This window comes from Aliivibrio sp. EL58 (genome assembly GCF_900312675.1).
In the GTDB taxonomy this organism is placed as follows: Bacteria; Pseudomonadota; Gammaproteobacteria; order Enterobacterales; family Vibrionaceae; genus Aliivibrio.
Genome location: NZ_OMPC01000012.1, coordinates 173,015 through 230,118, shown reverse-complemented (window position 1 = coordinate 230,118; position 57,104 = coordinate 173,015). Strand labels below are relative to the sequence as shown.

Here is a 57,104-nt window from a genome sequence, read left to right as displayed (position 1 = left end):
AAGTAATCTGCACATGCAGAGATAAGACCAATAGCCGTGGTTAGACATGCAATTAATACGATAACTGATAATACGATTTGGCCAGAAGACCCAAATAATGCATGAGTATAAGCAGTTAGAATTGCACCACCATTTTCAGCACCGGCTGCAACCGTACTTGATGTCGCACCTAAGTAGAATAAAGAAATATATACAAACGCCAAACCAAGAGCAGCAATACAGCCCGCCATTGTTAAATACTTAGTTGTTGCTTTGTGCTCTGTAATGCCTTTCTTTTTTAATGCATCAATAATTAAAATACCAAACATTAACGCACCAAACGTATCCATGGTGTTGTAACCTTCAAAGAAGCCCGTCGTTAAAGGTTGATCGATATAGTTGCCTGTTGCTGCCACAATGTCACCTTGTGGGTTTACAAATACCGCAATCGCTAAAATGATTAAACCGACAAATAATGCAGGTGTTAGAAATTTACCAATCGTATCGATAAGCTTTCCTTGAGACCATGCAAAAAACATTGCGATTGAAAAGAAGGCAATTGAGAATAGAGTTAATGATAACTGTCCAGCTTCTGCTGACATAAATGGTTTTGCAGCCATCTCATAAGCAACCAAGCCTGTACGTGGTGCAGCAAATGCAGGGCCAATAATCACAAACATCAGGATTGCCATGATCATCGCGACTTTTGGTGGTAAATCACGAGTAAGCTGCTGCCAAGAACCGCCAGCAATACCAATAGCAATGATTGTTAATAATGGTAACCCGACCGCTGTAATTAGAAAGCCACCCATTGCACTGTATACGTGCTCACCCGCCATTTGACCTGCGATTGGTGGAAAGATGATATTACCTGCGCCTAAAAAGAAGGCAAAAAGCATAAAGCCAACGGCAATGATATCGGTGAGTTTTAATGATTGTTTCATAAGAAACCCTTGTATAATGTTGTGTGTATTAAATGTTGTGTTTTATATCTTTTTTGATATTTATGTAAGAATAATGAACAAATTATCAATAATTCGCAATAGCTTAGATAAAAACACCATAATCAAATTGCCACAGGTCCAAAAAGCAGTGTAATCATCTATTAATCGCTTTTATAAAAGAGTGATCAATTAACATTAAAAGAATCAACAAAAGATCAAGAATAGAACATCACACCAATTAACATTAAAATTACAACATTAACAACCATTACCATTTAAAGGGCAACTATGAATAAAAGCTTCACTTTCAAACAGTTCCATATCGATATTGGTGATTGTGGGATGCCCGTCAGTACTGATGGCGTCTTATTGGGGGCGTGGGCCAGTATTACAAATAGCTTATCTATAATAGATATAGGCTGTGGAACAGGCCTACTTAGCTTAATGTGCGCTCAAAGAGAGGCTCTAAGTCATATTGATGCTGTTGAATTAATGCCTGCTGCCGCTAAAGTCGCACAAAAAAATATTGACCGCAGCCCATGGCATGATCGAATTCAATTATTTCATCAGGACATTCTTTCGTATCTGCCTGAAAAAAAATACGACGCGATTATTTGTAATCCGCCTTATTTCAATAATGGAGAGCAGTCCAAAAAAGGAGAGCGTTCTTTTGCCCGCCACACAGACTCTTTATCATTTGGTGATCTTTTATCCCAAAGCAAGAAATTACTCTCACCAAAAGGACGAGCTAGTTTCATTCTTCCGCTCTTTGAAGGCACTAAATTTATTGAAATAGCTAAAAATGACGGTTTTAACTTAACTAAACTGACAAATGTGAAAACAACAGAAAAAAAAGAAGTTTCTCGTTTATTGATTGAGCTTTCTCTTTTTCCTTATAACTTTCAAGAGAATACATTAATAATTCATAGTAAAAATGGCTATAGTGGTACCTTTATTGAGTTAACAAAAGGCTTTTATCTCAATATGGATTAAAAGATCGGTGATCCATCTCTAATAAATCATTATAATGTCTGGCTAACATCATATTTATACTCTTTAGACCTGAACGGAGAATCTACAGTGATCAAAACGTTTGCTGATCTCGATCTATCCCCTAACCTACTGCGCGCTCTTGAGGAGATTGGTTATCAACGTCCAACTCAAGTTCAGGCTATGGCTATCCCTGAAGCATTAGAAGGTAAAGATATCCTTGCTTCTGCTCCAACTGGTACTGGTAAATCTGCAGCTTTCTTATTGCCAGCCCTACAGCATCTTGACGATTTCCCTCGTCGTGATCCTGGTCCTGCGCGCGTATTAATCCTAACTCCAACTCGTGAGCTTGCTATTCAAGTCGCAGATGAAGCTCGTGAGCTAGCAAAATATACTCACCATAAAGTATTCACAATTACTGGTGGTATTAGTTATCAAGAACATGCTGATATTCTTGCAAGAACTCAAGATATCGTTGTGGCAACTCCAGGACGCTTAATGGAATACATCGAAGCTGAACGCTTTGACTGTCGTGCTATTGAAACACTGATCCTAGATGAAGCTGACCGTATGTTAGATATGGGCTTTGGTCCTGTCGTTGACCGTCTTTCAAAAGAGTGTCGCTGGCGTAAACAAACCTTCTTATTCTCTGCAACATTAGAAGGCCGTGGCGTTGATGGTTTTACTGCTGATCTACTAAATGAACCAGCAAAAATCATTGCAGATCCCTCTCGTCGTGAACGTAAAAAAATCACTCAGTGGTATCACCGTGCAGATAGCTTGCCGCATAAAATAGAACTACTGAAAAGTATTCTAACAAACCAAACTGAGCGCGCTATTGTGTTTGTAAAAACTCGTGAGCGTCTTGCTGAACTTCGTGGTCACTTAGAAACCGCAAAGATCTCATGTGCTTGGTTGCAAGGTGAAATGCCTCAAGAAAGCCGAAATAACGCGATTACTCGTTTCCGTGATGGTAAAGTTAACGTGTTGATTGCTACCGATGTAGCGGCTCGTGGTATCGATTTACCTGATGTTAGTCATGTAATTAACTTTGATATGCCTCGTACCGCTGATGTGTATTTACACCGTATCGGCCGTACTGCTCGCGCAGGTAAAAAAGGTAACGCGGTTTCTTTAATCGAAGCGCATGACCAAAAGATGATGGAACGCGTTGGTCGTTACGTTAAAGAAGAAGATGAAATCATTAAAGAACGCTTTGTTGAAGGATTAAAGCCACAACATAAAAAAGCGGTATTTAAGAATAAGCAGAAAAAGAACGCGAAGAAAAAAGCGGCTTTAGCGAAGAAACTTGCACCGAAGAAGAAAAAGAAAAAGTAATTTCTATACGCTTCGCTAGCTAGAACGCTACGCGCTAGAAACGATAAAAGCAGTCTGTATTTACAGGCTGCTTTTTTATTAGAAGTAACTTAGACGCGAGGGACAAGAACGCTTCGCTTCGAGTAAAAACCAGAGCTAAAACTCGTCCCTAAATCCTCGTCTCTAGTCCCTGATTACAGACATAAAAAAACCCGCTATTAGCGGGTTTTTTATTAACTCAATTCGAGCGGTCTATAATAAAAATTATAGTACGTCGATTGCGTTAAGGTCAGCAAATGCTTTCTCAAGACGAGTAACCATAGAAGCTTGACCAGCACGTAACCATACGCGTGGATCGTAGTACTTCTTGTTTGGCGCAGATTCGCCAGTTGGGTTACCGATTTGACCTTGTAGGAATTCAAAGTTTTCAGCAGAGTAAGTACGGATACCGTCCCATGTAGCCCACTGTGTATCAGTATCGATGTTCATTTTGATAACACCGTAACCGATAGACTCTTGGATTTCTGCTTCAGAAGAACCAGAACCACCGTGGAATACGAAGTTTAGAGCGTTAGGTGCAATACCGAATTTCTCTGCACAGTAAGCTTGAGAATCACGTAGGATCTTAGGAGTAAGAACAACGTTACCAGCTTGGTAAACACCGTGTACGTTACCGAAAGATGCAGCGATAGTGAAACGTGGGCTAACAGCCATTAGTTTCTCGTATGCGTATGCAACGTCTTCTGGTTTAGTGTAAAGCTCAGACTCGTCCATATCAGAGTTATCTACGCCATCTTCTTCACCACCAGTACAACCTAGTTCGATTTCTAGAGTCATGTTCATCTTAGCCATACGCGCAAGGTATTTAGCAGAGATTTCGATGTTTTCTTCTAGAGACTCTTCAGAAAGGTCGATCATGTGAGAAGAGAATAGAGGCTTACCAGTTTGTGCGAAGAATTCTTCACCAGCGTCTAGTAGACCGTCGATCCATGGAAGAAGTTTCTTAGCAGCGTGGTCAGTATGAAGGATAACTGGAACACCGTAAGAAGCAGCAACAGCGTGTACATATTTTGCACCAGCTACAGCACCAAGGATTTGTGCACCTTGACCTTCAAGTTTAACGCCTTTACCAGCGAAGAAACCAGCACCACCGTTAGAGAACTGAACAACAACTGGAGCTTTAACTTTAGAAGCTGCTTCTAAAACACCATTGATTGAATCAGTGTTTACTACGTTTACCGCAGGAAGAGCAAATTTGTTTTCTTTTGCAACTTCAAATACTTTCTGTACGTCGTCGCCAGAAATCACACCAGGTTTTACAAAATCGAAGATCTTAGACATGGAAATAGTCCTATTTATTCTATCGTTTTAAAATTAAAAAACTTACGTTCAAATTTTTGCAAACGTTTGCTCACAACTTTTGCTATTGTATCAATAAACATGGTCATCAACAAACGCAAAAAGCGGGAATCAAAAATCCCCGCTTTTCAAATAATTATGCTTTAGCACGCTCTTCAAGCATTGCTACAGCAGGAAGTACTTTACCTTCAACGAACTCAAGGAATGCACCGCCACCTGTAGAAATGTAAGAAACGTCAGCTTTGATACCGAACTTATCGATAGCTGCTAGCGTATCACCACCACCTGCTACAGAGAAACCTTCAGAATCAGCGATTGCTTTAGAAATACCTGCAGTACCTGCTTCAAAGTTTTTGAATTCAAATACGCCAACTGGGCCATTCCAAAGAATTGTTTTTGCGTTGCTGATGATTTCAGCAAGAGCAGCAGTTGAATCTGGACCAAGGTCGAAGATCATGTCGTCGTCTTGTACTTCAGAAACGTGCTTGATTTCAGCTTCAGCGTTTTCATCAAATGCTTTTGCACATGCAACGTCAGTAGCTACTGGGATTGCACACTCTTTCATTAGTTTTTGAGCAGTTTCAACTAGGTCAGCTTCGTATAAAGACTTACCTACGTTGTGGCCTTCAGCAGCGATGAATGTATTCGCGATACCACCACCAACAACAAGTTGGTCAGCGATTTTAGATAGAGACTCAAGAACAGTCAGTTTAGTAGATACTTTAGAACCACCAACGATAGCAACTAATGGACGAGCAGGCTTATCCATTGCTTTACCTAGTGCTTCAAGTTCAGCAGCTAGAAGAGGACCAGCACACGCTACAGGAGCGTTCATGCCAACACCGTGAGTTGACGCTTGAGCACGGTGAGCAGTACCGAATGCGTCCATCACGAAGATGTCACATAATGCTGCGTATTTTTTAGAAAGCTCTTCTTCGTTCTTCTTCTCGCCTTTGTTAAAGCGAACGTTTTCAAGAACAACTAGCTCACCAGCGTTTAGTTCAAGACCATCTAGGTAATCTTTCGCTAGTTTAACGTCACAATCTAGTGCGTCATTTAAGTAGTTAACTACAGGAGCTAGAGAGAACTCTTCGTTGTATTCGCCTTCCGTTGGACGACCTAGGTGAGAAGTAACCATTACTTTAGCGCCAGCTTCCAAGCAAAGCTTGATAGTTGGTAGAGATGCAAGGATACGAGCATCAGAAGTTACTTTACCATCTTTAACTGGTACGTTTAGGTCAGCACGGATAAATACGCGTTTACCTGCAAGTTCCAGGTCAGTCATCTTGATTACAGACATGTTTTGTCCTCTCAATTAAATAATAAAAAGTTTTCAAGCTCGGCATCATTGCCAAACCGATTAAATTCTTACTGCATTATTCAGTAAATAGGGATGGAGTTCACTTTTTTCAAGGTGAAAATTAATCTTTTTTCTCTTTCCATCACAAATTGTTTGATTGATGCTTTTATTTTCTCATTACTAATGCGGTATCTAACATCCGATTAGCAAATCCCCATTCATTATCGCACCAGACTAGCATTTTAACTAAATGCCCATTACTTACTCTTGTTTGTGAACCATCGACAATGGCGCTGTGGGGATCATGATTAAAGTCGATAGAAACAAGCGGCGCTTCAGTATAGTCAACAATGTTACGTAATGTACACCGAGATGCGTTAACAATGGTTTGATTTATGTCATTAACTTTCACATTTGTATTAATTGTTACACTTAAATCCATCGCAGTGACGTTTACTGTCGGCACTCGCACGGAAATAGCTTCGAATTTGTTGGAAAATTTCGGGAAAATTCGTTCAATACCTTTATGCAATTTGGTATCTACAGGAATAATAGATTGGCTAGCAGCGCGAGTTCGACGTAAATCAGGATGATAAGCATCAATCACTTGTTGGTCATTCATCGATGAGTGAATGGTTGTTATGGTTCCAGAATCAATCCCAAACGCATCATCAATGGCTTTAATAATAGGTATAATACAATTGGTAGTACATGAGCCATTGGAAACAATTCTATGTTCAGGTAATAACGTATCGTGGTTAACACCATAAATGATCGTATTATCTAAATCTGTGCTGCCAGGGTGCGAAAACAGTACCTTCTTAGCTCCCGCTTCGATATGCTTTTCACCATCCGCTTTTGAGCCATAAACACCAGTACAATCAAGAACTAAATCAACGTTTAATGAACTCCATGGTAAAAGAGAAATATCAGCTTGATGCAGAATCCGTACTTTATCTTGAGTACCATCAGGTAAGTCGATATAAAGATATTCTTGATCGTGGGTGACTTTATGCTGGAAACGTCCATGTGTAGAGTCGTACTGAAGAAGATGTGCCATCCCTTCTGGTTGTGACAATTCATTCACCGCAACAATTTCTATTTGATCACGTTTTCCGCTTTCATATAAAGCACGAAGAACACTGCGACCAATTCGGCCAAATCCATTTATCGCCACTCTTAACATAATTCCATTCACTCAGATTTATTTGCTACCTATTGTACTCTTTTCGCTTTTTTCTTAAAGGATCAAAAAAGCGAAGCCACCTCTCGATAACTTCGCTTTTTATTCAGTTATTCACTTTTATTAAGCGAATGACTTTTGATTAAGCTAAAAGCTCTTTTGCTGTGTTTACTACATTTTCAGTAGTGAAACCAAACATTTTGAATAGCTCGTCAGCAGGTGCTGATTCACCAAACGTTGTCATGCCGATGATCTTGCCACCGAAACCAACGTACTTGTACCAGAAATCAGCAATACCGGCTTCAACAGCGATACGCTTAGTTACTGATGACGGTAAAACCGCTTCACGGTACGCTTCGTCTTGCTTATCAAATGCATCAGTAGATGGCATAGAAACAACACGTACTGATTTACCTTCCGCAGTCAGTTGAGCCGCAGCTTCAACCGCTAGTTCTACTTCAGAACCTGTTGCAATAAGGATAAGCTCAGGTTGGCCTTCACAATCTTTCAGGATGTAACCACCCTTCGCGATGTTAGCTACTTGCTCAGCGTTACGATCTTGTTGTGCAAGATTTTGACGAGAGAAGATTAGTGCTGATGGGCCATCACGACGTTCAATCGCTAGTTTCCAAGAAACAGCAGATTCAACTTGGTCACATGGACGCCATGTGCTCATGTTTGGTGTTAGACGTAAAGAAGCGATCTGCTCAACAGGTTGGTGAGTCGGACCATCTTCGCCAAGACCGATAGAATCATGCGTGTACACTTGGATGTTTTGAGTTTTCATCAAAGCAGCCATGCGCATTGCGTTACGTGCGTATTCCATAAACATTAGGAAAGTCGCGCCGTATGGTACGAAACCACCGTGCAGAGCAATACCATTCATGATAGCTGTCATAGCAAACTCACGAACACCGTAGTGAATGTAGTTACCAGAGAAATCTTCAGCCGTTAGAGATTTAGAACCAGACCACATGGTCAAGTTAGATGGTGCAAGGTCAGCAGAGCCGCCCATGAACTCAGGTAACATAGCTCCAAACGCTTCTAATGCATTTTGAGAAGCTTTACGTGATGCGATGTTTGCAGGATTCGCTTGAAGATCAGCAATGATTGCATTTGCTTTCTCTTCCCACTCAGCTGGCAAGCCACCGTTTACACGACGCTTATATTCAGCAGCCAATTCTGGGTGAGCAGCTGCGTATGCATCAAATTTTGCATTCCAAGCAGATTCTTTTGCTGTGCCTGCTTCTTTTGCATCCCACTCGCCATAAACATCAGCAGGAATTTCAAATGCAGCGTGTTCCCAGCCAAGCTTCGCTTTAGTTGCTGCGATTTCATCAGCACCTAGTGGAGCACCGTGACAATCGTGCGTACCTTCTTTGTTTGGAGAACCAAAACCAATAATAGTTTTAGTACAAATCAAAGTCGGACGAGGATCTGCTTTTGCTGCGATGATTGCAGCATTGATTGCGTCAGCATCGTGACCATCTACAGCCGGAATTACGTGCCAGCCGTATGCTTCAAAACGCTTAGGTGTGTCGTCAGAGAACCAACCTTCAACTTCACCATCAATAGAGATACCGTTGTCATCCCAGAAAGCAACCAGCTTACCAAGACCTAATGTACCCGCTAGAGAACATGCTTCGTGAGAGATACCTTCCATTAAACAGCCATCGCCCATGAACACGTATGTGTTGTGGTCAACGATGTCATGACCTTCACGGTTAAATTGTGCCGCCAATGCTTTTTCAGCCATCGCCATACCAACACCGTTAGTGATGCCTTGGCCTAATGGACCTGTAGTAGTTTCGATGCCCGGTGCATAACCGTACTCAGGATGACCTGGAGTTTTAGAATGCAGTTGACGGAAGTTCTTTAAGTCTTCGATAGACAGGTCGTAACCTGAAAGGTGAAGCAGAGAATAAATCAGCATTGAACCGTGGCCATTCGAAAGAATGAAACGGTCACGATCAGCCCACTCTGGATTTTGTGGGTTATGATTTAGGTGGCTACGCCATAATACTTCAGCGATGTCTGCCATACCCATTGGTGCGCCTGGATGGCCAGAATTTGCTTGTTGAACACCATCCATGCTTAAAGCGCGGATTGCATTTGCTAGATGTTTACGTGAAGACATGCCTGCTCCTGAAAATTCGAAGGACTATATGTTTATTGAGCTAGTTAACTCTTGATTAGTTATCCATAAATATGGATTAACTTAAATTTGCAGCGCCATATTGTCGCAAAGGCTTATCTGCACTGCAAACGATTACTTAATAAATAAGAGGCTTTTTTTCACGATTTTGAAAGAAAACTGTCTTTTTATAGGAAATTATTAGCCCTTAACGCAAACGATTGGTTATGTCTTATATTAATTTTCTTAACGGAAATGAGTTGTAATTAATCAATTATTCTCTATTATAGCCGTCTAGATGGAAAAACACCTACACTGTTAAACGTATAGACTTACATAGTCTGTGGGTATTTTCTTAAAATTTATTACCTATAGAAGTGGAGCTCATCATGGCTAAGCACCTATTTACCTCTGAGTCAGTATCAGAAGGTCATCCAGATAAAATTGCAGACCAAATTTCAGATGCAGTACTTGATGCGATCTTAGAACAAGATCCAAAAGCACGTGTTGCTTGTGAAACGTACGTAAAAACTGGCATGGTTATGGTCGGTGGTGAAGTAACTACTTCAGCATGGGTTGATATCGAAGAAATCACTCGTGAAACCGTTCGTGATATTGGCTATGTTCATTCAGACATGGGTTTTGATGCGAACTCTTGTGCCGTATTAAATACGATTGGTAAGCAATCTCCTGACATCAACCAAGGTGTTGATAAAGCAGACCCAAGAGATCAAGGCGCTGGTGACCAAGGTATCATGTTTGGTTACGCAACAAACGAAACACCAATTTTAATGCCAGCTCCAATTACTTACTCTCACCTACTTATGCAAAAACAAGCAGAAGTACGTAAGAGTGGTAAACTAGACTTTTTACGTCCAGATGCTAAATCTCAAGTAACTTTCCAATACGACCAAGGTAAAATCGTTGGTATCGATGCTGTTGTTCTTTCAACACAACACTGTGATTCAGTAACAACGCCTGATCTTCGTGAAGCGGTAATGGAAGAAATCATCAAGCCAGTACTTCCTGCAGAATGGTTAAATAAAGAGACTAAATTCTTTATTAACCCAACAGGTCGTTTTGTTATCGGTGGCCCAATGGGTGACTGTGGCCTGACTGGTCGTAAAATCATTGTTGATACTTACGGCGGCGCAGCTCGTCACGGTGGCGGTGCATTCTCTGGTAAAGATCCATCAAAAGTTGACCGTTCAGCAGCATATGCTGCACGTTACGTAGCGAAAAATATTGTTGCTGCTGGCATGGCTGATCGTTGTGAAATCCAACTTTCATACGCTATCGGTGTTGCTGATCCAACATCAATCATGGTTGAAACGTTTGGTACTGAAAAAGTATCTCACGACATCATCATTGAAGCGGTTCGTCAGCACTTCGACCTACGTCCATACGGTTTACAAGAAATGCTTAACCTTCTTCAGCCAATCTACAAGAAGACGGCAGCATACGGTCACTTCGGTCGTGAAGAGTTTCCTTGGGAAGCGACAGACAAAGCTGAAATCCTTCGTGATTTCGCTGGTATTAAGTAATTTATTACTTAAACTGACACTAAAAGGAAGCTTCGGCTTCCTTTTTTGTTTTTTACCCCCATATACTTTTTATATTTATGATTCGATATCGGCATTCAAAATAAAGAGATTCAATGACCCCACTTCAACAAGCCTCCATTGCTAAAGCTCAACAATGTATTCAACAAGCATCAGCCTTTTTTAATCGCCCTTTTTCTCTACCAGAGATTAATTTTACTCAGCGTGGGAAAATTGCAGGTACAGCTCGCCTTCAAGGGTGGGAAATCAGAATTAATCCCGTATTATTAGAAGAGAATCAACAGACTTTTATTAATGAAGTGATCCCCCATGAAATCGCCCATTTGATTACATTTAAACTGTATGGTCGAGTGAGACCACACGGAAAAGAGTGGCAAGGTGTAATGAATCAAGTTTTCAATTTACCGGCAAGAACCACACACAGCTTTAGCGTTGATTCGGTAAAGGGAAAAACCTTTCCTTATCGTTGTAAATGCACAACACACGAACTTACTGTTCGCCGCCATAATCGAGTTCAACGTAAAGAAATCCAATACCTTTGTAAAGCGTGTCAGTCACCATTAAAGCTTTCTAGACGTCGTTTACAAACAACGGAAAAATAGAAAACGCCCACTTTCTCACTCTAGTAATTAATTTATCTATAATGCGAATTAACAATAAGCTACCCTTACTGTATTAATATTATAATCAGTAGGTTTACCATGACATTAATTCGCTTAGTTATCAGCATTATCGCTATAACTTTTAGTTTCAGTGCACTTTCCGCTCCCCCTTCTTCATTTTCTAAAGCTAAAAAATTAGCCGTAAAAATCTATCTTGATCACCCTACCTCTTTCTATTGTGGTTGTGACATTACATGGAAAGATAAAAAGAAAGGCATTCCTGACTTAGAAAGCTGTGGCTATGAAGTACGTAAACAAGAAAAACGCGCTAGCCGTATAGAATGGGAACACGTAGTCCCTGCTTGGCAATTTGGTCATCAACGCCAATGTTGGCAAGATGGTGGACGTAAAAATTGCACCCGAAAAGATAAACAGTTCAAAATGATGGAAGCCGATTTACATAACTTGGTTCCCGCTGTTGGTGAAGTTAATGGTGACCGTTCTAATTTTAGGTTTTCACAATGGAATGGCAGTAAAGGGGCTAATTATGGTCAATGTAGCTTTAAAGTCGATTTTAAAGGACGCGTTGCTGAGCCACCTGCACAATCACGAGGTGCGATTGCCCGTACCTATATGTATATGAATAAAGAGTATCGCTTTAACTTATCTAAAGCACAGCGCCAACTAATGGAAGCATGGGACAAACAATACCCAGTTTCAGCTTGGGAATGTGAACGAGATAAGCGTATTGCCAAGATCCAAGGTAATCACAATCAATTCGTCTTCAAAGCCTGTACTAAATAACTCAACAGACTCTAAATAGAGGTTGAAAAAGTACCGTTTAGCCTCCATCCTTAAATATAAGATAGTTAAAGAAAAGTAGACCATGAGAATACCAAGAATTCATCATCCAGATGCCCTTCCATCACAAGGGAAAATTAATTTAAGTGATGATGCAGCCAACCACGTTGGTCGTGTAATGCGAATGAAAGAAGGCGAGTCAGTATTACTGTTTGATGGCAGTGGTGCGGAGTTTCCTGCTGTTATCACTTCAGCCTCTAAAAAAAGCGTTGAAGTTGAAATCAGTGAACGTGTTGAGCGTAGCAGTGAATCACCGCTAAATTTACATTTAGGCCAAGTGGTTTCTCGTGGTGATAAAATGGAATTCACCATTCAAAAATCGGTTGAATTAGGCGTTAATGTCATTACTCCTCTAATTTCAGAGCGTTGTGGTGTTAAATTAAATAAAGAACGCTTCGAGAAGAAACTCGACCAATGGCAAAAAATTGCAATTGCAGCTTGTGAACAGTGTGGACGTAATACTGTTCCTGAAATTCGCCCGATCATGTCATTAGAAGAGTGGTGTGCTGAAGAGTATGAAGGACTAAAACTAAACCTTCACCCAAGAGCAAAATACTCTATCAACACGCTACCAGAGCCTGTCACTAATGTACGCTTGTTAATAGGCCCTGAAGGCGGTTTATCGTCTGATGAAATTAGCATGACAGAACTATACAAATTTGAAGAAACGTTGCTAGGTCCCCGTGTTCTTAGAACCGAAACCGCAGCACTTACTGCAATTACTGCCCTACAAGTTCGTTTTGGCGATCTTGGTTAACTGGAGAAACACAATGATCAAACTCGGTATCGTAATGGATCCTATCTCATCCATTAACATCAAAAAAGACTCTAGCTTTGCCATGATGCTTGAAGCACAAAAACGTGGCTGGGAAATCCATTACATGGAAATGGCTGACCTACACCTAGATCAAGGTAAAGCAGTTGCAGATACCAAAGTCGTTGAATTAAAAGAAGACCCTACTGGATGGTACGAATTTAAATCAGAGCAAACCATCGACCTTGCTGATCTTGACGCGGTATTAATGCGTAAAGATCCTCCGTTTGATACTGAATACATCTACGCGACCTACATTCTTGAACGCGCAGAAATTCAAGGTGCTTTAATTGTAAATAAACCACAAAGCTTACGTGATTGTAACGAGAAACTATTTACGGCTTGGTTCCCTGAACTAACACCAACAACCTTAGTGACTCGTAAAGCGGAAAAAATTAAAGCATTCCGCGAAGAGCATGGCGATATTATCCTTAAACCACTTGATGGTATGGGCGGCGCGTCAATCTTTCGTGTTAAAGCTGGCGATCCAAACGTATCTGTGATCATTGAGACACTGACTAATCACGAACAAAATTACTGTATGGCACAAGCGTTTGTTCCAGATATTAGCAATGGTGATAAACGCATTCTTGTTGTTGATGGTGAACCAATGCCTTACTGCTTAGCTCGTATTCCAGCTAAAGGCGAAACTCGTGGTAACTTGGCTGCTGGCGGTACTGGTGAAGCGCGTCCATTAAGTGAGACTGACTGGGCAATTGCTAATGCGGTAGCTCCAACATTGAAAGAAAAAGGTCTAATCTTTGTAGGTCTGGATGTCATTGGTGACAAGCTAACAGAAATTAACGTAACAAGCCCTACATGTATTAAAGAGATTGAAGCCGCATTTGATGTTTCAATTACGGGAAAATTAATGGATGCAATCGAGCGTCGCATTAACGCTTAATTGAGCCAGCTATAATAAAGGGAGCCTATTGTTCCCTTTATTAAACTGAATTTTTTAGGAGGCTTTGTGGATTTAAAAAACCATTTTTTGGTAGCAATGCCAAGTATGAAAGACCCATTTTTTCACCGAAGTGTCATCTACATTTGTGAGCATGATTCAGAGGGGACCATGGGCCTACGTATTAATGAAACTGTTCCTATTTCATTAGAAGGTATGCTTGACCAAATAAAACTAGATAAGCCATCACCGGTTATTTTTCCACAGACCTTAACCCAACCAGTACTCAATGGTGGGCCAGTTTCTGATGACCGAGGCTTTGTCTTACATTCAGTGAAAGACAGTTATATATCAAGTATCCGAGTCACTAACGAACTTTCAGTCACGACATCAAAAGACATTCTAGCCACGCTTGGCACTGAATCTCAGCCACATAAATACCTAGTTGCACTTGGGTATTCAGGGTGGGATGCTGGACAGCTTGAAGAAGAGCTTTCTGAAAACAGTTGGTTGGTGTTAGAAGCTGATCATTCTGTTATTTTTGATACCCCAATTCCTGATCGCTGGCGAAGAGCGATTGAAATTTTAGGCATTAACCCTGCCAATCTATCTAGCGAGGTTGGACACGCATGAGTTCACGTACCATCATGGCATTTGATTTTGGCACCAAGAGCATTGGTTCTGCCATTGGCCAAGAAATCACAGGTACTGCAAGTCCATTAAAAGCATTCAAAGCTCAAGATGGTACCCCTAACTGGGATGATATTGAAAAACAGATTAAAGAATGGCAACCCGATTTAATCGTTGTTGGCCTACCAACCGATCTTCATGGTAAAGAGCTAGAAACCATCACACCAAAAGCAAAGAAATTTGCTAATCGTCTACATGGCCGTTTTGGTAATCAAGTTGAGCTACACGACGAACGCTTATCAACGGCTGAAGCTCGTGCGGATTTATTTGAGTTCGGTGGCTATAAAGCGTTATCGAAAGGTAATATTGATTGTCAGTCAGCAGTGGTTATTTTAGAAAGCTGGTTTGAAAGTCAATGGGGCTAAGAACTAGAAACTAGAAACTAGAAACTAGGGACTAGAACGCTTCGCTCCTGTAAGATCAAAAGCAGATATTAAGAGCAGTAATCATTTTACGTATTACTGCTCTTATAGTTTCTAGAGCGTAGCGTTCTAGTTAGTAAAGCGTATCGCTTTTAGTCTAACGATATCGACACTTTATCAAACTTCGACGAGCTAAATGAATCACCACGCTTCGTCTTCAACATCAACCTCAAATCATTGGCTGAATCCGCACTGTGTAATGCTTCATCTTCTGAGATCTTATCTGCGATAACTAAATCAAACAAACACTGATCAAACGTCTGCATGCCTGATTCTCGTGATTTAGCCATGGTTGCTTTTAGCTCATGCAAATCACCACGACGGATCAAATCTGAAATTCGAGGAGTATTTAATAGCACCTCATAGACACCATGACGTCCATTGCCATTAATATCTGGTACAAGCTGCTGAGCAATAATACCTTTTAAGTTCATTGATAAATCGAACAAAAACTGCTCTTTACGATCTTTAGGTACCAAGTGAATAATTCGCTCTAATGCTTGGTTGGCATTGTTCGCATGCAGAGTCGCCATACATAAATGACCGGTTTCCGCAAACGTCATGGCGTATTCCATTGTATCTCGACTTCGAATTTCACCAATCAAAATCATATCTGGCGCTTGGCGTAACGAATTCTTCAATGCGACTTCATAACTTTCAGTATCGAGCCCAACTTCACGTTGAGTCACAATGCATTTATTATGCGGATGAACAAACTCAATTGGATCTTCCACCGTTAGAATATGACCACTGCGATTATCATTACGGTATCCAGTCATTGCTGCCATTGAGGTAGATTTACCCGAGCCAGTAGCCCCAACTACAAGAACTAAACCACGCTTAGAGGTTGCAAGATCCTTCATTACATCAGGTAAATTCAACGAATCCATTGACGGTATTTTAGTTTCAATGCGACGGATCACCGCACCCGGCTGCTCACGTTGCCAAAATGCACTCACACGAAAACGACCGCTCTCTTTCACTATCGCAAAATTGGCCTCTAGCTTTTGATGAAATTCTGTTTGACGCTCATCATCCATCATTTCAGCTAATAACGCCGTGATAGAATCAAACGTTTGTTTTTCGCCTACTGGCTGCAGTTCACCGTGAACGCGTAATAGGCACGGCGCATCTACAGTTAAGTAAATATCTGACGCTTTTTGTGTAACCATTTGATCCAGAAGTTGATCTAACTCCATAATTAAAATCCAACACTACTGATATCAACTTTCTTTGCGACTTCATCAGGATCAACCAAACCTTGAGCAATGATTTTCTTGGCGTTTTGTTCCATGGTCTGCATACCAAAAGAAGAACCCGTCTGAATTATCGAATACATCTGTGCGACTTTATCTTCACGGATCAAGTTACGAATCGCAGGCGTCGCAATCATCACTTCATGGCACGCAACACGGCCACCACCAGTTCTTTTTAATAATGTTTGAGCGACAACGGCTTTAAGTGATTCAGAAAGCATTGAACGAACCATAGACTTTTCACTACCAGGGAACACATCAATAATACGGTCAATGGTTTTTGCAGCAGAGCTCGTGTGCAAAGTACCAAATACCAAGTGACCCGTTTCAGCGGCGGTTAATGCCAAACTAATCGTTTCTTGATCACGAAGCTCCCCTACTAAAATGACATCAGGATCTTCACGTAACGCTGAACGTAACGCCGCTTTAAAACTGTGCGTATCACGATGAACTTCACGTTGGTTAATTAAGCACTTTTTATTTTTATGAACAAATTCAATCGGATCTTCAATCGTCAATACATGCTTATTGTGATTCTCATTGATGTAATCAACCATTGCTGCAAGCGTTGTTGATTTACCTGAACCTGTTGGGCCTGTAATTAATACTAGGCCTTTTTGATAATTGGCAATATTAGTAAAAATCTCAGGAGCCACAAGTTGTTCTAATGATGGGATCTCAACTGGAATGGTTCGAAACACAGCCGCACACCCACGAGACTGGTTAAACGCATTAACACGAAAACGGCCAACATTCGGTAGCTCAAATGAGAAGTCGACTTCAAGCTTCTCTTCAAATTCACTGCGCTGAGCATCATTCATAATGTCAGTCACTAAACGATGAACCTCTGCGTGTGTAAAATCAGGTAATGTCAGTTTACGAACATCCCCATCAACACGTACCATAGGAGGAACTCCTGCAGATAGGTGTAGATCTGACGCGTTTTGTTTTACACTAAAGTCCAGTAGTTCTGTGATATCCATAATTTTCCTCGGTAATCGTTTCTATGACTAGTATTAAGCAAAATATCAATCAAATCACCCTTCAGATAGAGAATAGCGTTCAAAAGTGTGGTCGACGCCCAGATTCAGTGCAATTACTGGCTGTAAGCAAAACAAAACCTATCGAATTACTCGAACAGGCAATGGATGTAGGTCAACGCGCATTTGGTGAAAACTACGTTCAGGAAGGAGTTGAAAAGGTTCAATACTTCCAAAGCAATCATGCTGATATCGCATTAGAGTGGCACTTTATTGGTCCAATTCAATCAAATAAAACCCGCCCTATCGCCGAGCATTTTGACTGGGTTCACTCTGTTGACCGCCTGAAAATAGCACAACGCCTTAATGAGCAACGTCCAGACAACCTTGGTGAACTAAATGTTCTTATTCAGGTCAATATCAGCTCAGAAGAGAGTAAATCAGGAACTACTTCTGAAGAAGTTATGGAACTGGCTGTTGCTATCAATGAGATGCCAAACCTAACATTACGCGGATTGATGTCGATCCCTGCGAATGTCTCTAATTACGATGAACAACTGGCTGCATTTACACAACTTGCTTCCATTCAAAATCAATTACGCGCACAATATCCTCAAGTGGATACCCTATCAATGGGAATGAGCGGTGATATGGATGCTGCAATTGAAGCTGGCTCAACAATGGTTCGAATTGGCACTGCTATTTTTGGTACTAGAGACTAAATTTTTAGCGCCAGGCATTATAAAAATAAAAAATAACCTCAACTAGAATGATACCAATCTCGATACAACGATAGGTATAAAGTAAGGAAGACGAATGGAACATCGCAATATTGCTTTTATTGGTGCGGGTAACATGACCCGCTCTATTATCGCCGGTTTAATTAGCAGTGGTTATCCAAAAGGAAAAATCACAGCAACAAATCCAAGTACAGCGAAACTTGAGCATTTGAAAACCTGTTATGGTATCAATACCAGCACAGACAATCTTACTGCAACTCAAAATGCAGATGTTGTTGTTCTTGCGGTAAAACCACAAATGATGGCCAGCGCTGCAGAGCCTCTGCAAACTGTCGATTTCTCGGATAAGTTGGTAATCTCAATTGCCGCAGGTATTTCAGCACAGCGTTTAAACGAAATGTTTGCCACAACATTAAACCTAGTTCGAGTCATGCCAAATACTCCTGCATTAGTGGGCAAGGGCATGAGTGGTCTGTTTGCAGTAGAACATATCTCAGAACAAGACAAAATCTATGCTGGTAACTTACTTTCAGCAGTCGGTGAAATCTGTTGGGTTGAGAAAGAATCAGGCATTAACTCTGTTATTGCAGCAGCAGGAAGCGCTCCAGCGTATTTCTTCTTATTTATGGAAGCGATGCAAACAGAAGCAATTAAACAAGGTTTTGATGAAGAAACAGCTCGCCTATTAGTACAACAAGCGGCTCTTGGTGCTGCTGAAATGGTGGTAGCAAACCCTGAAACAGAACTATCAACACTGCGTGAGCAAGTCACTTCAAAAGGTGGCACTACCGCAGAAGCACTACGCACGTTTAATGAACACAACCTGCAAGATATTGTCGCTAAAGCAATGCAAGCCGCAGTCTCTCGTGCAGAAGAGATGGAATCGTTATTTTAAGATAACCTTCTCTACTCAATTACTCTATTTACAAAACCAATGATTTTTAAGGTTAATAAACTATGAATGCAATGAGCTTTTTAATCTCGACCGTTTTTGATTTATACATCATGGTCGTGATTCTACGAATTTGGTTACAAGTTGCACGAGCTGACTTCTATAATCCATTTTCACAATTTATCGTAAAAGCGACACAACCAATCGTCTCTCCTTTACGTCGTGTTATCCCATCAATTGGTAGCTTAGACTTAGCCACTGTATTATTTGCTTATGTACTGTGTGTTGTGAAGTTCGTTGCTCTACAATTAGTTGTATCAGGCGGTGTTGCTTTTGGCCCTGAGTTTTTATTCATTGGTTTGATTGCCCTTGCTAAGGCCGCTGGTGGTTTGCTGTTCTGGATCTTATTAGTACGCGCTATCTTAAGCTGGGTGAGCCAAGGCCGCAGCCCAATTGAATACGTTATGCACCAATTAACAGAACCAATGTTAGCACCTATTCGTAAAATTCTTCCTCAAATGGGTGGGTTAGATTTAAGCGTATTAGTGCTGTTTATCGTACTTCAATTTGCTAACTTCTTAATGGGCGATTTAATTGGTCCTATTTGGTACAGCTTGTAATCTAGCTATGCCAGTTAAATACGATAATGATGATTTGATCTTACGACTGTATTTGCAACCTAAAGCCAGTCGAGATCAAATTGTAGGAATACATGGTGAAGAGCTCAAAATAGCGATTACCGCCCCTCCAGTTGATGGAAAAGCGAACGCACATTTAATTAAGTACTTCTCCAAACTGTTTAAAGTCGCTAAAGGAAAAATTACGGTAGAAAAAGGAGAACTGAATCGTCACAAGCAAGTTCGAATTCATTCACCAGACATTATTCCAGAAGCAATTAAGCAGCTGTTACCATCAAAATAATACTAGTGCCGAGTTAACCCTCGGCTTTTTTATATGAAAATCTTTTTATATGAGGATCGTTATGAAAAAAATAATCTTACTTTTGTCCCTATTTCTTTTTAGCTTACCCACTTTTGCAGGACAATTTGTACAAATTAAAAATGTAGAGGTTCATTACTCTGCGTTTAACTCAACCTTTCTTACCCCAAAAGTAGCCCGTGCTTATCAATTAAAACGCTCAGGTTACAATGCCTTAATTAATATTAGTGTCTTAGATATATCACAAGCCGGTAAGCCTGCTATCCCTGCAAAGATTACAGGCAGCGCTAAGAATTTACTCGGCCAAACAAAAACGTTAACCTTCCGTGAAATTAAAGAGCAAAATGCAATTTACTACATTGCAGAGCTGCCAATTACTAACGAAGAGACATTTCGCTTTGATATCGATGTATCTGCCGATACTAAAGGCGCTGGTAAATTAAAATTCAATCAAAAATTTTACGTAGAAGAGTAAGAGAATCATTATGAGCAAAATCGTATTAGCAACAGGCAACCAAGGTAAGGTTCGTGAAATGGCAGATGTTCTGTCTGACTTTGGGTTTGATGTGGTTGCACAAAGTGAATTCAACGTCTCTGATGTAGCAGAAACAGGTACAACCTTCATTGAGAATGCCATTATTAAAGCGCGTCATGCGGCTAAAGAAACAGGATTACCTGCGATTGCTGATGATTCAGGCCTAGAGGTCGACGCATTAAATGGGGCTCCTGGTGTTTACTCTGCACGCTACTCAGGTGAAGGCGCTACCGACCAAAAGAACATTGATAAGATGCTAGCGGCAATGGAAGGTATCCCAGCAGAAAAACGTACTGCACGCTTTCATTGTGTTTTAGTTCTAATGAAGCATGAGAACGATCCTACGCCATTAATTTGCCACGGTTCATGGGAAGGCCACATTACCACTGAACAGCAAGGTGAGAATGGCTTTGGTTATGATCCAATCTTTTGGGTAAGTGAAGATAACTGTTCTTCTGCAGAGCTTGAACCTGCTCGTAAAAAGCAGCTTTCTCACCGTGGACAGGCGCTTAAGAAACTGTTTTCAGCATTAAAAGAAGGTCAATAATTGATGCTAGTTCCACCACCACTTAGCTTATACATTCATATTCCATGGTGTATTCAAAAATGCCCATATTGCGATTTCAATTCTCATGCTTTGAAAACGACAATCCCTGAAGCACAATACATTTCAGCGTTAATTGACGATCTTGATACCGATCTTGCACGTTATGATATGCAAAACGAATCCCGTAAGCTGCACTCTATTTTTATTGGTGGTGGTACACCAAGCTTAATTACTGCACCTGAAATTAAACGCTTACTGATCGAAGTTGAAAAACGCTTACCCTTTGCTGATGACATTGAAATCACGATGGAGGCTAACCCTGGAACCGTAGAAGCAGGTCGATTCATTGAATACCGTGAAGCGGGTGTTAACCGTATCTCTATTGGCGTACAAAGCTTCCAGCAAGAGAAATTGGAAAAGCTGGGACGTATTCACGGTAAAGATGAAGCGATTCGCGCAGCTCGCCTTGCTCATGAAGCCGGATTAAACAGTTTTAATCTTGATTTAATGCATGGCCTACCGAACCAAAGTATTGATGATGCGTTATCCGATTTAAAACAAGCGATAGAGCTTAGCCCTCCACATTTATCGTGGTATCAGCTGACTATTGAACCAAATACGGTGTTTTACTATAAGCCACCAACCTTGCCAGATGACGATGATTTATGGGATATTTTTGAACAAGGCCACCAAATCCTTGCTGACGCCGGTTATGTTCAATATGAGATTTCAGGCTACAGTAAAGTCGGTTATCAATGCCGACATAATTTGAATTATTGGCGCTTTGGGGATTATTTAGGCATTGGTTGTGGGGCTCATGGCAAACTGAGTTTTGCTGATGGTCGCATTGTTCGAACCACTAAAATCAAGCACCCACGCGGCTTCTTAGATTTAATGAAACCTTACTTAATTGACGAACAAGAGGTTGCGGATCACGATAGACCTTTTGAGTTTTTTATGAACCGTTTTCGTCTGTTAGAAGCGTGCCCTAAGCAAGATTTCATTGATAAGACCGGATTAGGTTTTGAGTCGATTCAAGAGACGATTGATTGGGCGAAAGAGAAAAAATATCTAAATGAAACCGAAACGCATTGGCAGATCACTGAGCACGGCAAGTTGTTTTTGAATGATTTGCTGGAAGCGTTTGTGAGTGATGAGGACTAATCTCTTAACTAGAGACTATATCGCTTCGCGCTAGAAACTATAAGAGCAGTAAACACGTAATTTACTGCTCTTTCTATCTTAAAATATCGAACGACCAATACGTTCTGAAAGCAATTCTAATGCTTGCGTTCCTGCTAGAGAATTACCTGATGGGTCTAATTCTGGAGACCATACAGCAATAGTCATCTCACCCGGTACAATGGCAATAATCCCACCACCGACACCTGATTTCCCTGGCATCCCAACACGATAAGCAAACTCTCCGGCGCCATCATATAAGCCACAAGTTGCCATTAATGCATTAATTTGTTTACTCTGCATTGGCGTTACGATGAACTCATTTGTCTCAGGTTGAATGCCTTTATTGGCTAAATAACCAAACGTTCTTGCTAAATCAACACAGCTCATGTTCAACGCACAAGCATGAAAATAGTTCTTTAATACTGGCATAACTTCATTGTCAAAGTTACCGAATGAACGCATTAAATAGGCAATCGAGGCATTTCGATCACTATGGTCCATTTCCGAATTAGCCACGACACGATCATAGATAATATGATCATTACCCGAGAGCTTTCGCACAAATTCTAATAATCTATGCTTAGGAGCAGAAAAACGACTAAACAACATATCGGCAACAACAATTGCACCCGCATTAATGAACGGATTACGAGGAACCCCCTGCTCCATTTCAAGCTGGATAAGAGAATTAAATGCTTGCCCTGAAGGTTCTTTTCCTACTCGTTGCCATAATTCTTCTGGCTGATATAGCTCCATAGCAAGGGTCAAACTCAGTGCTTTGGAGATCGATTGAATTGAAAAACGCTCATTTGCATCACCAGAGGTAATCATCTCACCATCGTTGGTGTACACGGCAATACCTAATTTATCACTTGGTACACAAGCAAGCGCGGGAATATAGTCGGCAACTTTTCCTTGTCCAATAAGAGGACGCACTTCATTCAAAATATCATCTAATATCTGTTTTGTTGGCTTCATTATTTCTATTCCCTTTTGAGCGCAAGGACAAAAAAGCCAACACAGAGGTTGGCTTTAGTATTTATTTAGATTGGCATCAGAGCCATGCAGCGCTTATCGTGCGCTGTCATCCCGTTTAAAATAAACGACTTATGCGTTACGACGGAATTTAATATCCCATACGCCATGGCCTAAACGATGACCACGCGCTTCAAATTTTGTTAATGGTCGCTCATCTGGACGAGGAATGTAATCACCATCAGTTGCGATATTCTCGTAACCCGGAGCGACGTTCATTACTTCGATCATATGTTCTGCGTAATTTTCCCAGTCAGTTGCCATGTGGAAAATACCATCAGAATTTAGCTTAGGACGGATCATCTCAGCAAACTCTGCTTTAACGATACGACGCTTATGATGACGCGCTTTATGCCATGGGTCAGGGAAGAAAAGTTGTAATGTATGTACAGATGAATCAGGGATCATTGATTCAAATACTTCAACCGCATCATGACACATTACACGTAAGTTCGTTACGCCTGCTTCTTTTGCTGCTGCAAGACATGCGCCAACACCTGGACGGTGAACTTCAATGCCAAGGAAATTAAGCTCTGGTGCTTTTTGCGCCATCTCAACCAAAGATGCACCCATACCAAAACCGATTTCTAAAACGACAGGGTTGTTATTACCAAACACCTCGTTCCAGTCAAGCATTTGCTCAACAAAATCGATGCCCATGGTAGACCAGCACTCAGTAATAGCGCCTTCTTGGCCTTTCGTTAAACGTCCTTCGCGGCGTACAAAGCTACGAATTTTACGAACGATTTTACCTTCTTCGGTAAAGTCGTTTTTAGTCACTTCAGTCATGATTGGATAACCTGGTTATTCTCTGAACAAGGATTGTGGATCCGGCATTATCCAAAGTTTAGCCCAGTGTTCAAGTATTATCTTTGCTTTTCTCTATAAACAAGCTTAATTAAGGCAATTCTTTACCTGAACTAATAACCCTATTTTCTATCGGGTGTACAAAACCATCACAGTATGATGTGATCCATTCTTAATTATAAAAATGTAATCGAGCATGTCATGACTTCTTTCTCTCACGCCATTTTAGAGTGGTACGACAATTACGGCCGTAAGACGTTACCTTGGCAATTAGAAAAAACGCCTTATAAAGTATGGTTATCTGAAATAATGCTTCAACAAACCCAAGTAACTACCGTTATCCCTTATTTCGAACGTTTCATGGCTCGCTTTCCAACCGTTGTTGATTTAGCAAACGCAGAGCAAGATGAAGTGCTGCATTTATGGACCGGACTTGGTTACTACGCTCGAGCTCGAAATTTACATAAAACAGCACAGATCATCGCTGAGCAATATAATGGTAAATTCCCTGAAACGATTGAAGAAGTCATCGCTCTTCCGGGAATAGGCCGATCTACTGCGGGTGCTGTGCTGTCACTTTCTCTCAAGCAACGTCACCCTATTTTAGATGGCAATGTAAAACGTACCCTTTCTCGTTGCTTTGCCATTGAGGGATGGTCTGGTAAGAAATCGGTCGAAAATTCCATGTGGGAAATAGCAGAAGAACATACACCAGAGTTAGGCGTTGAACGCTACAATCAAGCCATGATGGATATGGGGGCGATGGTCTGTACTCGTTCTAAGCCTAAGTGTGAGATTTGCCCAGTGAATGAGCTTTGCCAAGCCAAAGCGCAAGATCGCCAATTAGACTTCCCAACTAAAAAACCCAAAAAAGACAAGCCAACTAAAGAAGCATGGTTTGCTATCTACTATCACGATGGTGATGTATTACTAGAGCAACGACCTCAAACGGGAATTTGGGGTGGCTTATACTGTTTTCCTGAACAACCAGAAAACACCTTAAATGATTTATCCGACCACTATGGTATGGATGTGAAATCAAGCCAGCAATTAATTGCTTTTCGTCATACCTTTAGCCATTACCACTTAGATATCACTCCTGTACTTATCACTCTGAGTAAGAAACCTGATATGGTGATGGAAGGAACGCGTGGAGTTTGGTATAACTTATCTCAACCAATGACGGTAGGATTAGCAGCTCCAGTTCAAAAACTGTTAGATGCCTTACCGTTCGAAATTTCTAATGGAGAATAACCATGAGTCGCACTGTATTTTGCGTTCTTTTAAATAAAGAAGCCGATGGCCTAGATTTTCAACTTTACCCAGGTGAACTAGGTAAGCGTATTTTTGACAACATCTCCAAAGAAGCATGGGGCCAATGGCAACATAAGCAAACTATGCTTATTAATGAAAAGAAACTGAACATGATGGATCCAGAGCACCGCAAGCTACTGGAAACAGAAATGGAAGGTTTCCTATTTGATGGCAAAGAAGTCATCATTGATGGTTATACACCACCAAGCGAATAAGTTATTGTAAATAAAGCAGTCTAATGGCTGCTTTATTTTTATTCTTTTTTTAGTTCAATGGCATTCTGCCGTTAACATTATTATCGAGTTCTAATCTATATTGTCTTTATGAAAAAAATTATCCTGATTGCCTCTGCTTGTCTTTTTCTCACCAGTTGTAGCCGAGAATCAATAGAGTCTACTTTTGGTATTAATTACGATACCACTAACCGTTTTGCTAAAAATCTAGCACCTCTTCCTGGCCAATTTACTAAAGACATTAAAGCCCTCGACTCGTTAATTAGCAGCTTTAATGGCAACATTGAAAAGCGTTGGGGTAAAAAGAATCTCGTTATCGCCAGTAAACGCTCATATGTAAAATACACCGATGGCTATTTAAGTCGATCTCAAGTCGATTTTTCTACTGGCCGAGTTACCGTAGAAACTGTCGCAGGAACGGATCCTAAAGCCCATTTACGCCAAGCTATTATCACCACCCTACTTACACCTGATGATCCCGCTGGTGTCGATCTTTATTCTGATGCTGATGTTGCTCTTGGTGGCAAACCCTTTTTATACCAGCAAGTCGTCGATCAAGATAAAAAGCCGATTGAATGGTCATGGCGTGCTAGTCGTTATGCTGACTATTTAATTGCTAATCATTTAAAGACAAAAAATATCGATTATAAAAAAGCCCTTTATGTCGATATTCCTATGGTAAAGAACCACACCCAATTGCGAGAGTACCAATATGCCGATATTGTTCGTGGTGCTTCTCAACGCTACAACATTCCAGAAGATCTAATTTATTCAATTATTAGAACCGAAAGTAGCTTTAATCCTTACGCTGTTAGTTGGGCAAATGCTTATGGCTTGATGCAAGTTGTACCTAAAACCGCTGGCCGTGATGTCTTTAAGTTAGTAAAGAATAAATCTGGTGATCCAACACCTGAGTATCTTTTTAATCCACATAACAACATTGATACGGGAACCGCCTACTTTCATATTCTAAAAACACGCTATTTAAAAGACATCCGAAACCCTGTATCTAAACAATACAGCATGATCTCAGCTTACAATGGCGGCGCTGGCGGCGTACTAACGACCTTCAATAGCAACCGCAGCCGTGCAATTAAAGAGATTAATAGCCTAAATCCTAATCAAGTGTACTGGGCTTTAACCAAAAAACACAAAAATGCAGAAGCTCGTCGCTATTTAGAAAAGGTAACTGCCTTTAAAAAAGAGTTTAATTCAGGGAAGATTTAGCGATAAAATCGCCTATTCGATGAATTATCAATCAAACAATCAAAAAAACAGCCTATTTTGAAAAAAAAAGTTGACGGTAGGGGCAAAAATCCGTTTAATAGCGCTCGTTGCCCGGATAGCTCAGTCGGTAGAGCAGAGGATTGAAAATCCTCGTGTCGGTGGTTCGATTCCGCCTCCGGGCACCATACAATAAGATTGTTGGTGTAGTTCTAGATTTATTTATTAAATGCTAGATCACGAATAGTCAAAAGAATTTAGTGTGCCGACTTAGCTCAGTAGGTAGAGCAACTGACTTGTAATCAGTAGGTCACCAGTTCGACTCCGGTAGTCGGCACCATTCTTTTGCCTCGATAGCTCAGTCGGTAGAGCAGAGGATTGAAAATCCTCGTGTCGGTGGTTCGATTCCGCCTCGAGGCACCATACAATTCCCTTTTAGTTCAGTTGGTAGAACGCCGGACTGTTAATCCGTATGTCGCTGGTTCAAGTCCAGCAAAGGGAGCCATACAATTTAGTCTTTATCTTTTTAAAGATTAATAAAAAATTAGTGCCGACTTAGCTCAGTAGGTAGAGCAACTGACTTGTAATCAGTAGGTCACCAGTTCGACTCCGGTAGTCGGCACCATTTCTTCCTTGTAAGAAGAACACAAAATCTGTTCCCTTTTAGTTCAGTTGGTAGAACGCCGGACTGTTAATCCGTATGTCGCTGGTTCAAGTCCAGCAAAGGGAGCCATATTAAAGAGCCTGTTTTTATAAAGGTTCAAGGTTGTTGGTTTACCCAGCAATAGCAAAAAAATAAGTGTGCCGACTTAGCTCAGTAGGTAGAGCAACTGACTTGTAATCAGTAGGTCACCAGTTCGACTCCGGTAGTCGGCACCATTTTTTTGCCTCGATAGCTCAGTCGGTAGAGCAGAGGATTGAAAATCCTCGTGTCGGTGGTTCGATTCCGCCTCGAGGCACCATATAATTCCCTTTTAGTTCAGTTGGTAGAACGCCGGACTGTTAATCCGTATGTCGCTGGTTCAAGTCCAGCAAAGGGAGCCATATTAAAAGCCTCATCATTTTGATGAGGCTTTTTTTATGCTTGTCATTTAACGAATGCGACACTACCATAACCTCCATTCATATCAGTTCTTCATTTAGAGTTAAACCATGACTGAAACACCATCAGGAAAACCAGGCAATACTGGTATCAAGCGTGTAATCAAAGCAACTGGCTTTTCTATTCAAGGTCTTAAAGCTGCGTTTAAACATGAAGCTGCTATTCGTCAAGAGTTAGCAATGTTAGTTATTGCAGCCCCTATCGCACTTCTTTTGGATGTGACTGTAGTAGAAAAGATTTTATTGGTCGGCGTATTTGTTCTGATCTTTATGATTGAGCTTTTAAATTCAGCAATAGAAGCTGTGGTAGACCGTATAGGCCCTGAACATCATGAATTAAGTGGCAGAGCTAAAGATATTGGTTCAGCCGCTGTATTTGTCGCTCTGTGCTTTGCTGGCTTTACTTGGTTAATGATCCTAGGCAGCAACTATCTTTAATTATTTATAAGGACTATTTTAATGAACCCTATTATTCAAACACTAAAAGAACACAATGTTAGCGATGAGAAAATTGCAGAAGTATTTCAAACGCTAACTCAAAACCCATTAGCGGCAATGGCTATTATTCAAAGTCTAGGCATTCCACAAGAAAAACTACAACCACTAATGATGCAAGTGATGACAAATCCAAGCTTAATTAAAGAAGCAGTTGAAGAGTTAGGATTAGATTTCTCTAAAGTAGAAGAAGCAAAAGCAAAGCTTGAAGAGAATCAGTAACAGGATCTTTAAGATAAATTATAAATACAAAAAAGCCCTAATCTAAAGTTAGGGCTTTTTTGTATTTATTTTCAAGATTAGAAAAACTCTATATCCCAGATACAACAAAGCCCCGATTTTCATCGAGGCTTTGTCATTTAAATGTGGTACCGGTAGGCGGACTTGAACCGCCACTCCTTTCGGAAAGGGATTTTGAATCCCTCGTGTATACCAATTTCACCATACCGGCTTTATCAGCATTGCTGCTTGATGTGGTTGATTATACTCAGAGATGATCATGGCGCAAGCTCTTTATTACTCTAAGATATTTGTTTGCTGAAATATTCAACAGTTATTTACAATCTGATTTTCATTTTTACTGCATCTATCGTTATACTGCTGTCAGTTTTTTAATTTATGGAAGAAAAAATGAAAACACAACAACAAGCCGGCTTTATGCGTCGCATGGGAGCTTGGGTCTACGACACATTAATTATCAGCGCAATTATGATGCTAACCGGTGGTGCTATCGTCGCGACCCTTGAAATGCTTTATGGTGCGGGGATCATCAGTTACGGTCAGTACCCTGATGTGAGTAGCTATTTAAATCATGACCCATTATGGCGTAACCTTTATCCAGTTACTCTTGTATCTGTGTTTGCTGGCTTCTTTGCTTACTTTTGGTGTAAAGGTCAAACTCTGGGAATGCGCGCTTGGAAGCTTCAAGTACAACAACTTGATGGCTCACCAATCACATTAACTCAAGCTATTATCCGTATGTCTACGTCTGCCTTTGGTTTGGGTAATCTATTGGTCTTCATCTCAAGTGATAATGCAGCATTTCAAGATACTTGGGCAAAGACTCGCGTTATAGTTTTAGATAAAGCGGTTTAAGCGATTATTAAAGCTACGAAGAGAAAAAAGGAGATACTCTGCAGTATCTCCTTTTTATTTGTTCTTTTTTCACGGTATATGTTTAAAGCTTTCTATTAAGTAACCCTAAGGTAATCAATAAGAACACAAAACTTGGCCCTAACGCACCAAATATGGGGTGTATGTTATAAACCAAAGTCATTGGCCCAAACACCTCATTAGAAATATAGAAACTAAATCCAGCGATCACGCCAGAAAGAATTCTCGCACCCATAGTTACACTACGTAATGGTCCAAAAACAAATGAGAGCGCCAATAACATCATTACTGCAACTGAGATAGGCTGTAAGGCTTTACGCCAAAAAGCCAACTCATAACGTGCGGCATCTAGCTCTGAATCTTTTAGGTAATTCACATAATCATACAGGCCAGAAAGAGATTGCTCTTCAGGTTTAACGGTTACCACTGCTAATTTATCTGGAGTAAGCGTTGTTGACCAGTTTAAGGTATCCATTTTCTTTTCACTGATTTTAGCTTCATCTTGCATTTGAGTAATAGAAACATCACTCAACATCCAGCCTGCTTCTTTAGATTGGTAATCCGCTTTACGCGCAAATAAAATATTATCCAGTTTATGATTATCATCAAATTGCCATACTGTTACACCATACAGCTTTTCTTGATTATCAACCCGACCCAAATAAATAAAGTCGTTAGCATCTTTAGCCCACACCCCTGCTCTTACGGCTGCAATATTACCGCCAGAAGTTTCAAATGCACGCAGATCACGAGCCATCTTTTGAGCTTGAGGTGCACCCCATTGACCTAATGCCATAACCATTAGCATCAAAGGTATTGCTGTTTTTAATACTGATAAACCGATGTCTAATTTTGAGTAACCTGCCGCTTGCATAACCACAAGTTCAGAGCTTGCCGCTAACATACCCAACCCAATCAATGCTCCAAGCAAGGCTGCCATTGGAAAAAACATCTCAATATCACGTGGCATACTTAAGATAACAAAATAGAGAGCATCTAAAAGATCGTATGTTCCTTTACCAACTTTACGTAACTGCTCTACATATTTAATAATTGAAGAGAGTCCAACTAGCGTTGTTAAACATAACGCAGAGGTTGCGATGATTGTACGGCCAATATACCAATCTAAAATCTTAAACATGCTTTGGTTTTCTCCGCATTTTGTCTTTTAATTTTCTCACAAAAACACTGTCCATTGAGTTTAATATAATGCCGATAATAAGCAGGATGGCATTAATTGCCCACAGTCCAACTGATGGATGTAGGCTCCCCTCTTCTATTGCTGACTTACCAGCACTTAATGATAAGAAGTAAGCTAAATACAATAAAATTGCCGGTGCAAGTTTCGCGAATCGCCCTTGTCTTGGGTTCACTGCAGATAACGGAACAACCACCATAGTTAATAAAGGAATACACAAAATCAAAGAAATACGCCATTGCAGTTCTGCTTTCGCTTCTAACTCTGTTCGTTTGATTAGCTCTAGTGTCGGCAGTGCATCCCAATCTCTTCGTTTCGCCTTAACCTCTTTTTGTCCAATAAGGACTTCATAAGATTCAAAGTTACTTTCTAAGTAATCTAAACGCGTCGGAATACCTTCATAACGAGTACCATCTTCAAGAACTAATACCTGACGGCCATCATTAAGCTGCTTTACAACCCCTTTATCAGCGACTAACACACTAGGGCGTAATGAATCATGAGGAACGGGTTGTGCTAAGAAAATATTAACAAGGTGCTTGCCGCCTTCATCACTAATATCATCAATAAAGACAACACCCTTTCCATCGGGAGAATTTCTAAACTGACCTTTTTGTAATAGCTCGACTCCAGAATCAGACTCCACGGTTTCCATTAACTTGGTACTTTGCTCTTGGCTCCAAGGAGACAGCCATAGTGAGTTAAAAGTAGCTACTGCACCAGTAATTAAAGCCAAATACAATGCAGCACGAATAAGTATTGAGTTACCCATTCCAGTTGCATTCATTACGGTAATTTCACTTTCCGCGTATAAACGTCCAAAAGTCAGAAGAATACCTATGAAAATACTGAGAGGCAGCATCAATAAACCCATGGCAGGCATATTTAACCCCACCAAAGATAAGATCAAACCACCAGGGATATCCCCATCAGATGCTTCAGCTAAAATGCTAATAAATTTTTGGCTCATAAAGATCAAAAAAAGCACAAAAAAGATCGCAAATTGACTCTTTAATGTTTCCTTGATCAAATATCTAATAATAATCACGTCGAATCTACCTATAGAAAACTTGTATTTTTGCCAGAATCACTATAATTTCCGTGTAAACCATTTATTTTTTAATCTTTGGCTAAATGTTAGCCTGCGAAATCGGAACACTAATAGTATAGTATCTAACTAGATTTTGCTCATTATCTAACATTTAGTTCTATTTGTCTTTAGGATGTAGGAGTACGCATGGAGTTCAGTGTAAAAAGTGGCAGTCCAGAGAAACAACGCAGCGCTTGTATCGTTGTAGGTGTCTTTGAGCCGCGCCGTTTATCTCCAATCGCAGAACAGCTCGATAAAATCAGTGACGGGTACATTAGTTCGTTACTTCGCCGTGGTGACCTTGAAGGTAAACCAGGCCAAATGCTGTTATTGCATCAAGTACCAAATATTCTTTCTGAGCGTGTTTTATTAGTAGGTTGTGGTAAAGAGCGTGAACTTGGTGAGCGTCAATATAAAGAAATCATCAAGAAAACCATCAGCACACTAAATGAAACGGGCTCTATGGAAGCGGTATGTTTCCTTACAGAGCTTCACGTTAAAGGCCGAGACACTTACTGGAAAGTTCGCCAAGCGGTTGAATCGACTAAAGACAGTCTATATACCTTTAACCAATTCAAGAGTAATAAACCTGAGACTCGTCGCCCATTACGTAAGTTAGTATTTAATGTACCAACTCGCCGTGAGCTTAACTTAGGTGAAAAAGCAATTAACCATGGTTTATCTATTGCTTCTGGCGTTAAAGCGTCAAAAGATTTAGGCAATATGCCACCAAACGTTGCTAACCCTGCGTATCTTGCCTCTCAAGCTCGTCGCCTAGCCGATGACTACGAAACCGTTACTACTAAAGTAATCGGTGAAGAAGAGATGAAGAAACTAGGCATGACTTCTTACCTAGCTGTAGGTCAAGGTTCTCATAATGAATCTATGATGTCAGTGATGGAATACAAAGGTCATCCTAATCCTGATGCAAAACCTATCGTACTTATTGGTAAAGGTCTGACTTTTGATTCAGGCGGTATCTCTATCAAACCAAGTGACGGTATGGATGAGATGAAGTACGACATGTGTGGTGCTGCTTCTGTATTTGGTGCAATGAAAGCATTAGCTAAATTAAACCTTCCTCTGAACGTTGTTGGTATTCTTGCTGGTTGTGAAAACATGCCAAGCAGTAATTCATACCGTCCTGGTGATATTTTAACAACCATGTCAGGTCAAACTGTTGAAGTATTAAATACCGATGCTGAAGGCCGTTTAGTTCTTTGTGATGCCCTAACATACGTAGAGCGCTATAACCCAGAGTGCGTTGTGGATGTTGCTACATTAACAGGTGCATGTGTGGTTGCTCTTGGTCATCACATCAATGGATTAATTGCGAACCATAATCCATTAGCTCATGAACTCATTAATGCATCAGAGCAATCTGGTGACAGAGCGTGGCGCTTACCTATGGCTGACGAATATAACGAGCAGCTAAACAGCCCGTTTGCAGACATGGCTAATATTGGCGGAAAAGCCGCAGGTACAATCACTGCTGGTTGCTTCCTTGCGCGTTTTACTAAGAAATATCATTGGGCTCACATTGATAGTGCGGGTACTGCTTGGGTTTCGGGTGCAAATAAAGGCTCAACCGGCCGACCTGTCTCATTGCTTGTCCAATTCTTACTGAATCGTTCAGGCCAAGAAATCGTAGAATAAACCACTTCGTTTTATGATATAAAGGGCCTTTAAATGGCCCTTTTTTAATACATTCTATTTAGCTTCTTTTTGCCATTTATGTAAATTAAGAGAGATTATGAGCCAAGCACTGTTTTACGTTCTTGAACCCACATCACCAACAGCCACTTCAGATGGGCTGTTAAAATTTGTGTGTCAGCTTGCTCATTATTATTATTCTCAAAATGCACGAGTGTATGTATTAGCTCAAGACAAAGAGCAAGCTCTACTGATTGATGAAGCACTCTGGCAAAATGAGATCTCTGAATTTACACCACATAATTTAATTGGTGAAGGGCCACAATCTGGCTCCCCCATTGAAATTGGTTGGGGAACATTACGCTCATCAGGCCGCCGACATGTATTAATAAATTTAGCACAAGAGGTCGCAAGTTTTGCGGTTTCCTTTGCTCAAGTGGTAGACTTCGTACCCTGTGAAGAAAAAAGCAAACAACACGCTCGAGAAAGGTATAAAATATACCGAAATGCAGGCCGAGCCATGCAAACCGAGACATTAAAATAGTGCCAATCATCATAGCTAAGTAACTCAACTGAAAGTCTATTTTCAGATTGAGCCATTAATTATGATATTTGGCATTCCACTTTTTAATAGAGATATTCGTGACGAACACTATGGAAAAGACATATAACCCGCAATCAATAGAACAAGCTCTGTACCAGACTTGGGAAGAAAAAGGCTACTTTAAGCCTCATGGCGATACATCAAAAGAAGCTTATAGCATCATGATCCCGCCACCAAACGTCACTGGTAGCCTACACATGGGTCACGCTTTCCAAGATACGATCATGGATACACTTATCCGTGCTGAACGTATGAAAGGCAAAAACACCCTTTGGCAAGTCGGTACCGACCACGCAGGTATCGCAACTCAAATGGTTGTTGAGCGTAAGATTGCGGCTGAAGAAGGCAAAACAAAACACGATTACGGTCGTGACGCTTTCATCGACAAAATTTGGGAATGGAAAGCAGAATCAGGCGGCACAATTACCAAGCAACTTCGTCGTCTAGGCGCCTCTGTTGATTGGGATCGTGAACGATTCACTATGGATGATGGTTTATCTGCTGCAACTCAAGAAGTGTTTGTTCGTTTATACGAAGAAGATCTTATCTACCGTGGTAAGCGTCTAGTAAACTGGGATCCTAAACTGCACACTGCTATTTCTGATCTTGAAGTTGAAAACAAAGACAAAAAAGGCTTCATGTGGCACTTCCGCTACCCACTAGCGAACGGCGTTAAAACTGCTGACGGCAAAGACTACATTGTTGTAGCTACGACTCGTCCAGAAACAATGCTTGGTGATACTGGTGTTGCTGTAAACCCAGAAGATCCTCGTTACAAAGATCTGATCGGTCAACACATTGAACTGCCTATCGTTGGTCGTTTAATTCCTATCGTAGGCGATGAGCATGCGGACATGGAAAAAGGCACGGGTTGTGTGAAAATCACTCCAGCTCATGACTTTAACGATTACGAAGTAGGTAAACGTCATAGCCTACCAATGATCAACATCCTAACGTTCAACGCTGATATCCGTGATTCTGCTGAAGTATTCACAACGAACGGCGAAGAAAGCGACGTATACAGCGCTGAGCTTCCAGCTAAATACCATGGTATGGAGCGTTTTGCTGCTCGTAAAGCTATCGTTGCTGAGTTTGATGAACTGGGTCTTCTTGAAGAGATCAAAGATCACGATTTAACTGTACCTTACGGTGACCGTGGTGGTGTTGTTATCGAACCAATGCTAACTGACCAATGGTATGTACGTACTGCACCTCTAGCTGCTCCAGCAGTTAAAGCAGTTGAAGATGGTCAAATCCAATTCGTTCCTAAGCAATACGAAAACATGTACTTTGCGTGGATGCGTGACGTACAAGATTGGTGTATCTCTCGTCAACTTTGGTGGGGTCATCGTATTCCTGCATGGTATGACAACGACGGTAAAGTTTACGTTGGTCGTACTGAAGAAGAAGTTCGTGAGAAAAACAACCTTTCTCCAGTTATCGTGCTTCGCCAAGACGACGATGTGCTTGATACATGGTTCTCTTCTGCACTTTGGACGTTCGGCACACAAGGCTGGCCTGAAAACACAGACGCACTAAAAACATTCCACCCATCAGAAGTTCTAGTATCTGGTTTTGATATTATCTTCTTCTGGGTTGCTCGTATGATCATGATGACCATGCACTTCGTTAAAGACGAAGAAGGCAATGCACAAGTACCATTTAAGACAGTTTACATGACGGGCCTTATCCGTGATGAAAACGGTGACAAGATGTCTAAGTCTAAAGGTAACGTACTTGACCCTATCGATATGATCGATGGTATCGGCCTTGAAGAGCTTGTTGAAAAGCGTTGTGGCAACATGATGCAACCTCAACTTGCTAAGAAGATCGAAAAAGCAACGCGTAAAACGTTTGAAGGCGGTATCGAACCATACGGTACTGATGCCCTACGTTTCACTCTTGCAGCAATGGCATCAACAGGTCGTGATATCAACTGGGATATGAAGCGTCTTGAAGGTTACCGTAACTTCTGTAACAAACTATGGAACGCAAGCCGTTACGTATTAATGAACACAGAAGAGCACGATTGTGGTATGGCTGAAGGTGCAGAACTTGAGTTCTCACTGGCTGACCAATGGATCGCATCTCAGTTTGAAGTTGCCGCTAAAGAGTTTAACGCTCACTTAGACAACTACCGTCTAGATATGGCAGCAAACACACTGTACGAATTCATCTGGAACCAATTCTGTGACTGGTACTTAGAGCTAACTAAACCCGTTCTATGGAAAGGCACTGAAGCACAACAACGTGCAACGCGTTACACGCTAATTACGGTTCTTGAGAAGACATTACGCCTTGCTCACCCTGTTCTTCCTTATATCACTGAATCTATTTGGCAGAGTGTGATACCACTAATTGATGGTGTTGAAGGTCCTGATTCTGAAGAAAGAACCATCATGACTCAAGCATTACCTCAGTTTAATGAAGAAAACTTCAACGCTGATGTTGTTGCTGATCTTGAGTGGGTTAAAGCATTCATTACTAGCATTCGTAACTTACGTGCTGAATACGATATCGCACCAAGCAAAGGCTTAGATGTGATGATTAAAGTGGCTGACGAAAAAGACGCTGCACGTATTCAAGCTAACGAGATTGTTCTTACTTCTCTAGCAAAACTAGACAGCATCAAAGTACTTGCAGACAATGAAGAGACACCAGCATGTGCAACCTCTCTTGTTGGTAAGTCTGAGTTGATGATCCCAATGGCGGGTCTTATCGATAAAGATGCAGAGCTTGCTCGTTTAGATAAAGAAGTAGCTAAAATCCAAGGCGAAATTAAACGTATCGAAGGTAAATTAGGTAACGAAGGTTTCGTTGCTAAAGCACCTGAAGTGGTTATCGCTAAAGAGCGTGAAAAACTAGAAGGCTATAAAGAAACATTAGTTAAGCTAGAAGCGCAAAAAGAAACAATCGCAGCACTGTAAGTAAGCCTTTTATCTTTTATCTTTTATTAGGTTGATATTATCGTAATGCATAAAAAAGGCCGATGTTAATACATCGGCCTTTTTGTTATCTAAAGAAAATACACTAAGAACACTATTAACTATAGTGGGAAATGAATTACATTCTCCGTACGACATAAACCAATTTCAAGTTCATGCTGCTGTCCATCTAATGTCACTACAATCAAATACAAATCATCAGAACTTTGAGAGTTATCACTCCAATATTTTGGCGCTTCAACCTGAAATAATGCAGATACATGATCGCCTCTTACATCAACAGGAAGCGTTAATGTCATGCCATCAAATTTAATGCTAGCTGAAATTAAATTGGGTTTATACATCTTGAAATGAACATCGACTTTAAGCTCACAACCGTGATGCCAAATTTGCTCTACACTAATATGGTTTAGAGAAAGATGGGGAATAGGCTGGAAAAAACAGACACCAAATACACCAATATCATCTTTTATATCAATCTCTTGAACTGCACCAAAGCGGCGATGATAGGCTTGATTAATTTCGCATACTTGATTGTCTAACTCTTCATCCAACAACCAATCATCGTCATCCTCTTCTAAAAAGAGAACTTCAAAACGGTTACCGCCTAATTGTAAAAACTCTTTGATGTCTTTACGGTAGCGAGTCATTTTTTCAGTACAATCAAATACAGCAACACCATTAATTCTCACTTCGGCATAGCGAGAAATTCCACTCATCACTAATTCAATCGCAGGATAATTCAGTAATGTTTCATCCACTTCAAAAAAACGCATTAAATGCCATTCTTGATTATTCGCCTCTGCAACAGAAAGTGCTTCATAAGCAGAAGCGACACCTTGTTGAATTGGAATGTCTTTAATCGGCAATGCAGTGTCTGTTAACGGTGAAAGTTGCCATAACGCTTCTTCACCATTAAGTATGATTCTTGAGTTCATTTATATATTCATCCCTAAAAAAATGCCCTACACTTGTATTACAAGCCTAGGGCACAGTCTCTCAATTGTCGTTATTTGACAATATTTTTATTCTTCGTCGCCATCTTCGATAACGTCATACTCAGCGTCTTCGCCTTCGTAGTATGTACCCCAACCATCATAGATAATGTCGAATTTCTCAGCGAGTAGAACTAATTTTTCAACTTGAGCATCGATAACGTCTGCATCTAATATTGAGTCCATCACGGCATCACAACATAAGATTTTAGCACCGTCTTCGTCTTCTAGCTCTTCAGCTTCTAATACTTCAAAACCCATTTTAAATGCTTCTACTACTGCATTTTCTAACGCTTTAAAGTCTTCCGCCATTAAATGGTGTTCGATAGCATACAGTGCATCCGGCTCACTACCATCGGCTTTTAGTGATTCAATAATTTCGCGCGTTTCCGCTTTTTGCAATTCAAGAAATTGCTCAACCGATAGATATTCATCTTCTTGAGACATAGTAAGGCTCCACACTGTATAAAATAATAGAAATTAACTCAGGCATTATAGCCTGCTCAAACCAAATTCCCTAGCACTTCAATAATTAAAGAATATTTAGCTGCTATACGGTATTATTTCTCTTACTAGCTGTAGATATTAGAAAGGAATCTTATGAATAAGCTATTTGTTGGCTCTGAAATTGGTCAACTTCGCCGAGTTATTCTTCACCGTCCAGAAAGAGCGCTAAGCCATTTAACACCGACGAACTGTCACGACTTACTCTTTGATGATGTATTATCGGTTGAAAAAGCACTTCTTGAGCACGATCAGTTTGTTTTAACATTACAATCTCAAGATGTTGAAGTACTTCTCTTACAAGACTTACTCGAAGAGACACTACAGCACCCTGAAGCAAAACAATGGCTGTTAAAGCATCAAATCTCTCACTATCGTTTTGGCCCTACCTTTGCAAACCAAATCAGAGCCTTTTTACTTGAAAAAAGTAACAAAGAACTTGCCTCAATTTTATTAGGTGGCCTTGCCTTTATTGAGCTGCCATTTAAAGCGCCTTCTATGTTGCAGCAATTGAGTGACCCGTTTGATTTTGTCATTGACCCATTACCAAACCATTTATTTACTCGTGATACTTCATGTTGGATCTATGGTGGTGTCTCTATCAACCCAATGGCAAAAGCGGCAAGAAAAAGAGAATCAAATCATTTACGTGCAATTTATCGCTGGCACCCTCTATTTTCTCAACAAGTATTCCCGCAATATTTTGAAGATGAAAACCGAGATTACGACAATGCAACCATTGAAGGTGGCGATGTATTAGTGATCGGTAAAGGAAATGTGTTAGTTGGGATCTCTGAGCGAACGACTCCCCAAGGGATTGAGAATCTAGCAAAGCAATTATTCCGAACTCATCAAGCCAAGCAAGTTATCGCGATTAAGCTACCTGAAGATCGATCATGTATGCATCTAGATACGGTAATGACTCATATGGACCATAACGTATTCTCTGTCTATCCAAGAGTCATAAATAAAGACATGCCGTGTTGGTCAATTACCCCTTGTGGTGAACAACAATTAGCGATTAAAGAAATGCCAAACTTTCAGCAGATATTAAAATCCGCATTAGAGTTAGATGAACTCAATATCATCACTACTGGTGGTGACAGCTACGAAGCAGAACGAGAGCAATGGCATGACGCTAATAATGTATTAACGATTAAGCCTGGTGTTGTTGTGGCTTATGAGCGTAATACTTACACCAATGAAAAGTATGATAAAGCTGGCATTACTGTTCTTCCAATAACGGGAGATGAACTTGGCCGTGGCCGTGGTGGAGCAAGATGTATGAGTTGCCCAATAGAAAGAGATGGAATTTAACACGGCAAACACAATAATAAAAAATTAAATATATATTCACAAAATACGCATTTATATGTTTAAATGATATTTATCGGATTTGATATGCACAGCTAGGAGCACACTATGGCTTTTAATATACGTAATAGAAACTTTTTAAAACTCTTGGATTTTACTCCAAAAGAGATCGCACACTTACTTGAACTTTCTGCTGATTTAAAAAAAGCAAAATACGCTGGGTATGAACAACCTCGCCTCTCAGGTAAGAACATTGCACTTATTTTTGAAAAAGCCTCTACTCGTACTCGCTGTGCCTTTGAAGTTGCTGCTTTTGACCAAGGTGCTAAAGTCACTTATCTTGGTCCTTCAGGTTCTCAAATTGGCCAAAAAGAATCGATGAAAGACACTGCTCGTGTACTTGGTCGTATGTACGATGGCATTGAGTATCGTGGTTTTGGGCAGTCTATTGTTGAAGAGCTCGGTAAGTATGCTGGTGTTCCAGTTTGGAATGGATTAACTGATGAGTTTCATCCAACACAAATTCTGGCAGACTTTCTAACAATGCAAGAATATGCAAATGGTAAACAGTTAAATCAAATTACTTTTGCCTACCTTGGTGATGCTCGCAATAACATGGGCAACTCGCTGATGGTTGGCGCAGCAAAAATGGGCATGGAGATCCGTCTTATTGCACCAAAACAGTTTTGGCCAGAAGAAACATTAGTCGCTCAATGCCAAGAAATAGCAGCCCAAACTGGCGCCAAAATCATCCTAACGGAAGAAGTACAAACAGGCGTAAAAGGCTGTGACTTTTTATACACAGATGTTTGGGTTTCTATGGGTGAAGCACCAGAAGCATGGGATGAGCGTGTCGCATTAATGACGCCTTATCAAGTCAATATGGATGTGATTAAAGCAACCGAAAATCCAAACGTGAAATTCATGCACTGTTTACCCGCCTTTCATAATAATGAAACAGCCATTGGAAAAGAAATCTCAGAAAAGTATGGCATGAACGGTTTAGAAGTCACTGACGAAGTTTTTGAATCTGACTACTCTATCGTATTTGATGAAGCTGAAAATCGCATGCATACGATTAAAGCAATAATGGTAGCGACACTAGGAAGTTAATCTCTCTTGTTTTAAAAGAGTAATCAAAAGAAAATTTGATGCAAACGCTTGCTTAGGATTTTGATACGAGTATAATTTCGCGCAATTTACTAGGAAATTATGATGTTATTAACTTATCTTCATACAGCGGTCGACCGAGATTCTGCACTCACAGCGTGCGGTGGTCCCCTATTTTTTGAGTTTCCTAATTACCGATATTTTTAAAGCCTCCTATTTGATAGGGGGCTTTTTTTTGATTTCAATATGATAAATAAAAGGGAAGAGAGACTATGGCTAACTCGCTATATCAAAAGCACATCATTTCTATTCCAGAGCTTTCTCGTCAAGAGTTAGAACTGATTGTAGAAACAGCAGGTAATATTAAAAAAGAGCCTCAACCTGACTTATTAAAAAATAAAGTCATTGCGAGCTGTTTTTTTGAAGCCTCAACTCGTACCCGCTTATCTTTTGAAACCGCAATCCAACGCTTAGGTGGCTCTGTTATTGGGTTTGATTCTGCAGGTAATACTTCTCTTGCTCAAAAAGGCGAGACACTGGCAGACTCTGTTCAAGTGATTACCTCTTACGTTGATGCATATGTTATGCGTCATCCAAAAGAAGGCGCTGCACGTCTAGCCTCAGAGTTCTCTAATGGCACACCAGTCATCAATGCTGGCGATGGTGCGAATCAACATCCAACTCAAACGCTATTGGATTTATACACCATCTACGAAACTCAAGGGCGCTTAGATAATCTAAACATCGCTTTTGTTGGTGATTTAAAATACGGTCGTACCGTTCATTCATTAACCCAAGCGTTAGCTAAATTTAATGGCATTAAGTTCTTCTTTATTGCTCCAGAAGTATTAGCTATGCCTGATTACATCTGTGAAGAATTAGATGAGTTAGGCATTGAATATCAACTGTTAAATGAGATGGATGAAGCCATTCCTGAGTTAGATATTCTCTACATGACTCGTGTTCAGAAAGAGCGTTTTGATGAGTCTGAATACGCGCATATTAAGTCAGCCTATATTCTTTCAGCTGAAACGTTAGCACCTGCTCGTGAGAACTTAAAAGTCCTTCACCCGTTGCCTCGCGTAGATGAAATTGATATCGATGTTGATAAAACACCACACGCTTACTACTTCCAACAAGCTGAGAATGGTGTCTATGCCCGCCAAGCTCTACTGGCTTTAGTTCTTAACGAAACACTTTAGGGAGAAAAAATGATGCCTAACAAAACTCAATTACGTGTTGAAGCAATCAACAACGGTACGGTAATCGACCATATCCCTGCAAATATTGGTGTTAAAGTCTTAAAGCTATTTCAAATGGACAAAACGGCAGAGCGTGTAACGATTGGCTTAAACTTGCCTTCTTCAGCGCTAGGGTCTAAAGATTTATTGAAAATTGAAAATACCTTTGTAACACCAGAGCAAGCAAGTAAGTTAGCACTCTACGCACCACACGCAACGGTCAACCAAATTGAAAACTATGAAGTAGCGAAGAAGATCCCTCTTCAGTTACCGACACAAATTACTGGTGTGTTTGAGTGCCCGAACAGTAACTGTATTACCCATGGTGAGCCAGTTGAGAGTAGCTTTAAGGTCATTACAAAAAACGAAGATATTCACTTAAAGTGTAAGTATTGTGAAAAGGTTTATTCACGCGAAGTTGTCACTGATTTAAATTAATATCACATTTGATTCGATAATTTTCAGCCTCAGATCTTCTGGGGCTTTTTTATTGGTGAGGTTTGTTTTATATTGGGTTTATTGAACCTGACGTTCAACCATTCAAAAAGGAATCATTACAATGACTAAAGTTCTTCATACAGACAATGCTCCAGCAGCAATTGGTCCATACATTCAAGGTGTTGACCTTGGTAATATGGTACTAACTTCAGGCCAAATCCCTGTAAATCCAGCAACTGGTGAAGTGTCTGATGATATTGCAGAGCAGGCTCGCCAATCTTTAGAGAACGTTAAGGCCGTTGTAGAGTCTTCTGGCCTAACGGTTGCTGATATCGTTAAATTAACGGTTTTTGTAAAAGACTTAAATGACTTTGGTACAGTGAATGAAGTCTACGGCAACTTCTTTGATGAGCACAATGTAGCAAACTACCCTGCACGTTCTTGTGTTGAAGTTGCTCGTCTTCCAAAAGATGTTGGTATTGAAATCGAAGCAATTGCTGTTCGTAAATAATAATTATACCAATGTAACTAATTAGGTGATCTATTTATTACGTAGGAAAATCACTTAAGAGTAAGGCAAAAATTCTTATAAGTAGTTATTCTACAATAATAATTTTTAACGCAACTATTGAGTTATTTAACCAGTAATAATGATCAAATAATTAATGGAATTGGTATTACACCGTTAGAAATGAAGCTAGGCAGATATTAGTATTACTGATCTCTGCCTTATTTTTTATCTAATGTAGATAAGTATCGTATTGCTTTAGAAAAAACAGTATTAAACCAAACCGAAAACAGGGTCGGGTTATTTACTAATTCTTGCTTAATCTGACTCTCACTCCACCACTGTATGTCACTAACTTCATCAGGGTTCATCGTAAATTCAACATCAGGAGTATTAGCAAGTAATATGTAATCTTGCTCATGCTCACTCAAGCCATTTTCGAGCTCTGCCTGATAAATAAACCAGCCTAGGTTTTCAAATCTATCTGCAGTAACATCAACAATACCAATCTCTTCTGCTAATCGGCGTTCACCGGCTAATTCAACCGACTCATTGATTCTCGGATGTGAACAACAAGTGTTACTCCACTTCCCTTTACTGTGATATTTACACTCGGCACGTTTCTGTAGTAGAAATTGATACTCATTTTCTATTTTACGGTACAGTAAAACTGAAAAAGCCAAATGTAATAGGCCTTTTTCATGCGCTTCTAACTTTTCCATTGTACCAATGGCTTGACCTTGTTGGTTTACAAGGACGACTTCTTCTTTCATTATTATCTACACGTTTTAAGGATATACACATCAAAAACAAAAGGGTACACAGCAAGCTGCATACCCTTAAAATTATAATAAAAACTTAAGCTTGGTTGCGTTGTGCAACTTCTTTATTTAATTCTTCTAGCTTAGCTTTCATTTGTTCACGACATTCATTCGCTAGTTCACGAACGTTTGTTTTATCGTAACCATCAAGGCTCACTGGTGGTAAGATCTCAACAATCACAACACCATTATTCCAACGGTTTAATTTTACGCCTTCCGTATTACTACACACAATCGGAGTTACCGGAACTTCAGCCGCAATAGCTGCATGAAACGCACCCGTTTTAAATGGCAATAAACCACGACCGCGAGAACGAGTACCTTCTGGGAACATCCAAACAGAAACATTACGCTTCTTAATGTTATCAGCAACTTGAGCAATCGTACCTACCGCTTTGCTGCGATTATTACGGTCAATCAAGATATTACCAGTGATCCAATACAACTGACCAAACAGTGGCATCCACGCTAAGCTTTTTTTACCTACCGTTACTGTACGAGGTTGAATTGCACCAGAAACAGTGAATAAATCCCAGTTATTTTGGTGATTAGCAATGTATAAACTTGGGCCTGCATTTTTAACACTTTCCGGAACGCGAACTTCAAGTTTAATACCAAACACTCGAGACATACGAGCAAACCAAAGGCCAAAAGTATAAACGTGTTTTGGATTTCGCGGACTAAGTAAACAATAGCCGCAACCAAATACAAACGTAAAGACAGCAAAGATAGCCAGAGCAACTAGGCGTAACAATGCGATCATAAGTGTTTCTCCTACATACAAACAATAAAAAACCGGGTCATTATATACCCGGTTTCCGCTTAGCTTTGCAGCAAAATAATCAATAAGATTATAAATCGCTACTACGAACTCTTTCGATATTCGCACCTAATGCGGTTAACTTATCTTCGATCTTATCATAACCACGGTCGATATGATAAATTCGATCAACAATTGTTTCACCTTTTGCTATACAACCAGCGATAACAAGGCTTGCAGAGGCACGTAAATCCGTAGCCATCACTTGAGCACCACTTAAACCATCAGTATCACCACAAATAGCAGTATTACCTTCGATTTCAGCGTGAGCGCCCATGCGTTGCAGTTCAGGGATATGCATGAAACGGTTTTCAAAGATCGTTTCAGTAATGATACCTGAGCCTTTCGCCATCATGTTTAGTAAAGTGAACTGTGCTTGCATGTCTGTTGGGAATGCTGGGTGTGGCGCAGTACGGATATTTACCGCCTTCAACTCACGCCCTGTCATATCCAAGCTGATCCAATCTTCACCCGTTTCAACTTTAGCACCTGCTTCTTCAAGCTTAGCCAAAACAGATTCAAGTAAGTGTGCTTTAGTATTCTTACATACTACTTTACCGCCAGATACCGCAGCAGCAACAAGGAACGTACCCGTTTCAATACGGTCAGCAACCACTTCATGATAACCACCACCAAGGCGTTCAACACCTTCGATAGTAATGGTATCTGTACCCATGCCTGATACTTTCGCACCAATCGCATTTAGGAAGTTAGCAGTATCAACGATTTCAGGTTCACGCGCTGCGTTTTCTAAAATAGTTTTACCTTCAGCCAATGTTGCAGCACACATAACAGTGATTGTTGCACCAACACTGACTTTATCCATAACGATGTGAGCGCCTTTTAGACGACCATCAACTTCCGCTTTAACGTAACCTTCTTCAAGCTTAATCGTTGCGCCAAGCTGCTCAAGTCCGTGAATATGAAGATCAACAGGACGAGCACCGATAGCACAACCACCAGGTAAAGACACTTGGCCTTTACCAAAGCGAGCAACAAGAGGACCTAACGCCCAAATTGATGCACGCATCGTTTTTACAAGATCATAAGGAGCACAGAAATCATTAACGCCACTTGCATCAATATGAACTGAACCATTACGTGATACGTTAGCGCCTAAGCGTTGTAACAACTCCATGGTTGTATCTACATCGCGAAGTTTTGGAACATTTGCAACTTCTACTGGCTCTTCAGCAAGTAATGCAGCAAATAAAATTGGCAGTGCAGCATTTTTTGCACCAGAAATCGTAACCTCTCCAGAAAGTGGTTTTTCACTTCCTTGAATTCGAAACTTATACATTCAAAGGGCCTCTTAGAATAAGCTATTTAATTTTTTATCACGTGCCCACTCTTCCGGAGTAAACGCTTTTATTGATAGAGCGTGAATGGTATTTGTTGAGATGTGTTCCATCAAAGGTCCGTAGATGGTTTGTTGCTTTTTAACTCGGCTCATTCCATTGAACGATTCATCCACAGCAATAACTTCAAAATGGCTTCCTTCACCTTTAACGTGAATCTCTTGAAGTTGAAGTGCTGCGTCTAATAATTCTTTAATCTCGGCGCTTTCCATTACTCTACCTTTTGCGTTATTAAGTGATCAGCAAACAATGATTCCACATTACTTAATTGAATTAACGTAATGAGCTGATCAGGGACGAAAGCTAGCATTATATGACAGTTTTGATTTTTTGCATGCTCTATTAGGTGTAAAAGTAACACTACCCCTGCAGAGTCAATACGATTAACGTGACCTAAGTCTACCTTTACTTGAGTGACTTTAGGTTTCCATACTGTCAATTTTTTCCAAATATTAGGCACAGTCTCACGATCAAGAGGCCCATTTAAATGAATTTCATCCGCTTTCGCTTCACATAAATCCATTATTGGCATTATTTACTCCCTTCTAAGCGAATAGGTTGCTTCGCTAAAGAGGCTAATTCTTTACTTACTGAGCTAATGCCTTCTTTACGAATTTTACCATTCCACTCTGACTGTTTAGTCGATAAAAGGCTTACCCCCTCAGCAACCATATCGAAAGCCTGCCACTCTCCCGTCTTCTTATTTTTACGTAATTTAAAATCAACTTTTACCGTGGGACGAGCAGAATCTAAAATGTCTACTCGCACGCTGATGATCTTTTTCCCCTCAGGAATTTTTTTCGCTTTTTCTAATACAATCTTTTGGTCTTTATATAGCGTTAATACTTGAGCATAAGACGACACTAAATAACCACGAAACGCAGTAACAAATTCAGTGCGTTCTTCCGCTGACGTTTTCTTTAAATGTGTACCTAACAACTTATAAGCGGCATATTTCACATTGACGTACGGCATCAACTCTTCATCAACGACCGTTTTTAATATATTAGGGTTTGCCTGAATCGCACTTTGCTCTGCTTTTAAGCGCGCAAATGTCATTTCAGATACTTGAGCCATCATTTCATAGGGCTTAGTTTTATCGATTTCTTGAGCTTGAACCGCCCCTGTAAATACACTAATGATGATAGTAAAAATGCTAATCCACTGTTTCATTACTCTTCCTCACTTTTATCTGACGAATCACCACCAATGCTATACAGCACTTGCCCAATCATATCTTCTAATACTAAGGCTGATTTCGTATCTTCAATGTAATCGCCATTGCCTAGCATATCGATATCTTCATCCACAAACCCTGGAACAATACCAATATACTGCTCACCGATTAATCCTGACGTTAAAATTTGTGCTGCAGAGGTTTCAGGAAAAAAGCCAAATTGCTTATCAATTTCCATACTGACAATAGGTAAGTAACTTTCAGTGCCTAACGTGATCCCTTCTACTCGACCAACCACAACACCACCAATTTTCACTGGCGATCGTGATTTCAAGCTACCAATATTATCAAATTGAGCATTTAGCGTGTAATACTCACCACTGCCCCCACTACGAACGTCTGCTACTTTTAGCAATAACATCAATAACGCTGCCATTCCTGCTAAAACAAAAAGGCCGACAAAAAATTCTACTTTACGAGTCTGTTGCATAATTAATTCCCAAACATCAGTGCTGTCAGCACAAAATCAATTCCTAATACCGCCAGTGACGAATGCACTACCGTTCGTGTTGTTGCCAGTGAGATCCCCTCAGAGGTTGGTGTTGCATCGTAACCATTAAACAAGGCAATCCAAGTAACGATAAAGGCAAACACCACACATTTAATAAGACTGTTTACGATGTCATAACGCACATCAACCGATGACTGCATTAATGACCAAAAGCTACCGTAGTCAATGCCTTTCCACTCGACACCAACAATCTGACCACCCCATATGCCCACAGCCATAAATATCATGGCTAACAATGGCATTGAGATAATTCCAGCCCATAACCGTGGAGCAATAATTCGACGCAGTGGATCAACTGCCATCATCTCCATGCTAGAAAGTTGCTCAGTTGTTTTCATTAATCCGATTTCTGCCGTTAATGCTGAACCTGCACGCCCTGCAAATAATAATGCTGTGACTACCGGACCAAGCTCTCTTAAAAGTGATAAAGAGACAAGTTGTCCTAAGCTGGTTTCAGCACCGTAATCAACCAAAATGATATAACCCTGTAAGCTAATCACCATACCGATAAACAAACCTGAAACGATAATAATCACTAAAGAGCGAACACCCACTGAATATAATTGCGTTAACAATAATGGAAACATCTTCACGGGTTGAGGTTTTGAAACTATCGCCCCAAGTAACATAAAAGTGGCTCGTCCAAACACTTCACAAATCGATAATGCTCGCTTACCTATTTGCTCAATGGACGAAATAAGGGAAAAGTTACTCATGAGAAAATAGCACCTCATCTAATGGTTTAGCTGGAAAACGAAAAGGAACAGGTCCATCGGATCGTCCATCCAAAAATTGTCGAACTTGAAGATCGGGATTATTCTCCAACTCTTGTGGAGAACCTTGAGCAATTACCTTACCATTGGCAAGCAAATAGACATGATCAGCAATACTCATCACTTCAGGAACATCATGAGAGACGACAACCGAAGTCAAACCCAACGCATCATTTAAATTACGGATTAAATCCACTAGAACGCCCATGGTTATTGGATCTTGGCCAACAAAAGGTTCGTCATACATAATTAAATCGGGATCCAGAGCAATAGCACGAGCCAAAGCAGCACGACGAGCCATACCGCCAGAGAGTTCACTCGGCATTAACTCTGCCGCACCTCTTAGTCCAACCGCTTCAAGCTTTAATAATACGAGCGTTCGGATAAAAGCTTCTGATAATTCCGTATGCTCTCGTAGTGGAAAAGCAACGTTATCAAACACACTCATATCCGTAAATAGAGCGCCTGATTGAAATAACATCCCCATTTTATTTCGAGCAAGGTACAAGGCTTTACGCCCTAACTTAGGGATATTCCATTCTTCAAAATGAATATCACCTGACTCTGGTAAGATTTGCCCACCAATCAGCCTTAGTAGGGTTGTTTTTCCGATCCCTGATGGCCCCATGATGGCGGTAATCTTTCCTTTTGGAACAGACAAACTAATGTCATCAAAAATAACTCGCTCACCACGCTTAAAAGTCAGGTTTTCTACTTTTATTAAGGTTGTTTGTCTTTTCATATCAATACTATTCATCCAAAACCGTTTCCTAACAACTCCGCTATAAGTATACGTTAAGTTCCCCATTCAATTTCTTTTTTTTAACATTCTTACGAATATCCTTAAGTAAAGCCCTCCTTTTCTCTTTCCTTTTTGTCAGAGAAGCGTCAAAATTACCCAACTCAACTATAAAAACATCTTTTACAAAAGGAAATTAGCACAATGACAGAGCTGCTCATGCCAACTCTACTTCTTATCGTCGGCCTCTCTCTACTTGTTTGGGGCGCAGATAAACTGGTATTTGGTTCTGCCGCGTTAGCGAAAAACTACGGTATCTCTCCCCTTGTTATTGGTATGACTATCTTAGCGATGGGCTCATCAGCACCAGAAATGATGGTATCTGCCGCTGCTGCACTTGATGGAAAAACCGATACTGCAGTAGGCAATGTAATAGGCTCCAACATTGCAAATATTGCGTTAATTTTAGGTATTACCGCGTTAATTAAACCGCTTGCGATCAGTTCTGGCATTATCCGCCGTGAATTACCTCTCATGTTGATTGTAACCTTGCTTGCTGGGGCAATCATGTATAACAACTACCTTGGCTTTTATGAAGGTGTGTTATTGATTGTTCTTTTCGCTGCATTTATTGTTGCTATGCTTTACATCAGTAAGAGTGAGCAAAAGAACGGGGACATTCTGCTTGATGAGCAAGAATCAGAAATACCAGAAGGCGTAGAAAACAAAACAGCCTTATTCTGGGTGGTTGTCGGACTTATTTTACTTCCTCTTGGCGCTAATATGCTGATTGATAACGCCGTGGTTATCGCAAAACACTTCGGTATGAGTGATCTGGTTATCGGTCTGACCATCATTGCTTTAGGTACTAGTCTGCCAGAGCTTGCAGCGTCTGTTGCTGGTGTATTAAAAGGTGAAGATGATATGGCTGCTGGTAATATTATCGGCTCAAACGTCTTTAATATCCTTGCAGTAATGGGCATCCCTGCCCTTATCAACCCATCAGCAATTAGCCCTGATTTAATGGGCCGTGATTTTTATGTCATGATGGGTGTTTCAATCTTACTGCTATTTATGGCACTAGGTAAGAGTCGCAGCATTAACCGAATTGAAGGTGGTATCTTAGTGACGTGCTTCTTGGTATATCAAGGCTATCTTTTCTACACAATTTAAAAATATGTCCGTTTAAATAAAAAATATAGGCTTGTTAATTAGTAAAAAATACTTTATTAATTAACAACCTATCTATTTTCATCCACTTCCTTCCCATAACAGCTCCTGTTACCTTGAACTACCTCTGGTATATGGCATAATAATTGTATACGCTACTCATCTAAATCATACATCTGTTATAACCAAAATAAAGGTGGTACCCCGATGGCAACTCAGTTTGATTTCTGCACTGCAGGAAAAAATGTACTTCAAATTGAAATAGATGCACTCACCCAGCTAAACAACTACATCAATGATGATTTCACTAAAGCATGCCAATTAATGTTGGAATGTAAGCGTAAAGTCGTTGTAATGGGAATGGGGAAATCGGGACACATTGGTAATAAAATAGCGGCTACATTAGCAAGCACTGGTACTCCTTCTTTTTTTGTGCACCCAGGCGAAGCAAGTCATGGTGATTTAGGCATGATTGAAAAAGGTGATGTTGTGATTGCTATTTCAAACTCAGGTGAAGCTGGTGAGATTTTAGCCTTATTACCTGTAATTAAACGCCTTGGTATTACATTGATTACAATGACAGGCAATCCTGATTCAAGCATGGCAAAAGTCGCTGATGTAAATCTACAAATTACCGTTCCTCAAGAAGCGTGCCCTCTAGGCCTAGCACCAACATCAAGCACAACGGCAACCTTAGCGATGGGGGATGCATTTGCTGTCGCTCTTTTACAAGCGAAAGGCTTTACCGCTGATGATTTTGCATTATCCCATCCCGGTGGCGCTCTAGGTCGTAAATTACTGCTATTATTGTCTGATATCATGCATAAAGATGATGAGCTACCAATGGTAACTGAAGATGCTTTAATTAAAACGGCATTGCTGGAAGTCTCTGAAAAAGGACTTGGTATGACAGCAATTGTTGATGGTGAGCAAAGAGTCATTGGTATCTTTACTGATGGTGATTTACGTCGCCTGCTCGATAACCGCATTGATATTCATACTCAAACGATTGGTGAAGTCATGACGCACTCGCCAGCGGTTGCTAACCCAAATCTACTGGCGGTTGAAGGCTTGAACTTAATGCAAGATAAGAAGATTAATGGCCTATTGCTATGCGATGAAAACCATCGTTTAGTCGGAGCCCTTAATATGCATGATTTACTAAAAGCAGGAGTAATGTAATGACGACTAAATTCATTTCAACACTCTACGGTAATGTCGACGAAACTGTGTTCAATATTGCAAAAAACATTAAGTTGTTGATCTGCGATGTTGATGGCGTATTTTCTGATGGTCTTGTCTATATGGGCAACGACGGTGAAGAACTAAAAACCTTCCACACTCGTGATGGCTACGGCGTTAAGTCTTTAATGTCTGCAGGCGTAGAAATTGCCATCATCACGGGCCGTAATTCTAAAATTGTTGAAAACCGTATGACAGCACTTGGTATTAAATTAATTTACCAAGGACAAGACAATAAACTGCAAGCCTACCAAGATATTTTAACTAAACTCAATATAGCGCCAGAACATACTGGTTATATTGGTGATGACCTAATTGATTGGCCTGTAATGGAAAAGGTCGCCTTAAAAGTCTGCGTCTCTGATGGACATCCATTACTGGTGCAACGCGCAAACTATGTGACTACGATTAAAGGTGGTCATGGTGCCGTTCGTGAAGTGAGTGATCTAATCCTAGAAGCGAAAGGTGAATTAGAGCAGCATAAAGGTCTAAGTATATGACCTTAAAACACCTTTTCATGACAATATTATTGATGATCTCCAGTTGGTCAGGCTATTACTTATATTATGAGTATGCTCAAAGTGACCAACAAATAGTGCCTGATCAACAAGTTCCTGTTTTTACTGGCAGTAACGTAAGCAATAATAATTATGATGAAAGCGGTGTTCGTAATTATCAGATTAATGCTAAAGCTCTCGCTCGTTTTGCAAAAACAGGAGAGACTAACTTTACCATTCCGCATCTTTTTGTTTTTAAAGATGGCGAATTAAAAGAGTGGGAAATAATTTCTGACACTGGCGTACTCAATAAACAGCATGAGCTTTATTTGAGTGGTAATGTAATCGTTAAAAATTTACTGCCTGAAGCCGCCTTTGACACCATGACAACAGACAGTATAACAATACAACTATCAACTAAAGATTTCACGACAGAGGATGTCGTTAACCTTGTTGGCCCAACGTTTGAAACAACAGGCGTTGGAATGAAAGGTAATTTTACCACCCAACAAACGACCCTATTAGAGAATGTACAAGGTATCTATGAAGCTTTCACACATTAGTCTACTTGCTGGCTTACTATTAAGCTCGCCAAGTTGGGCGCTAAGCAGCGACACAGAGCAACCAATTCACATTAATTCAAATTCACAAAGTTTTGATATGCAAAGCAACCAAGTTACGTTTATTGGTGATGTTACTTTAAAGCAAGGCAGTATTGAGATCTTCGCTGATAAGTTAATCGTTATCCGTCCTCAAGGACAAGAAGGTCGTGAAATATTAGAAGCTTATGGCAATCCTGCTCGTTTTAGCCAGCTAACCGATGACGGTAAAACCTTAAAAGGTAAAGCTGATAAGCTCCGTTACGAATTAGAAAAAGAATTTCTAAAGATGACCAACAAAGCTGAACTAAAGCAGGACGACAGTATCATTAAGGGTAAAGTGATTACCTATAATATGAAAACTCAAAAATTAATTGCTGATGGTGGTAAAGACGAACGTGTTACTACTATTCTTCAACCAACTCAATTAAACAATAAATAATTATGGCTATATTAGAAGCGAAAAATCTCGCAAAAACCTACGGCAGCCGTAAAGTGGTTTCCGATGTAAGTTTAACGGTTGAATCAGGGAAAATTGTTGGCTTACTAGGACCAAATGGTGCGGGTAAAACAACCTCTTTCTATATGATAGTTGGTCTTGTCTCTCGTGATGAAGGGTCGATCACTATTGATGGTGTTGATATTTCATTACAGCCAATGCATAACAGATCAAAAATGGGGATAGGCTACCTACCTCAAGAAGCCTCTATTTTCAGAAAGCTTTCTGTTTTTGATAACATAATGGCGGTACTTCAAACTCGTAAAGATTTATCAAAAGCAGAGCGCTTAGATAAGCTTGAAGAGTTATTAGATGAGTTCAATATTCAGCATATTCGTAACAGTAATGGTATGGCGCTTTCAGGTGGCGAACGTCGTCGAGTTGAAATTGCGCGCGCACTAGCTGCAAATCCAAAGTTCATTCTACTTGATGAACCTTTTGCTGGTGTCGATCCTATTTCTGTAATCGATATCAAAAAAATCATTCAACATTTACGAGATCGCGGTTTAGGTGTGTTAATTACAGACCATAACGTTCGTGAAACACTTGATGTATGTGAGCACGCTTACATCGTAAGCCAAGGCCATATGATTGCCAATGGGACTCCTGACCATGTATTAAATGATGAACACGTTAAACGCGTTTATCTTGGTGATCAGTTTAAGTTGTAATTTATATAAAGGTATCACTATATAATGAAAGCATCTCTTCAGTTAAAAATGGGCCAACAACTTGCTATGACGCCTCAGTTGCAGCAAGCAATTCGATTATTACAGTTGTCGACCCTTGACCTACAGCAAGAGATTCAAGAAGCTCTCGACTCTAATCCTCTCCTTGATGTTGAAGAAGAGCAATTAAGTACGCCTGAAAGTTTATTATCTCCAGAGCCGACACCAGAAAAAGAAACCGCAACAGCAGAACAAGAAGATCCTGTCACTGACAGCACTGATATTATTGATAGTAATAATATTTCAGAAGAGCTTGAAATGGATGCGAGCTGGGATGACGTTTATAGCGCAAACAGTGGCAGTACAGGGTTAGCGATTGATGACGATACGCCATTATATCAAGGTGAAACGACTGAAAGTCTGCAAGACTATTTAATGTGGCAGGCTGATTTAACCCCTTTCAGTGAGATTGATCGTACTATTGCAACTACTATCATTGAGTCATTAGATGATTATGGTTATCTAACAATCAGCCTTGATGATGTGTTAGAGAGCGTCGGTAATGATGATGTTGAAATGGATGAAGTTGAAGCGGTATTAAAGCGCATCCAACAGTTCGATCCATTAGGTGTTGCTTCTCGCGATCTTGCAGAATGCTTAATGTTACAACTCGCAACCTACCCAGAAAATACCCCATGGCTACCAGAAACAAGATTGATCTTAACCAAACACATCAATTTATTAGGTAATCGTGACTACCGACAGTTAGCAAAAGAGACTAAGCTTAAAGAAAATGACTTAAAGCAAGTCATGATGCTAATTCATCAGCTTGACCCAAGACCTGGTAACCGTGTCATTGATACAGACACTGAGTATGTAATCCCAGACGTTTCGGTCTTTAAGCATAATGGAAAATGGGTAGTAACGATTAATCCAGACAGTGTCCCTCGCCTAAAAGTAAACGCAGAATATGCCGCACTAGGTAAAGGTTTAGGTAACAGCCCTGACGGACAATTTATTCGAACCAATTTGCAAGAGGCAAAGTGGTTAATTAAGAGCTTAGAGAGTAGAAACGAGACGCTGCTCAAAGTTGCACGTTGTATAGTTGAACATCAGCAAGATTTCTTCGAATATGGTGAAGAAGCGATGAAACCGATGGTACTCAATGACATCGCTTTGGATGTTGAAATGCATGAGTCCACTATATCTCGTGTAACAACACAAAAATTCATGCATACCCCTCGCGGTATTTTTGAATTAAAATATTTCTTCTCTAGTCATGTTAGTACGGACAATGGTGGTGAATGCTCATCAACTGCAATTCGGGCACTAGTGAAAAAGTTGGTCGCGGCTGAGAATCAAGCCAAACCGTTAAGTGACAGTAAAATCGCAACCTTATTAGCTGAGCAAGGGATCCAAGTTGCACGACGTACCATAGCTAAATATCGTGAATCTCTGGGTATTTCCCCATCGAATCAGCGTAAGCGTTTACTTTAATTAACAGAAAGGAAGTGTTATGCAAATAAACATTACAGGTCAAAACGTCGAACTAACCGATAGCCTACGTGAGTACGTCGATACCAAATTCCAAAAGTTAGACCGTTTTTTTGAACACATTAATAATGTCCATGTAGTATTAAAATTAGAAAAAGTACTTCATATCGCAGAAGCAACTCTTCATGTAAATCAAGGTGACATACACGCCCATTCTGACGCAGAAGATATGTATGCAGCCATTGATGGTTTGGTGGATAAACTCGTTCGCCAACTCAATAAACATAAAGAAAAACTAAGTAGCCATTAACATGCAATTAAGCACCATTCTTTCATTGGATTGCACCAAAAGTGCAGTCCAATGCACAAGCAAAAAACGCGCATTAGAACTTATTAGTGAAATTGCAGCCCCTCACATTGGTCAAAACCCTCAAGAGTTATTTGAAAGTTTATTAAACCGAGAGAAAATGGGAAGTACCGGCATTGGTAATGGTATTGCCATTCCTCATGGTCGTATTTTTAACTGTGATAATGCCGTCGCGGTTTTACTTCAGTGCCAAGAACCTATTGAATTTGATGCGATAGATAATCGCCCTGTTGATGTTCTTTTTGCCTTACTTGTCCCTGATGAGCAGTGTAAATTGCACTTAAAAACACTTTCTAGTGTTGCAGAAAAACTCAATGACAAGCAAGTTTTACGTCAACTTCGCCACGCCGAAAATGACCAAGAACTGTATCAAATATTCACCTCTTAAAGATTCTAAGGTCGTAAAATGAAACTCATGGTTGTTAGTGGTAATTCAGGGGCAGGAAAATCTGTTGCACTACGAGTATTGGAAGATTTAGGCTATTATTGCGTCGACAACTTACCCATTGACCTACTTACTCAATTTGTAGAGTCAATTCAGCACAGTACTCAAAATGTCGCTGTTAGTGTCGATATCCGTAATTTACCAAAAGATCCCTCACTATTAACAAACACCTTAAGTGAATTAAAACAAACCCACGACGTGACCGTGATTTTCCTCGACGCCGAAGATAAAGAGTTAATTAAACGCTATAGTGAAACTCGCCGTTTACATCCGCTTTCTTTAACTGAAGAACAATGCTCATTAGAACAAGCGGTCGCTCTAGAGAAAAACATTTTAAGTGATTTTAAAGAAGAAGCTGATTTAGTTCTCGATACCACCACAAAGTCCATCCATGATTTAAGTGAAACACTGCGATCTCGAATTCTCGGCCGTGAATCAAAAGAATTGGTAATGGTGTTTGAATCTTTTGGTTTTAAACACGGTTTACCGACAGATGCTGATTATGTATTTGATGTGCGCTTCTTACCTAATCCTCACTGGGAACCAAGTTTAAGGCCCATGACAGGCTTAGATAAACCCGTAGCGGATTATTTAGAAAAACACGATGATGTGATTCAATTAAAAGAACAAATTCAAACCTTTCTTACCACTTGGCTACCTGCCTTAGAAAAAAACAATCGCAGCTATCTAACTGTCGCGATTGGTTGTACTGGTGGTCAGCATCGTTCCGTCTACATTACTCAACAACTCGGTGAGTATTTTAAGCAGCAAGGGCAGCAAGTTCAGATCCGTCATAAAACATTAGAGAGA

General features: G+C 40.3%; 62 protein-coding genes and 10 tRNA genes (2 of these 72 running past the window's edge). 49 read left to right on the top strand and 23 right to left on the bottom strand.

Annotated features, from left to right (window positions below; all coding sequences use genetic code 11):
* Positions 1–923: the 5' portion of a branched-chain amino acid transport system II carrier protein gene (gene brnQ / locus ED622_RS19165; protein ID WP_122036628.1), read on the bottom strand. Its footprint begins 391 nt before the window's first position; the window shows 923 of its 1,314 coding nt (coding positions 1–923); the start codon lies at positions 921–923; the stop codon falls past the left edge of the window.
* Between the two features lie 288 nt (positions 924–1,211).
* Here brnQ and ED622_RS19160 point away from each other — a divergent pair, with 288 nt between their 5' ends.
* Both ED622_RS19160 and srmB read left to right on the top strand, forming a co-directional pair.
* Positions 1,212–1,916, top strand: a complete 705-nt coding sequence (locus tag ED622_RS19160) for a tRNA1(Val) (adenine(37)-N6)-methyltransferase (RefSeq protein WP_122036627.1) — start codon at positions 1,212–1,214, stop codon at positions 1,914–1,916.
* 87 nt (positions 1,917–2,003) lie between these two features.
* Positions 2,004–3,251 (top strand): ATP-dependent RNA helicase SrmB, encoded by a 1,248-nt coding sequence (srmB, locus tag ED622_RS19155; RefSeq protein ID WP_122036626.1) that lies wholly within the window; start codon positions 2,004–2,006, stop codon positions 3,249–3,251.
* Positions 3,252–3,494: 243 nt separating this feature from the next.
* On the opposite strand, the gene fbaA is transcribed toward srmB, so the two are convergent.
* From fbaA to tkt, 4 genes are all read right to left on the bottom strand, one after another.
* Positions 3,495–4,571 carry a class II fructose-bisphosphate aldolase gene (fbaA, locus tag ED622_RS19150; protein ID WP_122036625.1) on the bottom strand — a complete coding sequence of 359 codons (1,077 nt, stop codon included), beginning with the start codon at positions 4,569–4,571 and terminating at the stop codon, positions 3,495–3,497.
* A 154-nt stretch (positions 4,572–4,725) separates the two neighbouring features.
* On the bottom strand, positions 4,726–5,889 hold the full coding sequence (locus ED622_RS19145; protein WP_105054003.1) for a phosphoglycerate kinase: 1,164 nt from the start codon (positions 5,887–5,889) through the stop codon (positions 4,726–4,728).
* A 166-nt stretch (positions 5,890–6,055) separates the two neighbouring features.
* On the bottom strand, positions 6,056–7,075 hold the full coding sequence (gene epd / locus ED622_RS19140; protein ID WP_122036624.1) for an erythrose-4-phosphate dehydrogenase: 1,020 nt from the start codon (positions 7,073–7,075) through the stop codon (positions 6,056–6,058).
* Positions 7,076–7,214: 139 nt separating this feature from the next.
* A complete protein-coding gene (tkt, locus tag ED622_RS19135) occupies positions 7,215–9,209 on the bottom strand; it encodes a transketolase (RefSeq protein WP_122036623.1) in 1,995 nt (664 codons plus the stop codon).
* A 386-nt stretch (positions 9,210–9,595) separates the two neighbouring features.
* Here tkt and metK point away from each other — a divergent pair, with 386 nt between their 5' ends.
* The 7 genes from metK (at position 9,596) to ruvX (ending at position 15,001) form a co-directional block, all read left to right on the top strand.
* The gene (gene metK / locus ED622_RS19130; protein WP_122036622.1) at positions 9,596–10,750 is read left to right on the top strand and encodes a methionine adenosyltransferase; all 1,155 of its coding nucleotides are present in this window, start codon (positions 9,596–9,598) and stop codon (positions 10,748–10,750) included.
* Positions 10,751–10,863: 113 nt separating this feature from the next.
* Complete coding sequence (locus tag ED622_RS19125; protein ID WP_122036621.1) at positions 10,864–11,370, top strand: SprT family zinc-dependent metalloprotease; 507 nt, start codon at positions 10,864–10,866, stop codon at positions 11,368–11,370.
* Between the two features lie 99 nt (positions 11,371–11,469).
* Positions 11,470–12,174, top strand: a complete 705-nt coding sequence (endA, locus tag ED622_RS19120) for a deoxyribonuclease I (protein ID WP_122036620.1) — start codon at positions 11,470–11,472, stop codon at positions 12,172–12,174.
* Between the two features lie 82 nt (positions 12,175–12,256).
* A complete protein-coding gene (gene rsmE, locus ED622_RS19115) occupies positions 12,257–12,988 on the top strand; it encodes a 16S rRNA (uracil(1498)-N(3))-methyltransferase (protein ID WP_122036619.1) in 732 nt (243 codons plus the stop codon).
* A gap of 13 nt (positions 12,989–13,001) precedes the next feature.
* Positions 13,002–13,949: a glutathione synthase gene (gene gshB / locus ED622_RS19110; protein ID WP_122036618.1), complete on the top strand. Its 948-nt coding sequence runs from the start codon at positions 13,002–13,004 to the stop codon at positions 13,947–13,949.
* A gap of 66 nt (positions 13,950–14,015) precedes the next feature.
* Positions 14,016–14,579, top strand: a complete 564-nt coding sequence (locus ED622_RS19105; protein ID WP_122036617.1) for a YqgE/AlgH family protein — start codon at positions 14,016–14,018, stop codon at positions 14,577–14,579.
* Positions 14,576–15,001, top strand: a complete 426-nt coding sequence (ruvX, locus tag ED622_RS19100) for a Holliday junction resolvase RuvX (RefSeq protein WP_045102885.1) — start codon at positions 14,576–14,578, stop codon at positions 14,999–15,001. Before ED622_RS19105 ends, ruvX begins: the two co-directional genes overlap by 4 nt.
* A 149-nt stretch (positions 15,002–15,150) precedes the next feature.
* Here the strand turns inward: ruvX and ED622_RS19095 are convergent, their stop codons facing one another.
* Together ED622_RS19095 and ED622_RS19090 are read right to left on the bottom strand one after the other, a co-directional pair.
* Positions 15,151–16,257, bottom strand: coding sequence for a PilT/PilU family type 4a pilus ATPase (locus tag ED622_RS19095; RefSeq protein WP_122036616.1), 1,107 nt, complete (start codon positions 16,255–16,257; stop codon positions 15,151–15,153).
* Positions 16,258–16,259: 2 nt separating this feature from the next.
* Positions 16,260–17,297 (bottom strand): type IV pilus twitching motility protein PilT, encoded by a 1,038-nt coding sequence (locus ED622_RS19090; RefSeq protein ID WP_122036615.1) that lies wholly within the window; start codon positions 17,295–17,297, stop codon positions 16,260–16,262.
* Positions 17,298–17,320: 23 nt separating this feature from the next.
* Here ED622_RS19090 and ED622_RS19085 point away from each other — a divergent pair, with 23 nt between their 5' ends.
* The 7 genes from ED622_RS19085 (at position 17,321) to hemW (ending at position 22,111) form a co-directional block, all read left to right on the top strand.
* Entirely contained in the window at positions 17,321–18,016 is a 696-nt protein-coding gene (locus tag ED622_RS19085) for a YggS family pyridoxal phosphate-dependent enzyme (protein ID WP_122036614.1), read from the top strand.
* Between the two features lie 94 nt (positions 18,017–18,110).
* Complete coding sequence (proC, locus tag ED622_RS19080) at positions 18,111–18,929, top strand: pyrroline-5-carboxylate reductase (protein WP_122036613.1); 819 nt, start codon at positions 18,111–18,113, stop codon at positions 18,927–18,929.
* A 62-nt stretch (positions 18,930–18,991) separates the two neighbouring features.
* Complete coding sequence (locus ED622_RS19075) at positions 18,992–19,546, top strand: YggT family protein (RefSeq protein ID WP_122036612.1); 555 nt, start codon at positions 18,992–18,994, stop codon at positions 19,544–19,546.
* A gap of 7 nt (positions 19,547–19,553) precedes the next feature.
* A complete protein-coding gene (gene yggU / locus ED622_RS19070; protein ID WP_045103359.1) occupies positions 19,554–19,847 on the top strand; it encodes a DUF167 family protein YggU in 294 nt (97 codons plus the stop codon).
* Positions 19,848–19,908: 61 nt separating this feature from the next.
* Complete coding sequence (locus ED622_RS19065) at positions 19,909–20,340, top strand: DUF4426 domain-containing protein (protein ID WP_122036611.1); 432 nt, start codon at positions 19,909–19,911, stop codon at positions 20,338–20,340.
* 10 nt (positions 20,341–20,350) lie between these two features.
* Positions 20,351–20,947 (top strand): XTP/dITP diphosphatase, encoded by a 597-nt coding sequence (locus tag ED622_RS19060; protein WP_122036610.1) that lies wholly within the window; start codon positions 20,351–20,353, stop codon positions 20,945–20,947.
* Between the two features lie 3 nt (positions 20,948–20,950).
* Positions 20,951–22,111, top strand: coding sequence for a radical SAM family heme chaperone HemW (hemW, locus tag ED622_RS19055; protein ID WP_122036609.1), 1,161 nt, complete (start codon positions 20,951–20,953; stop codon positions 22,109–22,111).
* A gap of 78 nt (positions 22,112–22,189) precedes the next feature.
* Here hemW and glsB read toward each other — a convergent pair whose 3' ends face one another.
* Both glsB and trmB read right to left on the bottom strand, forming a co-directional pair.
* Positions 22,190–23,110: a glutaminase B gene (gene glsB / locus ED622_RS19050; RefSeq protein ID WP_122036608.1), complete on the bottom strand. Its 921-nt coding sequence runs from the start codon at positions 23,108–23,110 to the stop codon at positions 22,190–22,192.
* A 129-nt stretch (positions 23,111–23,239) separates the two neighbouring features.
* Positions 23,240–23,956 (bottom strand): tRNA (guanosine(46)-N7)-methyltransferase TrmB, encoded by a 717-nt coding sequence (gene trmB, locus ED622_RS19045; protein ID WP_122036607.1) that lies wholly within the window; start codon positions 23,954–23,956, stop codon positions 23,240–23,242.
* A 219-nt stretch (positions 23,957–24,175) separates the two neighbouring features.
* Here trmB and mutY point away from each other — a divergent pair, with 219 nt between their 5' ends.
* From mutY to ED622_RS18975, 14 genes are all read left to right on the top strand, one after another.
* Positions 24,176–25,228 (top strand): A/G-specific adenine glycosylase, encoded by a 1,053-nt coding sequence (mutY, locus tag ED622_RS19040; RefSeq protein ID WP_122036606.1) that lies wholly within the window; start codon positions 24,176–24,178, stop codon positions 25,226–25,228.
* 2 nt (positions 25,229–25,230) lie between these two features.
* Positions 25,231–25,503: an oxidative damage protection protein gene (locus tag ED622_RS19035; protein WP_060992501.1), complete on the top strand. Its 273-nt coding sequence runs from the start codon at positions 25,231–25,233 to the stop codon at positions 25,501–25,503.
* Between the two features lie 108 nt (positions 25,504–25,611).
* Positions 25,612–26,748, top strand: a complete 1,137-nt coding sequence (gene mltC / locus ED622_RS19030) for a membrane-bound lytic murein transglycosylase MltC (protein ID WP_122036605.1) — start codon at positions 25,612–25,614, stop codon at positions 26,746–26,748.
* A 109-nt stretch (positions 26,749–26,857) separates the two neighbouring features.
* Positions 26,858–26,933 (top strand) — tRNA-Phe (locus ED622_RS19025).
* Positions 26,934–27,009: 76 nt separating this feature from the next.
* Positions 27,010–27,085, top strand: a tRNA-Thr gene (locus tag ED622_RS19020).
* A 7-nt stretch (positions 27,086–27,092) separates the two neighbouring features.
* Positions 27,093–27,168 (top strand) — tRNA-Phe (locus ED622_RS19015).
* 6 nt (positions 27,169–27,174) lie between these two features.
* A tRNA-Asn gene (locus ED622_RS19010) sits at positions 27,175–27,250 on the top strand.
* A gap of 44 nt (positions 27,251–27,294) precedes the next feature.
* Positions 27,295–27,370: transfer RNA gene (locus ED622_RS19005), tRNA-Thr, on the top strand.
* A gap of 32 nt (positions 27,371–27,402) precedes the next feature.
* Positions 27,403–27,478: transfer RNA gene (locus tag ED622_RS19000), tRNA-Asn, on the top strand.
* A 70-nt stretch (positions 27,479–27,548) separates the two neighbouring features.
* A tRNA-Thr gene (locus tag ED622_RS18995) sits at positions 27,549–27,624 on the top strand.
* A gap of 7 nt (positions 27,625–27,631) precedes the next feature.
* Positions 27,632–27,707: transfer RNA gene (locus tag ED622_RS18990), tRNA-Phe, on the top strand.
* Positions 27,708–27,713: 6 nt separating this feature from the next.
* A tRNA-Asn gene (locus ED622_RS18985) sits at positions 27,714–27,789 on the top strand.
* A 108-nt stretch (positions 27,790–27,897) separates the two neighbouring features.
* Positions 27,898–28,284, top strand: a complete 387-nt coding sequence (locus tag ED622_RS18980; protein ID WP_122036604.1) for a diacylglycerol kinase — start codon at positions 27,898–27,900, stop codon at positions 28,282–28,284.
* A 21-nt stretch (positions 28,285–28,305) separates the two neighbouring features.
* Positions 28,306–28,563 carry a DUF2999 domain-containing protein gene (locus ED622_RS18975; RefSeq protein WP_045102898.1) on the top strand — a complete coding sequence of 86 codons (258 nt, stop codon included), beginning with the start codon at positions 28,306–28,308 and terminating at the stop codon, positions 28,561–28,563.
* A gap of 144 nt (positions 28,564–28,707) precedes the next feature.
* Here ED622_RS18975 and ED622_RS18970 read toward each other — a convergent pair.
* A tRNA-Leu gene (locus ED622_RS18970) sits at positions 28,708–28,792 on the bottom strand.
* 179 nt (positions 28,793–28,971) lie between these two features.
* Here ED622_RS18970 and ED622_RS18965 point away from each other — a divergent pair.
* Positions 28,972–29,436 (top strand): RDD family protein, encoded by a 465-nt coding sequence (locus tag ED622_RS18965; protein ID WP_162922572.1) that lies wholly within the window; start codon positions 28,972–28,974, stop codon positions 29,434–29,436.
* Positions 29,437–29,518: 82 nt separating this feature from the next.
* Here the strand turns inward: ED622_RS18965 and lptG are convergent, their stop codons facing one another.
* Both lptG and lptF read right to left on the bottom strand, forming a co-directional pair.
* Positions 29,519–30,595 (bottom strand): LPS export ABC transporter permease LptG, encoded by a 1,077-nt coding sequence (gene lptG / locus ED622_RS18960; RefSeq protein WP_122036602.1) that lies wholly within the window; start codon positions 30,593–30,595, stop codon positions 29,519–29,521.
* The gene (lptF, locus tag ED622_RS18955; RefSeq protein ID WP_122036601.1) at positions 30,588–31,700 is read right to left on the bottom strand and encodes an LPS export ABC transporter permease LptF; all 1,113 of its coding nucleotides are present in this window, start codon (positions 31,698–31,700) and stop codon (positions 30,588–30,590) included. Before lptF ends, lptG begins: the two co-directional genes overlap by 8 nt.
* 189 nt (positions 31,701–31,889) lie before the next feature.
* Here lptF and pepA point away from each other — a divergent pair, with 189 nt between their 5' ends.
* From pepA to ED622_RS18940, 3 genes are all read left to right on the top strand, one after another.
* Complete coding sequence (pepA, locus tag ED622_RS18950; RefSeq protein WP_122036600.1) at positions 31,890–33,398, top strand: leucyl aminopeptidase; 1,509 nt, start codon at positions 31,890–31,892, stop codon at positions 33,396–33,398.
* Positions 33,399–33,495: 97 nt separating this feature from the next.
* On the top strand, positions 33,496–33,939 hold the full coding sequence (locus ED622_RS18945; RefSeq protein WP_122036599.1) for a DNA polymerase III subunit chi: 444 nt from the start codon (positions 33,496–33,498) through the stop codon (positions 33,937–33,939).
* A 110-nt stretch (positions 33,940–34,049) separates the two neighbouring features.
* Positions 34,050–36,926: a valine--tRNA ligase gene (locus ED622_RS18940; protein WP_122036598.1), complete on the top strand. Its 2,877-nt coding sequence runs from the start codon at positions 34,050–34,052 to the stop codon at positions 36,924–36,926.
* A 119-nt stretch (positions 36,927–37,045) separates the two neighbouring features.
* Here the strand turns inward: ED622_RS18940 and ED622_RS18935 are convergent, their stop codons facing one another.
* Together ED622_RS18935 and rraB are read right to left on the bottom strand one after the other, a co-directional pair.
* A complete protein-coding gene (locus ED622_RS18935; protein WP_122036597.1) occupies positions 37,046–37,882 on the bottom strand; it encodes a hypothetical protein in 837 nt (278 codons plus the stop codon).
* A gap of 87 nt (positions 37,883–37,969) precedes the next feature.
* Positions 37,970–38,386, bottom strand: coding sequence for a ribonuclease E inhibitor RraB (gene rraB, locus ED622_RS18930; protein WP_122036596.1), 417 nt, complete (start codon positions 38,384–38,386; stop codon positions 37,970–37,972).
* A 153-nt stretch (positions 38,387–38,539) separates the two neighbouring features.
* Between rraB and arcA the strand changes: the two genes are divergently transcribed.
* From arcA to ED622_RS18900, 5 genes are all read left to right on the top strand, one after another.
* Positions 38,540–39,760 carry an arginine deiminase gene (gene arcA / locus ED622_RS18925; RefSeq protein WP_122036595.1) on the top strand — a complete coding sequence of 407 codons (1,221 nt, stop codon included), beginning with the start codon at positions 38,540–38,542 and terminating at the stop codon, positions 39,758–39,760.
* A gap of 105 nt (positions 39,761–39,865) precedes the next feature.
* On the top strand, positions 39,866–40,870 hold the full coding sequence (argF, locus tag ED622_RS18920) for an ornithine carbamoyltransferase (protein WP_122036594.1): 1,005 nt from the start codon (positions 39,866–39,868) through the stop codon (positions 40,868–40,870).
* Between the two features lie 269 nt (positions 40,871–41,139).
* Complete coding sequence (gene pyrB, locus ED622_RS18910; RefSeq protein WP_045102909.1) at positions 41,140–42,069, top strand: aspartate carbamoyltransferase; 930 nt, start codon at positions 41,140–41,142, stop codon at positions 42,067–42,069.
* A gap of 12 nt (positions 42,070–42,081) precedes the next feature.
* Entirely contained in the window at positions 42,082–42,546 is a 465-nt protein-coding gene (pyrI, locus tag ED622_RS18905) for an aspartate carbamoyltransferase regulatory subunit (protein WP_122036755.1), read from the top strand.
* Between the two features lie 121 nt (positions 42,547–42,667).
* Positions 42,668–43,057 (top strand): RidA family protein, encoded by a 390-nt coding sequence (locus ED622_RS18900; RefSeq protein ID WP_045102910.1) that lies wholly within the window; start codon positions 42,668–42,670, stop codon positions 43,055–43,057.
* A gap of 218 nt (positions 43,058–43,275) precedes the next feature.
* Here the strand turns inward: ED622_RS18900 and idi are convergent, their stop codons facing one another.
* From idi to mlaF, 9 genes are all read right to left on the bottom strand, one after another.
* A complete protein-coding gene (gene idi / locus ED622_RS18895) occupies positions 43,276–43,827 on the bottom strand; it encodes an isopentenyl-diphosphate Delta-isomerase (RefSeq protein WP_122036592.1) in 552 nt (183 codons plus the stop codon).
* A gap of 85 nt (positions 43,828–43,912) precedes the next feature.
* On the bottom strand, positions 43,913–44,638 hold the full coding sequence (locus ED622_RS18890) for a 1-acylglycerol-3-phosphate O-acyltransferase (protein ID WP_045102912.1): 726 nt from the start codon (positions 44,636–44,638) through the stop codon (positions 43,913–43,915).
* An 88-nt stretch (positions 44,639–44,726) separates the two neighbouring features.
* The gene (murA, locus tag ED622_RS18885; RefSeq protein ID WP_122036591.1) at positions 44,727–45,995 is read right to left on the bottom strand and encodes a UDP-N-acetylglucosamine 1-carboxyvinyltransferase; all 1,269 of its coding nucleotides are present in this window, start codon (positions 45,993–45,995) and stop codon (positions 44,727–44,729) included.
* 12 nt (positions 45,996–46,007) lie between these two features.
* Positions 46,008–46,265 (bottom strand): BolA family iron metabolism protein IbaG, encoded by a 258-nt coding sequence (gene ibaG, locus ED622_RS18880; protein ID WP_122036590.1) that lies wholly within the window; start codon positions 46,263–46,265, stop codon positions 46,008–46,010.
* Entirely contained in the window at positions 46,265–46,585 is a 321-nt protein-coding gene (locus ED622_RS18875) for a lipid asymmetry maintenance protein MlaB (RefSeq protein ID WP_122036589.1), read from the bottom strand. The genes ibaG and ED622_RS18875 overlap by 1 nt, the downstream gene beginning before the upstream one ends.
* Positions 46,585–47,226, bottom strand: a complete 642-nt coding sequence (gene mlaC, locus ED622_RS18870; RefSeq protein ID WP_122036588.1) for a phospholipid-binding protein MlaC — start codon at positions 47,224–47,226, stop codon at positions 46,585–46,587. Before mlaC ends, ED622_RS18875 begins: the two co-directional genes overlap by 1 nt.
* Positions 47,226–47,720, bottom strand: coding sequence for an outer membrane lipid asymmetry maintenance protein MlaD (gene mlaD / locus ED622_RS18865; protein WP_122036587.1), 495 nt, complete (start codon positions 47,718–47,720; stop codon positions 47,226–47,228). The genes mlaC and mlaD overlap by 1 nt, the downstream gene beginning before the upstream one ends.
* Positions 47,721–47,722: 2 nt before the next feature.
* Positions 47,723–48,517: a lipid asymmetry maintenance ABC transporter permease subunit MlaE gene (gene mlaE, locus ED622_RS18860; protein ID WP_122036586.1), complete on the bottom strand. Its 795-nt coding sequence runs from the start codon at positions 48,515–48,517 to the stop codon at positions 47,723–47,725.
* Complete coding sequence (mlaF, locus tag ED622_RS18855) at positions 48,510–49,316, bottom strand: phospholipid ABC transporter ATP-binding protein MlaF (RefSeq protein ID WP_162922577.1); 807 nt, start codon at positions 49,314–49,316, stop codon at positions 48,510–48,512. Before mlaF ends, mlaE begins: the two co-directional genes overlap by 8 nt.
* Positions 49,317–49,517: 201 nt before the next feature.
* Between mlaF and ED622_RS18850 the strand changes: the two genes are divergently transcribed.
* The 10 genes from ED622_RS18850 to rapZ all read left to right on the top strand — a co-directional run.
* On the top strand, positions 49,518–50,486 hold the full coding sequence (locus ED622_RS18850; RefSeq protein WP_122036584.1) for a calcium/sodium antiporter: 969 nt from the start codon (positions 49,518–49,520) through the stop codon (positions 50,484–50,486).
* A 204-nt stretch (positions 50,487–50,690) separates the two neighbouring features.
* A complete protein-coding gene (kdsD, locus tag ED622_RS18845; RefSeq protein WP_122036583.1) occupies positions 50,691–51,665 on the top strand; it encodes an arabinose-5-phosphate isomerase KdsD in 975 nt (324 codons plus the stop codon).
* Positions 51,665–52,225 carry a 3-deoxy-manno-octulosonate-8-phosphatase KdsC gene (gene kdsC, locus ED622_RS18840; protein WP_122036582.1) on the top strand — a complete coding sequence of 187 codons (561 nt, stop codon included), beginning with the start codon at positions 51,665–51,667 and terminating at the stop codon, positions 52,223–52,225. Before kdsD ends, kdsC begins: the two co-directional genes overlap by 1 nt.
* Complete coding sequence (gene lptC, locus ED622_RS18835) at positions 52,222–52,785, top strand: LPS export ABC transporter periplasmic protein LptC (RefSeq protein ID WP_122036581.1); 564 nt, start codon at positions 52,222–52,224, stop codon at positions 52,783–52,785. The genes kdsC and lptC overlap by 4 nt, the downstream gene beginning before the upstream one ends.
* Positions 52,766–53,263 (top strand): lipopolysaccharide transport periplasmic protein LptA, encoded by a 498-nt coding sequence (lptA, locus tag ED622_RS18830; RefSeq protein ID WP_122036580.1) that lies wholly within the window; start codon positions 52,766–52,768, stop codon positions 53,261–53,263. Before lptC ends, lptA begins: the two co-directional genes overlap by 20 nt.
* A 2-nt stretch (positions 53,264–53,265) precedes the next feature.
* A complete protein-coding gene (gene lptB / locus ED622_RS18825; RefSeq protein WP_065594106.1) occupies positions 53,266–53,991 on the top strand; it encodes an LPS export ABC transporter ATP-binding protein in 726 nt (241 codons plus the stop codon).
* Positions 53,992–54,015: 24 nt separating this feature from the next.
* On the top strand, positions 54,016–55,485 hold the full coding sequence (locus tag ED622_RS18820) for an RNA polymerase factor sigma-54 (RefSeq protein ID WP_122036579.1): 1,470 nt from the start codon (positions 54,016–54,018) through the stop codon (positions 55,483–55,485).
* A gap of 19 nt (positions 55,486–55,504) precedes the next feature.
* Positions 55,505–55,792 (top strand): ribosome hibernation promoting factor, encoded by a 288-nt coding sequence (gene hpf / locus ED622_RS18815; protein WP_122036578.1) that lies wholly within the window; start codon positions 55,505–55,507, stop codon positions 55,790–55,792.
* A 1-nt stretch (position 55,793) separates the two neighbouring features.
* Positions 55,794–56,237, top strand: a complete 444-nt coding sequence (gene ptsN, locus ED622_RS18810; RefSeq protein ID WP_122036577.1) for a PTS IIA-like nitrogen regulatory protein PtsN — start codon at positions 55,794–55,796, stop codon at positions 56,235–56,237.
* 18 nt (positions 56,238–56,255) lie between these two features.
* Positions 56,256–57,104, top strand: partial view of an RNase adapter RapZ gene (gene rapZ, locus ED622_RS18805; protein WP_122036576.1) — the 5' portion only. Its footprint extends 6 nt past the window's final position; the window shows 849 of its 855 coding nt (coding positions 1–849); the start codon lies at positions 56,256–56,258; the stop codon falls past the right edge of the window.

Coding starts and splice junctions, on each gene's coding strand:
- ED622_RS19160 (WP_122036627.1), top strand. CDS start 1,212: ATGAATAAAAGCTTCACTTTCAAACAGTTCCATATCGATATTGGTGAT.
- fbaA (WP_122036625.1), bottom strand. CDS start 4,571: ATGTCTAAGATCTTCGATTTTGTAAAACCTGGTGTGATTTCTGGCGAC.
- ED622_RS19145 (WP_105054003.1), bottom strand. CDS start 5,889: ATGTCTGTAATCAAGATGACTGACCTGGAACTTGCAGGTAAACGCGTA.
- epd (WP_122036624.1), bottom strand. CDS start 7,075: ATGTTAAGAGTGGCGATAAATGGATTTGGCCGAATTGGTCGCAGTGTT.
- tkt (WP_122036623.1), bottom strand. CDS start 9,209: ATGTCTTCACGTAAACATCTAGCAAATGCAATCCGCGCTTTAAGCATG.
- metK (WP_122036622.1), top strand. CDS start 9,596: ATGGCTAAGCACCTATTTACCTCTGAGTCAGTATCAGAAGGTCATCCA.
- ED622_RS19125 (WP_122036621.1), top strand. CDS start 10,864: ATGACCCCACTTCAACAAGCCTCCATTGCTAAAGCTCAACAATGTATT.
- endA (WP_122036620.1), top strand. CDS start 11,470: ATGACATTAATTCGCTTAGTTATCAGCATTATCGCTATAACTTTTAGT.
- rsmE (WP_122036619.1), top strand. CDS start 12,257: ATGAGAATACCAAGAATTCATCATCCAGATGCCCTTCCATCACAAGGG.
- gshB (WP_122036618.1), top strand. CDS start 13,002: ATGATCAAACTCGGTATCGTAATGGATCCTATCTCATCCATTAACATC.
- ruvX (WP_045102885.1), top strand. CDS start 14,576: ATGAGTTCACGTACCATCATGGCATTTGATTTTGGCACCAAGAGCATT.
- ED622_RS19095 (WP_122036616.1), bottom strand. CDS start 16,257: ATGGAGTTAGATCAACTTCTGGATCAAATGGTTACACAAAAAGCGTCA.
- ED622_RS19090 (WP_122036615.1), bottom strand. CDS start 17,297: ATGGATATCACAGAACTACTGGACTTTAGTGTAAAACAAAACGCGTCA.
- ED622_RS19085 (WP_122036614.1), top strand. CDS start 17,321: ATGACTAGTATTAAGCAAAATATCAATCAAATCACCCTTCAGATAGAG.
- proC (WP_122036613.1), top strand. CDS start 18,111: ATGGAACATCGCAATATTGCTTTTATTGGTGCGGGTAACATGACCCGC.
- ED622_RS19075 (WP_122036612.1), top strand. CDS start 18,992: ATGAATGCAATGAGCTTTTTAATCTCGACCGTTTTTGATTTATACATC.
- yggU (WP_045103359.1), top strand. CDS start 19,554: ATGCCAGTTAAATACGATAATGATGATTTGATCTTACGACTGTATTTG.
- ED622_RS19065 (WP_122036611.1), top strand. CDS start 19,909: ATGAAAAAAATAATCTTACTTTTGTCCCTATTTCTTTTTAGCTTACCC.
- ED622_RS19060 (WP_122036610.1), top strand. CDS start 20,351: ATGAGCAAAATCGTATTAGCAACAGGCAACCAAGGTAAGGTTCGTGAA.
- hemW (WP_122036609.1), top strand. CDS start 20,951: ATGCTAGTTCCACCACCACTTAGCTTATACATTCATATTCCATGGTGT.
- glsB (WP_122036608.1), bottom strand. CDS start 23,110: ATGAAGCCAACAAAACAGATATTAGATGATATTTTGAATGAAGTGCGT.
- trmB (WP_122036607.1), bottom strand. CDS start 23,956: ATGACTGAAGTGACTAAAAACGACTTTACCGAAGAAGGTAAAATCGTT.
- mutY (WP_122036606.1), top strand. CDS start 24,176: ATGACTTCTTTCTCTCACGCCATTTTAGAGTGGTACGACAATTACGGC.
- ED622_RS19035 (WP_060992501.1), top strand. CDS start 25,231: ATGAGTCGCACTGTATTTTGCGTTCTTTTAAATAAAGAAGCCGATGGC.
- mltC (WP_122036605.1), top strand. CDS start 25,612: ATGAAAAAAATTATCCTGATTGCCTCTGCTTGTCTTTTTCTCACCAGT.
- ED622_RS18980 (WP_122036604.1), top strand. CDS start 27,898: ATGACTGAAACACCATCAGGAAAACCAGGCAATACTGGTATCAAGCGT.
- ED622_RS18975 (WP_045102898.1), top strand. CDS start 28,306: ATGAACCCTATTATTCAAACACTAAAAGAACACAATGTTAGCGATGAG.
- ED622_RS18965 (WP_162922572.1), top strand. CDS start 28,972: ATGAAAACACAACAACAAGCCGGCTTTATGCGTCGCATGGGAGCTTGG.
- lptG (WP_122036602.1), bottom strand. CDS start 30,595: ATGTTTAAGATTTTAGATTGGTATATTGGCCGTACAATCATCGCAACC.
- pepA (WP_122036600.1), top strand. CDS start 31,890: ATGGAGTTCAGTGTAAAAAGTGGCAGTCCAGAGAAACAACGCAGCGCT.
- ED622_RS18945 (WP_122036599.1), top strand. CDS start 33,496: ATGAGCCAAGCACTGTTTTACGTTCTTGAACCCACATCACCAACAGCC.
- ED622_RS18940 (WP_122036598.1), top strand. CDS start 34,050: ATGGAAAAGACATATAACCCGCAATCAATAGAACAAGCTCTGTACCAG.
- ED622_RS18935 (WP_122036597.1), bottom strand. CDS start 37,882: ATGAACTCAAGAATCATACTTAATGGTGAAGAAGCGTTATGGCAACTT.
- rraB (WP_122036596.1), bottom strand. CDS start 38,386: ATGTCTCAAGAAGATGAATATCTATCGGTTGAGCAATTTCTTGAATTG.
- arcA (WP_122036595.1), top strand. CDS start 38,540: ATGAATAAGCTATTTGTTGGCTCTGAAATTGGTCAACTTCGCCGAGTT.
- argF (WP_122036594.1), top strand. CDS start 39,866: ATGGCTTTTAATATACGTAATAGAAACTTTTTAAAACTCTTGGATTTT.
- pyrB (WP_045102909.1), top strand. CDS start 41,140: ATGGCTAACTCGCTATATCAAAAGCACATCATTTCTATTCCAGAGCTT.
- pyrI (WP_122036755.1), top strand. CDS start 42,082: ATGCCTAACAAAACTCAATTACGTGTTGAAGCAATCAACAACGGTACG.
- ED622_RS18900 (WP_045102910.1), top strand. CDS start 42,668: ATGACTAAAGTTCTTCATACAGACAATGCTCCAGCAGCAATTGGTCCA.
- idi (WP_122036592.1), bottom strand. CDS start 43,827: ATGAAAGAAGAAGTCGTCCTTGTAAACCAACAAGGTCAAGCCATTGGT.
- ED622_RS18890 (WP_045102912.1), bottom strand. CDS start 44,638: ATGATCGCATTGTTACGCCTAGTTGCTCTGGCTATCTTTGCTGTCTTT.
- murA (WP_122036591.1), bottom strand. CDS start 45,995: ATGTATAAGTTTCGAATTCAAGGAAGTGAAAAACCACTTTCTGGAGAG.
- ibaG (WP_122036590.1), bottom strand. CDS start 46,265: ATGGAAAGCGCCGAGATTAAAGAATTATTAGACGCAGCACTTCAACTT.
- ED622_RS18875 (WP_122036589.1), bottom strand. CDS start 46,585: ATGCCAATAATGGATTTATGTGAAGCGAAAGCGGATGAAATTCATTTA.
- mlaC (WP_122036588.1), bottom strand. CDS start 47,226: ATGAAACAGTGGATTAGCATTTTTACTATCATCATTAGTGTATTTACA.
- mlaD (WP_122036587.1), bottom strand. CDS start 47,720: ATGCAACAGACTCGTAAAGTAGAATTTTTTGTCGGCCTTTTTGTTTTA.
- mlaE (WP_122036586.1), bottom strand. CDS start 48,517: ATGAGTAACTTTTCCCTTATTTCGTCCATTGAGCAAATAGGTAAGCGA.
- mlaF (WP_162922577.1), bottom strand. CDS start 49,316: ATGAAAAGACAAACAACCTTAATAAAAGTAGAAAACCTGACTTTTAAG.
- ED622_RS18850 (WP_122036584.1), top strand. CDS start 49,518: ATGACAGAGCTGCTCATGCCAACTCTACTTCTTATCGTCGGCCTCTCT.
- kdsD (WP_122036583.1), top strand. CDS start 50,691: ATGGCAACTCAGTTTGATTTCTGCACTGCAGGAAAAAATGTACTTCAA.
- kdsC (WP_122036582.1), top strand. CDS start 51,665: ATGACGACTAAATTCATTTCAACACTCTACGGTAATGTCGACGAAACT.
- lptC (WP_122036581.1), top strand. CDS start 52,222: ATGACCTTAAAACACCTTTTCATGACAATATTATTGATGATCTCCAGT.
- lptA (WP_122036580.1), top strand. CDS start 52,766: ATGAAGCTTTCACACATTAGTCTACTTGCTGGCTTACTATTAAGCTCG.
- lptB (WP_065594106.1), top strand. CDS start 53,266: ATGGCTATATTAGAAGCGAAAAATCTCGCAAAAACCTACGGCAGCCGT.
- ED622_RS18820 (WP_122036579.1), top strand. CDS start 54,016: ATGAAAGCATCTCTTCAGTTAAAAATGGGCCAACAACTTGCTATGACG.
- hpf (WP_122036578.1), top strand. CDS start 55,505: ATGCAAATAAACATTACAGGTCAAAACGTCGAACTAACCGATAGCCTA.
- ptsN (WP_122036577.1), top strand. CDS start 55,794: ATGCAATTAAGCACCATTCTTTCATTGGATTGCACCAAAAGTGCAGTC.